The organism is Rhodococcus sp. GXMU-t2271, from assembly GCF_041414735.1.
Taxonomy (GTDB): Bacteria; Actinomycetota; Actinomycetes; order Mycobacteriales; family Mycobacteriaceae; genus Rhodococcus; species Rhodococcus indonesiensis.
On record NZ_JAUIZP010000029.1, the window covers coordinates 171,640 to 229,310 of the forward strand.

50 protein-coding genes and 1 pseudogene (2 of these 51 only partly in view) are annotated in these 57,671 nt (G+C 72.5%); 30 read left to right on the plus strand and 21 right to left on the minus strand.

Going from position 1 to position 57,671, the window contains the following annotated elements:
* Positions 1–142, plus strand: the 3' portion of a protein-coding gene (locus tag QYS60_RS11965) for a hypothetical protein (RefSeq protein ID WP_371383254.1). Its footprint begins 206 nt before the window's first position; only the last 142 of its 348 coding nucleotides appear in the window; the start codon falls outside the window, past its left edge; its stop codon occupies positions 140–142.
* Here QYS60_RS11965 and QYS60_RS11970 read toward each other — a convergent pair.
* The 5 genes from QYS60_RS11970 to QYS60_RS11990 all read right to left on the minus strand — a co-directional run bounded on the left by QYS60_RS11970 (position 95) and on the right by QYS60_RS11990 (position 4,771).
* Positions 95–979, minus strand: coding sequence for a heme ABC transporter ATP-binding protein (locus QYS60_RS11970; RefSeq protein WP_371383255.1), 885 nt, complete (start codon positions 977–979; stop codon positions 95–97). The genes QYS60_RS11965 and QYS60_RS11970 overlap by 48 nt on opposite strands.
* Entirely contained in the window at positions 976–2,055 is a 1,080-nt protein-coding gene (locus QYS60_RS11975) for a FecCD family ABC transporter permease (RefSeq protein WP_371383256.1), read from the minus strand. The genes QYS60_RS11970 and QYS60_RS11975 overlap by 4 nt, the downstream gene beginning before the upstream one ends.
* Positions 2,052–3,059 (minus strand): hemin ABC transporter substrate-binding protein, encoded by a 1,008-nt coding sequence (locus QYS60_RS11980; protein ID WP_371383257.1) that lies wholly within the window; start codon positions 3,057–3,059, stop codon positions 2,052–2,054. The genes QYS60_RS11975 and QYS60_RS11980 overlap by 4 nt, the downstream gene beginning before the upstream one ends.
* Positions 3,056–3,730 carry a heme oxygenase (biliverdin-producing) gene (locus tag QYS60_RS11985; RefSeq protein WP_371383258.1) on the minus strand — a complete coding sequence of 225 codons (675 nt, stop codon included), beginning with the start codon at positions 3,728–3,730 and terminating at the stop codon, positions 3,056–3,058. Before QYS60_RS11985 ends, QYS60_RS11980 begins: the two co-directional genes overlap by 4 nt.
* A gap of 102 nt (positions 3,731–3,832) precedes the next feature.
* Positions 3,833–4,771 (minus strand): aldo/keto reductase, encoded by a 939-nt coding sequence (locus QYS60_RS11990; protein ID WP_010596487.1) that lies wholly within the window; start codon positions 4,769–4,771, stop codon positions 3,833–3,835.
* Positions 4,772–4,962: 191 nt separating this feature from the next.
* On the opposite strand from QYS60_RS11990, the gene QYS60_RS11995 reads away from it, so the two are divergent.
* The 5 genes from QYS60_RS11995 to mshC are packed head-to-tail and all read left to right on the plus strand — an operon-like array spanning position 4,963 to position 9,281.
* Positions 4,963–5,808: an undecaprenyl-diphosphate phosphatase gene (locus QYS60_RS11995; protein WP_371383306.1), complete on the plus strand. Its 846-nt coding sequence runs from the start codon at positions 4,963–4,965 to the stop codon at positions 5,806–5,808.
* A gap of 55 nt (positions 5,809–5,863) precedes the next feature.
* Entirely contained in the window at positions 5,864–6,544 is a 681-nt protein-coding gene (locus QYS60_RS12000) for a histidine phosphatase family protein (RefSeq protein WP_371383259.1), read from the plus strand.
* A gap of 42 nt (positions 6,545–6,586) precedes the next feature.
* Entirely contained in the window at positions 6,587–7,171 is a 585-nt protein-coding gene (locus QYS60_RS12005; protein WP_003934901.1) for a DUF3090 domain-containing protein, read from the plus strand.
* A 4-nt stretch (positions 7,172–7,175) separates the two neighbouring features.
* Positions 7,176–7,988, plus strand: coding sequence for an SCO1664 family protein (locus QYS60_RS12010; protein ID WP_371383260.1), 813 nt, complete (start codon positions 7,176–7,178; stop codon positions 7,986–7,988).
* Positions 7,989–8,039: 51 nt separating this feature from the next.
* Positions 8,040–9,281 carry a cysteine--1-D-myo-inosityl 2-amino-2-deoxy-alpha-D-glucopyranoside ligase gene (mshC, locus tag QYS60_RS12015; protein WP_371383261.1) on the plus strand — a complete coding sequence of 414 codons (1,242 nt, stop codon included), beginning with the start codon at positions 8,040–8,042 and terminating at the stop codon, positions 9,279–9,281.
* A 624-nt stretch (positions 9,282–9,905) separates the two neighbouring features.
* On the opposite strand, the gene QYS60_RS12020 is transcribed toward mshC, so the two are convergent.
* The 5 genes and pseudogenes from QYS60_RS12020 to QYS60_RS12040 form a co-directional block, all read right to left on the minus strand.
* Positions 9,906–14,051, minus strand: a complete 4,146-nt coding sequence (locus QYS60_RS12020; RefSeq protein ID WP_371383262.1) for a TIGR02680 family protein — start codon at positions 14,049–14,051, stop codon at positions 9,906–9,908.
* Complete coding sequence (locus QYS60_RS12025) at positions 14,048–15,412, minus strand: DUF2398 family protein (protein WP_371383263.1); 1,365 nt, start codon at positions 15,410–15,412, stop codon at positions 14,048–14,050. Before QYS60_RS12025 ends, QYS60_RS12020 begins: the two co-directional genes overlap by 4 nt.
* Complete coding sequence (locus tag QYS60_RS12030; RefSeq protein ID WP_371383307.1) at positions 15,409–16,875, minus strand: TIGR02677 family protein; 1,467 nt, start codon at positions 16,873–16,875, stop codon at positions 15,409–15,411. Before QYS60_RS12030 ends, QYS60_RS12025 begins: the two co-directional genes overlap by 4 nt.
* A 274-nt stretch (positions 16,876–17,149) precedes the next feature.
* Positions 17,150–18,193 (minus strand): hypothetical protein, encoded by a 1,044-nt coding sequence (locus QYS60_RS12035; protein ID WP_371383264.1) that lies wholly within the window; start codon positions 18,191–18,193, stop codon positions 17,150–17,152.
* 497 nt (positions 18,194–18,690) lie between these two features.
* Positions 18,691–18,944: pseudogene (locus QYS60_RS12040) on the minus strand (cupin domain-containing protein); the annotation flags it as partial.
* A 2-nt stretch (positions 18,945–18,946) separates the two neighbouring features.
* Between QYS60_RS12040 and QYS60_RS12045 the strand changes: the two are divergent.
* On the plus strand, positions 18,947–19,321 hold the full coding sequence (locus QYS60_RS12045) for a hypothetical protein (protein ID WP_371383265.1): 375 nt from the start codon (positions 18,947–18,949) through the stop codon (positions 19,319–19,321).
* Positions 19,322–19,544: 223 nt separating this feature from the next.
* Positions 19,545–20,603: a tyrosine-type recombinase/integrase gene (locus tag QYS60_RS12050; RefSeq protein ID WP_289382302.1), complete on the plus strand. Its 1,059-nt coding sequence runs from the start codon at positions 19,545–19,547 to the stop codon at positions 20,601–20,603.
* Positions 20,604–20,609: 6 nt separating this feature from the next.
* Here QYS60_RS12050 and QYS60_RS12055 read toward each other — a convergent pair whose 3' ends face one another.
* Entirely contained in the window at positions 20,610–21,695 is a 1,086-nt protein-coding gene (locus QYS60_RS12055; protein WP_289382298.1) for a hypothetical protein, read from the minus strand.
* Positions 21,696–21,970: 275 nt separating this feature from the next.
* Here QYS60_RS12055 and QYS60_RS12060 point away from each other — a divergent pair, with 275 nt between their 5' ends.
* A complete protein-coding gene (locus QYS60_RS12060) occupies positions 21,971–22,822 on the plus strand; it encodes a DUF4436 family protein (protein WP_289382304.1) in 852 nt (283 codons plus the stop codon).
* Here QYS60_RS12060 and QYS60_RS12065 read toward each other — a convergent pair.
* The 4 genes from QYS60_RS12065 to QYS60_RS12080 form a co-directional block, all read right to left on the minus strand.
* On the minus strand, positions 22,809–23,144 hold the full coding sequence (locus tag QYS60_RS12065; RefSeq protein ID WP_289382299.1) for a Rieske (2Fe-2S) protein: 336 nt from the start codon (positions 23,142–23,144) through the stop codon (positions 22,809–22,811). The genes QYS60_RS12060 and QYS60_RS12065 overlap by 14 nt on opposite strands.
* Positions 23,141–25,648 carry a nitrite reductase large subunit NirB gene (nirB, locus tag QYS60_RS12070; RefSeq protein WP_371383266.1) on the minus strand — a complete coding sequence of 836 codons (2,508 nt, stop codon included), beginning with the start codon at positions 25,646–25,648 and terminating at the stop codon, positions 23,141–23,143. Before nirB ends, QYS60_RS12065 begins: the two co-directional genes overlap by 4 nt.
* A 90-nt stretch (positions 25,649–25,738) precedes the next feature.
* Positions 25,739–26,878, minus strand: a complete 1,140-nt coding sequence (locus QYS60_RS12075) for an MFS transporter (protein WP_371383267.1) — start codon at positions 26,876–26,878, stop codon at positions 25,739–25,741.
* Positions 26,875–27,768, minus strand: coding sequence for a PAC2 family protein (locus QYS60_RS12080; RefSeq protein WP_054374821.1), 894 nt, complete (start codon positions 27,766–27,768; stop codon positions 26,875–26,877). The genes QYS60_RS12075 and QYS60_RS12080 overlap by 4 nt, the downstream gene beginning before the upstream one ends.
* Before the next feature lie 51 nt (positions 27,769–27,819).
* Here QYS60_RS12080 and metH point away from each other — a divergent pair, with 51 nt between their 5' ends.
* From metH to hisG, 6 genes are all read left to right on the plus strand, one after another.
* The gene (gene metH, locus QYS60_RS12085) at positions 27,820–31,389 is read left to right on the plus strand and encodes a methionine synthase (protein WP_289381572.1); all 3,570 of its coding nucleotides are present in this window, start codon (positions 27,820–27,822) and stop codon (positions 31,387–31,389) included.
* On the plus strand, positions 31,382–32,071 hold the full coding sequence (locus tag QYS60_RS12090; RefSeq protein ID WP_289381575.1) for an HAD family phosphatase: 690 nt from the start codon (positions 31,382–31,384) through the stop codon (positions 32,069–32,071). Before metH ends, QYS60_RS12090 begins: the two co-directional genes overlap by 8 nt.
* Position 32,072: 1 nt before the next feature.
* On the plus strand, positions 32,073–32,933 hold the full coding sequence (locus QYS60_RS12095) for a rhodanese-related sulfurtransferase (protein WP_289381577.1): 861 nt from the start codon (positions 32,073–32,075) through the stop codon (positions 32,931–32,933).
* Positions 32,934–32,935: 2 nt separating this feature from the next.
* On the plus strand, positions 32,936–33,823 hold the full coding sequence (locus tag QYS60_RS12100) for a pseudouridine synthase (RefSeq protein ID WP_289381588.1): 888 nt from the start codon (positions 32,936–32,938) through the stop codon (positions 33,821–33,823).
* A 68-nt stretch (positions 33,824–33,891) separates the two neighbouring features.
* Entirely contained in the window at positions 33,892–34,155 is a 264-nt protein-coding gene (locus tag QYS60_RS12105) for a phosphoribosyl-ATP diphosphatase (protein WP_003937712.1), read from the plus strand.
* A 105-nt stretch (positions 34,156–34,260) separates the two neighbouring features.
* Positions 34,261–35,124, plus strand: coding sequence for an ATP phosphoribosyltransferase (gene hisG, locus QYS60_RS12110; protein WP_289381579.1), 864 nt, complete (start codon positions 34,261–34,263; stop codon positions 35,122–35,124).
* Between the two features lie 22 nt (positions 35,125–35,146).
* Here the strand turns inward: hisG and QYS60_RS12115 are convergent, their stop codons facing one another.
* From QYS60_RS12115 to QYS60_RS12125, 3 genes are all read right to left on the minus strand, one after another.
* Complete coding sequence (locus tag QYS60_RS12115; protein ID WP_371383268.1) at positions 35,147–36,943, minus strand: lipase family protein; 1,797 nt, start codon at positions 36,941–36,943, stop codon at positions 35,147–35,149.
* A gap of 94 nt (positions 36,944–37,037) precedes the next feature.
* A complete protein-coding gene (locus QYS60_RS12120; RefSeq protein ID WP_289381584.1) occupies positions 37,038–37,853 on the minus strand; it encodes a thioesterase family protein in 816 nt (271 codons plus the stop codon).
* The gene (locus QYS60_RS12125) at positions 37,850–38,731 is read right to left on the minus strand and encodes a RecB family exonuclease (protein WP_289381585.1); all 882 of its coding nucleotides are present in this window, start codon (positions 38,729–38,731) and stop codon (positions 37,850–37,852) included. The genes QYS60_RS12120 and QYS60_RS12125 overlap by 4 nt, the downstream gene beginning before the upstream one ends.
* A gap of 70 nt (positions 38,732–38,801) precedes the next feature.
* Between QYS60_RS12125 and QYS60_RS12130 the strand changes: the two genes are divergently transcribed.
* Positions 38,802–39,653, plus strand: a complete 852-nt coding sequence (locus QYS60_RS12130; protein ID WP_289381586.1) for a tRNA (adenine-N1)-methyltransferase — start codon at positions 38,802–38,804, stop codon at positions 39,651–39,653.
* A 25-nt stretch (positions 39,654–39,678) separates the two neighbouring features.
* On the opposite strand, the gene QYS60_RS12135 is transcribed toward QYS60_RS12130, so the two are convergent.
* On the minus strand, positions 39,679–40,152 hold the full coding sequence (locus QYS60_RS12135; protein WP_371383269.1) for a nuclear transport factor 2 family protein: 474 nt from the start codon (positions 40,150–40,152) through the stop codon (positions 39,679–39,681).
* A gap of 176 nt (positions 40,153–40,328) precedes the next feature.
* Here QYS60_RS12135 and arc point away from each other — a divergent pair, with 176 nt between their 5' ends.
* The 6 genes from arc to prcA all read left to right on the plus strand — a co-directional run bounded on the left by arc (position 40,329) and on the right by prcA (position 46,144).
* A complete protein-coding gene (gene arc, locus QYS60_RS12140; protein ID WP_289382297.1) occupies positions 40,329–42,113 on the plus strand; it encodes a proteasome ATPase in 1,785 nt (594 codons plus the stop codon).
* 72 nt (positions 42,114–42,185) lie between these two features.
* On the plus strand, positions 42,186–42,605 hold the full coding sequence (locus QYS60_RS12145) for a nitroreductase family deazaflavin-dependent oxidoreductase (RefSeq protein WP_371383270.1): 420 nt from the start codon (positions 42,186–42,188) through the stop codon (positions 42,603–42,605).
* Positions 42,606–42,615: 10 nt separating this feature from the next.
* On the plus strand, positions 42,616–44,109 hold the full coding sequence (gene dop, locus QYS60_RS12150) for a depupylase/deamidase Dop (protein WP_054374829.1): 1,494 nt from the start codon (positions 42,616–42,618) through the stop codon (positions 44,107–44,109).
* A gap of 138 nt (positions 44,110–44,247) precedes the next feature.
* Positions 44,248–44,439: a ubiquitin-like protein Pup gene (locus tag QYS60_RS12155; protein WP_003937722.1), complete on the plus strand. Its 192-nt coding sequence runs from the start codon at positions 44,248–44,250 to the stop codon at positions 44,437–44,439.
* 44 nt (positions 44,440–44,483) lie between these two features.
* A complete protein-coding gene (gene prcB / locus QYS60_RS12160) occupies positions 44,484–45,302 on the plus strand; it encodes a proteasome subunit beta (protein ID WP_052033997.1) in 819 nt (272 codons plus the stop codon).
* Entirely contained in the window at positions 45,299–46,144 is an 846-nt protein-coding gene (gene prcA, locus QYS60_RS12165; RefSeq protein ID WP_371383271.1) for a proteasome subunit alpha, read from the plus strand. The genes prcB and prcA overlap by 4 nt, the downstream gene beginning before the upstream one ends.
* Here prcA and QYS60_RS12170 read toward each other — a convergent pair.
* On the minus strand, positions 46,132–47,700 hold the full coding sequence (locus QYS60_RS12170; RefSeq protein ID WP_371383308.1) for a phosphatase PAP2 family protein: 1,569 nt from the start codon (positions 47,698–47,700) through the stop codon (positions 46,132–46,134). The two genes, prcA and QYS60_RS12170, sit on opposite strands and share 13 nt — an antisense overlap.
* A gap of 64 nt (positions 47,701–47,764) precedes the next feature.
* Here QYS60_RS12170 and pafA point away from each other — a divergent pair, with 64 nt between their 5' ends.
* The 7 genes from pafA (at position 47,765) to QYS60_RS12205 (ending at position 56,306) form a co-directional block, all read left to right on the plus strand.
* The gene (gene pafA / locus QYS60_RS12175) at positions 47,765–49,123 is read left to right on the plus strand and encodes a Pup--protein ligase (protein ID WP_003937216.1); all 1,359 of its coding nucleotides are present in this window, start codon (positions 47,765–47,767) and stop codon (positions 49,121–49,123) included.
* An 80-nt stretch (positions 49,124–49,203) separates the two neighbouring features.
* Positions 49,204–50,244 carry a helix-turn-helix transcriptional regulator gene (locus tag QYS60_RS12180; RefSeq protein WP_371383272.1) on the plus strand — a complete coding sequence of 347 codons (1,041 nt, stop codon included), beginning with the start codon at positions 49,204–49,206 and terminating at the stop codon, positions 50,242–50,244.
* Positions 50,241–51,215 (plus strand): helix-turn-helix transcriptional regulator, encoded by a 975-nt coding sequence (locus QYS60_RS12185; protein WP_371383273.1) that lies wholly within the window; start codon positions 50,241–50,243, stop codon positions 51,213–51,215. The genes QYS60_RS12180 and QYS60_RS12185 overlap by 4 nt, the downstream gene beginning before the upstream one ends.
* A 95-nt stretch (positions 51,216–51,310) precedes the next feature.
* Entirely contained in the window at positions 51,311–51,571 is a 261-nt protein-coding gene (gene tatA / locus QYS60_RS12190) for a Sec-independent protein translocase subunit TatA (RefSeq protein ID WP_040782805.1), read from the plus strand.
* A gap of 86 nt (positions 51,572–51,657) precedes the next feature.
* Positions 51,658–52,605 (plus strand): twin-arginine translocase subunit TatC, encoded by a 948-nt coding sequence (tatC, locus tag QYS60_RS12195; RefSeq protein ID WP_289382173.1) that lies wholly within the window; start codon positions 51,658–51,660, stop codon positions 52,603–52,605.
* 9 nt (positions 52,606–52,614) lie between these two features.
* The gene (locus tag QYS60_RS12200) at positions 52,615–55,344 is read left to right on the plus strand and encodes a DEAD/DEAH box helicase (protein ID WP_371383274.1); all 2,730 of its coding nucleotides are present in this window, start codon (positions 52,615–52,617) and stop codon (positions 55,342–55,344) included.
* A gap of 107 nt (positions 55,345–55,451) precedes the next feature.
* Complete coding sequence (locus tag QYS60_RS12205; RefSeq protein WP_371383275.1) at positions 55,452–56,306, plus strand: DUF4333 domain-containing protein; 855 nt, start codon at positions 55,452–55,454, stop codon at positions 56,304–56,306.
* Positions 56,307–56,325: 19 nt separating this feature from the next.
* On the opposite strand, the gene QYS60_RS12210 is transcribed toward QYS60_RS12205, so the two are convergent.
* The gene (locus QYS60_RS12210; protein WP_371383276.1) at positions 56,326–57,309 is read right to left on the minus strand and encodes a 5'-3' exonuclease H3TH domain-containing protein; all 984 of its coding nucleotides are present in this window, start codon (positions 57,307–57,309) and stop codon (positions 56,326–56,328) included.
* Between the two features lie 27 nt (positions 57,310–57,336).
* On the opposite strand from QYS60_RS12210, the gene QYS60_RS12215 reads away from it, so the two are divergent.
* Positions 57,337–57,671, plus strand: partial view of a M24 family metallopeptidase gene (locus QYS60_RS12215; protein WP_371383277.1) — the 5' portion only. The gene runs 796 nt beyond the window's last position; the window shows 335 of its 1,131 coding nt (coding positions 1–335); the start codon lies at positions 57,337–57,339; its stop codon lies off the right edge, out of view.

A 57,671-nucleotide genomic window follows, 5' to 3' on the forward strand; every position in this document is an offset into this window, starting at 1 on the left:
GGCCCGGGCGTCGGTCGCCGAGATCGACCTCGGCGACGAACGCAGCGTGGCGGCGGCGGTGCGGGACACCGTTGCCCGCGCCCGGCCGTGCCGGTCACCGACGTGGTTCGACCGCCTGCTCGGATGGCTGCCCGGCCGGTGACGCGGCCGCGTCGCCGGCCCGCAGCGGCAGCACCAGCGGCGCGCCGGTCTCGGGATGTCGGTGGACCTGTACCGGGTAGTCGTACACGCGGGTGAGCAGCTCCCCGGTCAGCACCTGCGCGGGCGGGCCGTCGGCGGCGACGCGGCCCGCGGCGAGCACGCAGACCCGGTCCGCGTACGCCGCGGCCAGATTCAGATCGTGCAGCACCACCACCACGGCCGTGCCGGCGTCGGCGCGGCGGCGCACCACCTGCATCACCGTCTCCTGATGACCCAGATCCAGGGCCGCGGTGGGCTCGTCGAGCAGCAGCGTCTGGGTGTCCTGCGCCAGCACCCGCGCCAGCGCCACCCGGGCCCGCTCGCCGCCGGACAGGGCCGGGAACGGCCGGTGCGCCAGGTGCGTGACGTCCGCCTCGGTCAGCGCCGCGGCCACCGTCGCCTCGTCGTCCCGGCTGCGTTCGGTGCGCGCCCAGGCCGCCCGGCCCATCCGCACCACCTGCAGTGCGGTGAAGGCGAACCCCACCGCGTGCTGCTGCGGCAGCACCGCCCGTCGTCGCGCCAGGGCGGCGGCCGAGAACTCGGCCAGCGGGCGGTCGCCGACCGTCACCGCACCCGCGGCGACGGGTTGATCGCCGGCGAGCGCGGCCAGCAGGGTGGACTTGCCGGCGCCGTTGGGTCCGACGAGCGCGAGCACCTCCCCGACCCGCACCTCGAGGTCGACGCCGTCGAGGACGACGCGGTCACCGCGGCGGACGGCCACCTGCTCGGCGCGCAGCGTCACCGCGCCCTGCCCGGCGCGGGTGGGCACCTGCCGGTCCGGCCACGGCCGCGGCGTCACGCCCAGCCGCCCTGGCGTGCCCGGGTGCGGCGCAGCATCCAGAAGAACACCGGGCCACCGACCAGCGAGGTCAGCATGCCCAGCGGCAGGTCCGCGTTCGGCACCAGGGTGCGGGCGCCGAGGTCCGCGGCGAGCAGCACCACCGCGCCGCACAACGCGGCGGCCGGGATCAGCACGCGGTGCGCGGGCCCGAGCGCGATCCGCACCAGGTGCGGCACCACGAGCCCGACGAACAAGATGATGCCGGTGAACGCCACCCCGGAGCACACCAGGACGGCGACGACGACGATCGCGGCCTGCCGCACCCGCTCGACGTCGACCCCGAGGTGGCGCGCGACGTGCTCGCCGAGGGAGAGCAGGTCCAGCTTCGGGGCGAGCACGACGGCGGCGACGACGCCGCCGAGCGCGAGCGGCGCGACCACCGACACGACCTCCCACGTGGCCCCACCCAGGCTGCCGAGCTGCCAGAACACGATCTGGTCGCGCGCGGCGGGGGTGGCGACGAACGTGAACAGGGCGATCAGCCCGCCGGCGAACGCGTTGACCGCCACCCCGGTGAGGATGACCGTGACCACCTCGGTGCGGCCCTCGGACCGCGACAGCACGTACACCAGGGTCGTGGTCAGCAGCCCGGTGACGAACGCGGCGCCCGCCAGCGCCCACCCGGCGGTGAACGCCCCGCCCAGCACGATCGCCGCGCACGCGCCGACGGCGGCCCCGGCGGACACCCCGATCACCCCGGGCTCGGCGAGCGGATTGGCGAACACGCCCTGCAGCAGGGCGCCCGCGCAGCCCAGCGACGCCCCCACCAGGACGGCGAGCACCACCCGCGGGAACCGCACCTCCCACAGGGTGACCTCGCCGGCCGGATGGGCCGGCAGCGGCCCGAGGTCGAGCCCGAGGCGGTGCAGCACGCTGCCGACCACCTCGGCCGGCGAGGTGGGCACCTGCCCGAGGCACGCCGAGAGCACCGCCAGCACCACCAGCGCGACCGTCAGGCCGGCGACCACCGCCGCGGTGCGGCCGCGGTGGGCGGCGGGCAGCCGGACGGGGGCGGGGGAGTCGACGGCGCTCATGCCGGCGCGGCCGGGTAGAGCGCCGCGGCGAGCGCGGCGAGCACCCGGCCGGTGTCCGGGCCGAAGCTCAGCAGCACCGAGTCGGCCATGTCGACGATGTTGCCGTCGCGCCCGGCCGGGGTCTGGGCGACGCCGGGCAGCCGGGCGAGACCCTCCGGCCCGCCCACGGAGGCCAGGCTCTCCGTCATGATCAAGATCACGTCCGGGGCGGCGGCGATCATCGCCTCGCTGGTGATCGGGGTGAACTCGGACGTCAGGCCGGCGACCGTGCCCGCATCGCGGCCCCCCAGCGCCTCGACGAGCGCGTCCGCGCCCGACCCGGGACCGCCGAGCATCTTGATCGCCGATCCACGCAGGTACAGGAACGCCACCGTCGGGGGCGCACCGTCGTCCGGCACGGCCGCGCGGGCCGCGGCGATCTCGTCGCCGGTGCGTTGCGCGAGGGCCTCACCCGCCGCGGGCACACCGAGCGCCCGGGCGACGAAGCGGATCTGCTCGCCCACGGTGGCCAGGGTGCGGCGCGGGTCGACGAACACCACGGGCACCCCGGTGGCCCGCAACTGTTCCTGCACCGCGAGCGGCCCGACCGACGTGTCGGTGAGCACCACCGTCGGGGCCAGCGCCAAGATCGCTTCCGTCGAGAGCCCGTGCCCGCCGGGGGTGACGTTGGGCACCTGCTCGACGGCGGGGAAGCTCGCCGTCGACCGTCCCACCAGCCGGTCCCCGAGACCGAGCGCGAACACGGTCTGGGCAAGGGTGCCCGACCGGTCGGCCGTCACGATGCGGGAGGCGTCGGTGACGGTGACCTCGACCCCGTCGACGCCGCGGACCGTCACCGGCAGCGCCGGCACGGGAGCCTGCGCGATCGGCCGCGGATTCGGATCGCCCACCACGGCGGTGCGCGCCCCGGTCCCGCCCCCGGTCGGGGCGGTCGAACACCCGGCGAGCGCCGCGGCGAGCGCGAGTACCGCGGCGAGGAACGCGTAGCTGCCGCGTCGCGTCATGGCAGGGCGGCGGTCGTGCGGTACCGGTCCAGTTCGGCGGCCAGGTCGGCGAACAGGTCGGCGTTGAGCCCGAACACCAGGTTCGCCTCGTCGATCACCGTGCGCCGCCGGCCCTCGTCGAGCGGCGCCGCGTCCAGCTTCGCCCGGTAGGCGTCCTTGAACGGCTTGGGGTGGGGAATGTCGTCGAAGATGTAGAACCGCAACCCGTCCCGGTCCAGCCCGTACGCGCGCTCGAGCAGGCGCCGGATGATCTGCCCACCCGACAGATCCCCCAGATACCGCAGGTAGTGGTGCGCCAGGAACACCTCCGGGCGCACCGCGGCCACCTGCTCGAGCCGCGCGACGTACCGCTCGGTCGCGGGCAGCGGCGCGATCGTCTCCCGCCACCGCGGGCCGAGCAGGAACGTCAGATCCGCCTCGAGCGCCGGAGTGCGCAGCAACGCGTCGTCCAGGAACGGCCCGGCGATCGGGTCACCCGCGTGCGAGCGGCCGACCCGTTCGAGCGTCTCGTAGACGAACCACGACTGCGCGAGCAGCGCCGCATACCCCTGCCGGGTGAGCCGGCCGGCCAGCAGTTCGGTGACGAACTGCGCGTTCTCGGTGTCGCTGTGCGCCTGCGCGGTCTCCCGGCGGAGCCGTTCCGCGAACCCCGCGGCCTCGATCGCGGTCATCGACCGGTCCCTCCTCGTGCCCGCCGTCCGGTGCCGGTGCACCGACCTCGACCACAGGCTAACCTAACTTCGTGGCGGGGTCGCGGGCCCGGGGGCCCGACGTCACGCACTGACGTCGTCGAGCGCCGCCGCGATCGCCGCCGGCAACTCCAGTTCCTCCGTCACCAGCACCCCGGTCAGCTGCGCCAGATCCCGCGCACCCACCACCGTCGACGCCACTCCCGTCCGGTCCCGCACCCACGCCAACGCCACCGCCAGCGGGGAGGTCCCCAGTCCGTCCGCGGCCGTCGCCACCGCCTCGACCACCCGCGCCGCCGGCTCGGTCAGATAGCTGCGCACCTCCTCGGTGTGCAGGTCGTCGGCGCCCCGCGAGTCCGCCGGGATGCCGTCGCGGTACTTGCCCGTCAACACCCCGCCCGCGAGCGGCACCGCCGCGAACACCCCCACCCCGTGGTGCAGGGCCGCCGGGATCAGCTCCTCCTCGACCCCGCGCGCGAGCAGCGAATACTCCACCTGCGTTCCCACCAGCGGTGCGTGCCGCGTCGCCACCGACGCGGCCGTCGCCAGCTGCCACCCCAGGTACCCGCGCACCCCCACGTACCGGGCCCGGCCGCTGGTCACCGCGAACTCCAGCGCCGCCGCCACCTCGTCGACCGGCGTCCGTGGATCCCACGTCGCCACCTGCCACAGATCGAGATGGTCGGTGCCCAGGTCCCGCAGCGTGCGGTCCAGCTGCGTGAGCAGACCCGCACGGGAACAGTCCACCCGCCCCGCCCCGACCTTCGAGGTGTCGATGCCCGAGCTGCCCGACACGACCAGCTGATCGCGCGGCACCACGTCGTCGAGCAGCTCCGCCAGGATCCGCTGCGCCACCCCGTCACCGTAGGCGGGGGAGGTGTCGACCAGGGTGCCACCGGCGTCGACGAACGCCGACAGCTGCGCCGCCGCCTCGTCCCCGTCCGTGCCGCGTCCCCAGCTCAGGGTGCCCAGGCCGAGCCGCGAGACCCGCAGCCCGCTCGCACCCACCGTTCTGTGTTCCATATCCGCCCGCGCCTCGTCACGATCCGACCGACGGGGTCGAGCCGCCGTCACCGCGACCGCCGCCCCTGACCCAGCACCCTAGTGCCGTGAGGCCGCGAAAACCGTTCCGCCGCGCCGCGTACCCTCGCCCAGGTGAAAATCGACCCCACCCCCGGCGACCGTCCCCACGAGCACCCGGAGGGCACCGCGTGATCGGCGAATCCATGACCTGGCTGCAGGCGCTCGTCCTCGGCCTCGTGCAGGGCCTGACCGAGTTCCTGCCGATCTCGTCCTCCGGCCACCTGCGGATCGTCTCGGAGATCTTCTTCGGCACCGACGCCGGCGCCTCCTTCACCGCCGTCACCCAGCTCGGCACCGAGGCGGCCGTCCTGGTCTTCTTCGGCAAGGACATCGTCCGGATCGTCGCCGCCTGGTTCCGTGGCCTCGCCCACCGCGAACACCGCAGCGACCTCGACTACCGTATGGGCTGGTACGTGATCGTCGGCACCATCCCCGTCGGCGTCCTCGGCTTCCTGTTCAAGGACCAGATCCGCACCGGCGCCCGCAACCTGTGGCTCATCGCCACCATGCTCATCGTGTTCGCCCTGGTCATCGCCGCCGCCGAACGCTACGGCCGCAAGACCCGCAAGCTCGACGAACTCACCCTCCGCGACGGCATCGTCATGGGCTCCGCGCAGGCCCTCGCCCTGATCCCCGGCGTGTCCCGCTCCGGCGGCACTATCAGCGCCGGCCTGTTTCTCGGCCTGACCCGCGAGGCCGCCGCCCGGTACTCGTTCCTGCTCGCCATCCCCGCCGTCGTCGCCTCCGGCCTGTTCAGCCTCCCGGACGCGTTCGAACCCGCCGGGGAGGGCCTCAGCGCCTCCGGCGCCCAGCTGCTCGTCGCCACCGCCGTCGCGTTCGCCGTCGGCTACGCCTCCATCGCCTGGCTGCTCAAATTCGTCGTCGACCACTCGATGTACTGGTTCGTCGGCTACCGCATCGCCCTCGGCACCCTCGTCCTGGCCCTGCTCGCCACCGGCACCATCTCGGCCACCTGAGGCCGGGACCCCGCCGGGCCCGCTCGTCGGGCGCCCGGCCCATTAGGCTGGCTTCATGACGGTCATCCTGCTGCGGCACGGGCGCTCGACGGCGAACACCGCCCGGGTCCTCGCCGGACGCACCCCCGGCGTCGAACTCGACGAGGTCGGCCACATCCAGGCCAAGGGCCTCGTCGCGCGGCTCGCCGGCCTCACCATCGCCGAGATCGTGCACTCGCCGCTGCTGCGCTGCCACCAGACGGTGACCCCCCTCGCCGCCGACCGCGGCCTGACCCCCCTCGTCGACGACCGCCTCGTCGAGGTGGACTACGGGCAGTGGACCGGCCGCGAACTCGGCGAACTCCTGCAGGAACCGCTGTGGAAGGTGGTCCAGCAGCACGCCTCGGCCGCCGTGTTCCCCGACGGCGAAGGCCTCGCGCAGGTCCAGGCCCGCGCCGTCACCGCCGTCCGCGAACACGACAGCCGTCTCGCCGCCGCCCACGGCGGTGACGTCGTCTGGATCGCCTGCACCCACGGCGACGTCATCAAGTCCGTCCTCGCCGACGCGCTCGGCACGCACCTCGACGGCTTCCAGCGCATCGTCGCCGAGCCCGCATCCCTGAGCGTCGTCCGCTACACCGAGACCCGTCCGTTCGTGCTGCGCGTCAACGACACCGGCGCGGACCTGTCCGGGCTCGCACCGCCCGCCCAACCGGCGCCCGTGCCCGGCGGGGAGGTGGCCCCCCGCGGCGGATAATGGGGGAGCGACACCGGATGGATACGACAACGAGGAGGTGCGATGGCCCGCGCGATACATGTCTTCCGGACCCCGGACCGGTTCGTCGCCGGCACCGTCGGTGAACCCGGCGACCGGGTGTTCTATCTGCAGGCCGTGCACGCCTCCCGGGTGGTGAGCGTGATGCTCGAGAAGCAACAGGTGCAGATCCTCGCCGACCGCATGGGTCTGCTGCTCGAGGAGGTGCACCGCCGCTTCGGCACCGACCTGCCCGAGGACCCGGATGTCGACATCAGTCCGCTCGTCACCCCCATCGACGCGGAGTTCCGCGTCGGGACCATGGGGCTGGGCTGGGACGCCGACAGCGGCAACGTCGTCGTCGAACTGCTCGCCGTCACCGACACCGAAGTCGACGAGTCCGTCGTCCTCGACGACGCCGAGGAAGGCCCGGACGCCGTCCGTGTCTTCCTCACCCCCCAGCAGGCCCGCGACTTCGCCGCCCGCTCCGAACTCGTCGTCGCCGCCGGCCGCACCCCGTGCCCGCTGTGCGGCGAACCGGTCGGCGGCGGCCACATCTGCGTCCGCACCAACGGGTACCTGCGCACCGAGGGCTTCGACCCGGCCGCCTGGCTCGGCGAGGAGACCTGACCCGGTGGGCAGCCCCGACGTCCGCACCGTGCTCACGGACGGCGAGCTCACCGTGGTCGGCCGCGTCGTCCACGCCAGCAACGCCACCCTCGTGTGCGACGCCACCCTCGGCGCGACCATCGTGCGCTGCGTGTACAAACCCGTCCGCGGCGAACGGCCCCTGTGGGACTTCCCCGACGGCACCCTCGCCGGCCGGGAAGTCGCCTCCTACCTCGTCTCCGAAGCCCTCGGCTGGGGCGTGATCCCCACCACCGTGCTGCGCGACGGACCCTTCGGGACCGGCATGGTGCAGCAGTGGATCGACACCCCCGAGCCCACCGATCCGCCCGACCCCACCGGCCGTCTCGACCTGGTCGACCTGTGCCCGATCGACGCGGTCCCCCCCGGCTGGCTGCCCGTCCTGCGTGCCCGCGACCTCGACGGCACCGACGTCGTCCTCGTCCACGCCGACGACCCGCGCCTGCAGCGCATGGCCGTGCTCGACGTCGTCCTCAACAACGCCGACCGCAAGGGCGGGCACGCCCTCGAAGGCGTCGACGGCGGCGTGTACGGCGTCGACCACGGCATCTGCCTGCACCAGGAGAACAAGCTGCGCACCGTGCTGTGGGGCTGGGCCGGCAGCCCAATCGACCCGTCACTCCTGGTCGACCTCGACAAACTCGCCCGCGAACTCGACGGCGAACTCGGGCGGCAGCTGGGCACCCACATCACCGACCGCGAGGTCGCCGCCCTGCGCGCCCGCATCGCCGCCCTGCTCCGCCGCCCCGTCATGCCCCGCCCCGTCGGCGAGCGGCGCATCCCCTGGCCGGCGTTCTGAGGACCCGGCCTCCGTCCGGAGCGCTCTGCGCCCTCCACTAGGCTCGTGCGCATGCTGTCATGGTCCGACATCGCGCTCCCGTCCGTCCCCGGCCAGGGCCCCCCGCTGCGGCTCTACGACACCGCGGACCGCGCGGTCCGCCCCGTCACCCCGGGTCGCACGGCCACGATGTACGTCTGCGGCATCACCCCCTACGACGCCACCCACCTCGGCCACGCCGCCACCTACCTCGCCTTCGACCTGGTCCACCGGGTGTGGCGCGACGCCGGCCACGACGTGCACTACGTCCAGAACGTCACCGACGTCGACGACCCGCTGTTCGAACGCGCCGCCCGCGACGGCGAGGACTGGATCGTGCTCGGCATGCGCGAGACCGCCCTGTTCCGCGAGGACATGGAGGCGCTGCGCGTCCTGCCGCCCCGCGACTACATCGGCGCCGTCGAATCCGTCGGTGAAGTCGTCGAACTGGTCGAGAAACTCGTCGCCTCCGGCGCCGCCTACATCGTCGACGACGCCGAGTACCCCGACGTGTACTTCCGCGCCGACGCCACCGAGCAGTTCGGCTACGAGTCCGGCTACGACCGCGCCACCATGGAACACTTCTTCGCCGAACGCGGCGGCGACCCCGACCGCCCCGGCAAACGTGACCCGCTCGACGCGCTGCTCTGGCGCGCGCAGCGGCCCGGCGAACCGGCCTGGCCGTCCCCGTTCGGCGACGGCCGCCCCGGCTGGCACATCGAATGCGCCGCGATCGCCCTCAACCGGATCGGCAGCGGCTTCGACGTCCAGGGCGGCGGCAGCGACCTGATCTTCCCGCACCACGAGTTCTCCGCCGCCCACGCCGAGGCCGTCACCGGCGAGCGCCGCTTCGCCCGGCACTACGTGCACACCGGGATGATCGGCCTCGACGGCGAGAAGATGTCCAAGTCCCGCGGCAACCTCGTCTTCGTCTCCAAACTCCGCGGCCAGGGCGTCGACCCCGCCGCCATCCGACTGGGTCTGCTCGCCGGGCACTACCGCACCGACCGGGCCTGGACCGACCAGGTCCTCGCCGACGCCCAGGCCCGCCTCGCCCGGTGGCGCGACGCCGCGGCCCTGCCGTCCGCCGCTCCGGTCGACGACACCGTCGCCCGGCTGCGCCAGCACCTCGCCGACGACCTCGACACGCCCAAAGCCCTCGACGCACTGGATGCGTGGGCGAAGTTCGCGGTCGAGCGCGGCGGCGACGACCCCTCGGCACCCGCCGTATTCGCGGACGCCGTCGACGCCCTGCTCGGCATCCCGCTGCGCTGAAGCGCCTTTCGAGTGTGCACATCTCGTCGCGACACGCCGAGGCGTAACGACGAGATGTGCACTGCGGAACGCCGTTTCCGGGCCGAAGTTCTCCGCCGCGCCACCACCGGGACTCGCCGAAAAGACCCCTGGCGGTAGGGCTCGCGGACGAACCGCATGCCCGAGTCGTCGTGGCGACGCCCCGCCGGATCCATCGGACCGACCACGACGAACAGGTACTGGCCCGCGTCACGCCCTGCTCGCACGCACCGTCCGGTGAGTGCGGTCGTGAGTGGAGTGAGACTCGACGCACCTGCGAGCACTCGGCACTCCGAGTCGCTGCTCCGGCCGCTCGAATTCGGTGCGGCGGCACGGCAGCGAACTGCTCTGTCGAGTTCGTCGTCGGGGCGCCAGCCGTACTCGTCGCAGTTGCCGTAGGTGGGCCCGACGTCGGCGGCCACCGGTCCCGACGCGCCACAATGGCATCTGAAGAATCCGGGCGGAGCGGAACTATGTGAAAAACCGAATATCAAGTCGTCCCGATACCAGTCCGGCTCCCACAGCCCAGAGACAAGACCAGCCCGACGCACCGGAGCAGAGGTGGACACGCCGACTCCCCGCACTGAACGGGGAGCGCCCGCACCCCTACGCGAACTCGAGCGCCCCCTCCACCGGCGCCGGCACCCGCCGCGTGCCCGGCGACCCCAGGGCGGCGGCCAGATCGGAGCCGTCGTGCTCGGCGAGCAACCCGCCCTCCGACCACACCAGCAGCGTCGCCCCGACCGTGTGCTCGGCCACCGAATGCGCCAGATCGTAGTGCGCGCACGCCGGCACCCCGGCATAGGTGATCCACAGGTCGTAGCCGGTCATGAACAGATCCAGATCGAACTGCACACTCAACCCCAGCAACTCCGCACGCCCGTTGTCGTCCACCCCGGCGAACGCCTCGTCCAACGCCAGCAACCGCGGCGCCTGCGGATCCGCCGAATCCAGCATCACGTGCGCCGCCGCGAACAACGGCAGATGCAGCGACACCGACTGCTCACCCCCCGACAACGCCGAATGCCGCGCCACCGTCAACCGATCCTCCGCGCCGTCCGCCCCGATCAACCCGAACGAGAACACCCGCCACCGCCGGTAGTCCAGCGTCGTCGCCAGGATCTCCGGATACGACCGCTCCGGATGCGCCGCCCGCTCCGCCCGGATCCGCGCCGCGAAATGCGCCCGCACCCGCGCCAGCTCCTCCGGCCCCAGCGCCGACACCTCCCGATCCAGCAACCGGCACACCGCCCGCGCCTGATCGTCGAGATGATCGGCCAGCACCCACCGCACGCCCACCGTCGTCCCCGACGACATGCGCCGCTGCCGCATCTCCGCCCCCATCCGGGCGATCAGCTCCCGGGCGTCCTCGGTGCGCTCGTGGATCTGCTGCGCCAGGCCCGCCAACAACGCATCCTCGAGGATGCGCCGCTCCGCGTCGGTCAACAGCAGCTCCTGCTCCCGCCGCGCCGCCCCGATCCGCACCGCGAACTCCGCCACCGACGAGAACCCCTGCTCGTCCTGCACCCGCACCACCGTCAACCCCTCCGGCGCATCCCACTGCAGCCGATAGTCCTGACCGGCCGCCGCGAGCTGACCGTCGAACTCCTGCAACGCCGCCGTCAACGCCGACCGAGCCGCCTTGCGGGCTCCGTCCCCGCCCTTGACCGTCGCCGTCGCCGCCGACAACGCCGCGTACAGCGCCCCCACCGCCGCGGGCACCGCAGGCACATCCCCGTCCGCCCGGGCGAGCCGAGCCTGCTCCGTCGCCGGCCACTCCACTGCCGCCGACGGCCACCGCAGCTCCTCCGAGATCCCCAGCAGCGCCAGCACATCCGGCCGCGCATACGGCGCCAGCTGCGCCGCATCAACCCGCGTCTCGGTCAACGCCGACCGCAGCGCCTGCTCCGCCGCGGCGTGTGCCGCCTCCGCCTTCCCGAGCTGCTCGACCGCGTCGTCGTGCGCGCGGCGCGCGGCGCGTTGCTCCGCCCGCGCCGCCTCGATCCGTTCGCGGGCCTGCGCGAGTTGCACGTCGATCTGCTGCGTGTCGGCGCCCAACGCCTCACGCAGTGTCGCCAGCCGCTGCTGCTGTTGCCGCAGCGACTCCTCGGCCGTGACCGCCCGTTCGGCGGCCGCACCGGCCGCCGCCCGGGTGTCCTCGCGCCGCACCTGCGCCTCCCGTGCCCGCTCGGCCGCCGCGACCTGCTCGCGCCGGGTGCGCAACACCGCCTGGCCCTGCGACTCGAAGAACCGGATCGCCGCCGCCAGCTGCTCGAGCTCGCGGGTCGTGTGCGGCGCCCGGTGCCGGGCCGCCACCGACCGCACCTGCCGCTCCTTCACGGAGCATTCGGCGATCACCTGATCGAGGTCCCGGTCGGCCGCGGCCGCCGCCTCCCCGGCGGTGCGCAGCGCCCCCGCGCACTCGCTGACCTTCCGCAACGCCGCGAGCACCGCGCCGGTGCGCGGCACCGCCGACGCGGCCCGATCCAGCCGCGCCAGCCGTTCGCCGACCGCCACCCGCGCCGACTCCGCGTCCGCCGCCCGCGCCCGCCCCGCGGCGATCTCCGCGTCGAGCTCGGACGATCGTAGGTGCCGGCGACGGGCCCGCGCGGTCGCCCCGATGTACTCGGCCTGCGCCTTGGTGTGCCGACCCAGCTGCACCCCCTGGCGGTAGCCGCCGCGCTCGTCGACGCCCGGGCCGGTCTCGTCCGTCACCGCATCCGGCACCGCGACGGACGCCAGCACCTCCCGCACCCGCTCGGCCGGCACCCCGGTGTCCGGTTCCACGACCAGCACGTCGGCCAGCGTCCGGCCCGCGGGTCGCTGCGCCGGCGGCGCCGGCACCAGCACCGCGGCCCCCGCGGGCGCGTCCTCCGCTGCGCCGCACACCCAGCCCGTCAACAGGTTCGCCGCCTCCAGCGCAGCCTCGAGTCCCGCGGCCGCCTCGGCGCTGACCGCGTCCGCGAACCGCACCAGCCGCCACAGCGGCGCACCCGACGTGCCGGTAGGTGTGGTCGACGCAGGGAACGCCGGGGGAGCGTCGTCGCGCTCGGCCTCGATCATGTCCCGCTCGGCCTGCAGCAGCGCGATCCGCTCCTGCTCGTCTGTGATCTCCGCGTCCAGGCCGCGGCGGCGGAACCGCAACTCCTCGACCATCGGCGCCGTGTGCTCGGCCAGCACCGCCGCCGGCGTCGCCGCCTCGTCGCCACCGGCCGCCGCGATCGCCGCCACCAGCGCCTCGAACAGCTCCTCCGGTCCGTCGACTGCCGACCACGCATCCCGATGACCGGTCCACCACTCCCGCAACAGGTTCGACGCCTCCGCGCGGGCCGCATCCACCGCCGCGTCCGCCGCGTCCACCGCCACCCGGGCCGACTCGAGCTGCGCGCGGGCGCGCTCGGCCGCCGCTTCCGCCCGCACCCGCGCCGCCGACGCCCCTTCGGCGGCCGCCACCGCGGTCCGCACCGCTCGCACATCCGCGGCACGTTCCTCCGCGCACGCGGCGACCCTCGCTGCGATCTGCTCACCGCGGGTGTCCTCGGCCGGCACCGTCCACTCGATGCCCGCATCGCGCGCCGCCGCGGCAAGCGCGTCCTCGGCGCGGTGCGCGGCGCCCGCCGCGTCCACGGCCGTCTCCGCGGCCCGTCGCGCTTCCTCCTCGCGTTGCGCCAGCTCCGCCTGCGCGCGCTGCGCCTGCTCTGCCTGCCCGGCCGTGGTGCGCTCGAGATCCGCCACCACCTGCGCCAGATCGTCGAGTTGCTGCTTGCCCTCGTACGCGCTCGACCGCTGCAGCGCCTCGAGCGTCGCGCGGGTCTGCTCGAGGTCCCGCTCGGCGACCTCGAGCCGCTCGAGGGTCAGCGCCCGCTCCGCACCGGCCCGATCGAACGCCGCCACCGACGCCGTCCACTCCGAGGTGCCGGCGTCGACCGCCGCCAGCCGGGCCCCGAGCCGGTCGACGTCGGCGCGAGCCTGCTGACCCAGGTAGGTCGTATACACCGCGACGAACCGCTGCGCCGCGTCGTCCGCCGCCGCCAACGATTCCAGCGTGCGGGAAACCTCCTCCATGTCGGCGAACGACCGCGCCGCCTCGAGCACCAGCTGCTCGTCGAGCGGCCGCAACCCGTCGGTCAGCGCCTGCGACAGCCCCTTCGGATCCAGATTCTTGGCCAGCTGCGGCCGGCGCAGCGTCAGGATCAGGTTGATCAGCTGCTCGTAACGCTCGATCCCGAGCCCGAACAACCGCGCGTCGATCGCCGCCCGGTAGTCCACCGGCCGGTCCGTGACCGCATCGGCACCGACCTCCTCGATCAGCTGCCGCCGCGTCAGCGGACGATCGGCCTCGTCCAGCAGCGAGAAGTCCACACCCACCCGGCCGTCGACGACGAAGTACCACCGCATGACCTTGTCGTTGCCGCGCGCTGCGCGCATCCCGACCCCCACGGTCACCGCTTCCGGATCGTCCCGGCGCCCGCGACAGAACTCCATCCACACATACGAATACGCACTGTCCTGCCCCTGATACAGCAGGTTGGACCGCATCGTGCGCTCCTCGCCGGCGAACGGGTTCAGCCGTCGCGGCTCGATGCGTCCGTCGAAGACGAACGGGAACAGCACCTCGAGCGCCTTGGTCTTGCCCGACCCGTTGGGTCCCCGCAGCACCAGCCGACCGTCCGCGAACGAGAACTCCTGATCCCGGTAGTCCCACAGGTTGATGATCCCGGCACGTGTGGGCCGGAAACGGGCACTGCTCACGACATCTCCGCTTCGTTCGAATCCTCGCCGGCCAGTGCGAGACGCGGGTCGCGTTCGCGCACCGTCACCACCACCCCCCGGAACCGGGCCAGCGCCGGCAACGCCAGCACCCCGCCGGGCACCCGGGCCACCAGCCGTTGCCGCTCCAACACCGTCAGCGCCGCCTCGAGCAGGCCGGCCGGATCGGCCTGCCATTGCGCGGCGAAGGTACGGCCGAACTCGTCGGCCAGCTTCGCCGCCGTCTCCGCCAGCCAACTGTCCTCGACCAGCGGATGCGTCGGCGCCGGCTGCGGCGCCGGCGGCGCCTCCGCCGGAGCCGCGTCACCCGCCAGGGACGCGAACACCCCGGCCGCCGGGATCGCGGCGTCCAATCCCGCCTCGAGCTCCGCCTCCGGGTCCGCCGGCCTCGGCCACCGCACCGGTTCCGACCCCGGCTCCGACACCCGCGCGCAGATCTCCCCGGCCAGCAACAACGCCACCTGCGGAACCGTCCCCACCCCCGGAAAACGCAGATCCGACATCCGCCCCGACGAGTCCACCAGCGCGACGCCCTCCGCGCGGCGCTCGGCCACCAGCCCCGTCAACAGCTCGATCCCCGCGGTCGTGCGCGGCAGCGCCAGCTGCAGCCGCTCCTCGTCGTCGAGTTCCTCGGCATACACCACCGGCCGCTGCACCAGCGCCCGGCGCACCCGCCGCGCCACCTCCGCGGTGCCCACGCTCCGGCCGCCGTCGCGGCGGTCACCGGCGGCGAGCAGGCCCCGCACCGAGTGCAGGTGCTGCAGCGCGCGCGGCGGCCGGAACAGCGCCGCCACCACGGGCCGGTCGATGTCGTAGAGGGCCTCACCCCGGTCCGGGTCCGACACCCAGCCGCCGGCGTCGCCGTCCGCCAGCGCGATCGCCCCTCGCGCCGCCAGCCACGCCACCGCGTCGACGAACGCGTCCCGGTCCGTCGCCCGCTCGGGAGCCAGTTCGACCCCGGGCACCTGCCCGGCCTCGGACGCGACCTGCTCGGCCAGCTCCGACAGGGTGATCTGCCCACCCGCGCGTCCCAGCGCCGCCAGCGCCAGCGCCAGATATGCGTACCGGCGACGGTCGAAGGGCCGGTCGGTCACCGAGCGCGCGCCGCCCCCCGGATCGAGCCGGTCGGCGACGGTGAACAACCGTGCGGTCGTCTCGGTCACCTCGAGCCGGTACCCGAACAACTCGAGCAGGTCCTCGCGCAGCTCCGTCGCCCACCGGCGCAGCAGCGGCAGCGCGGCCCGGTCGGGGTACCGGGTGGTCACCAGGTGGTGCGACAGGATCAGCCGCGCCGCCCGCTGGTACGAATCCCGGTCGAGCGGCGAGATCCGCCGGGCTCTCACTGCACGCTCACCCGCAATCCGTCCAGATGCAGCCGGCCCCGCGCCGTCCGGACCACCGTGCCCTCCGGGGCCGGGCTCAGCGTCAGCCGCACCCCGTTCTGGGTGCCGGTCGCACCCGGCACGGTGCCGCTGACCGGAACCCGCGCCGACAGCGCCGCGTCGAGCAGACCCAACAGCACCTCGGTCTCCGGCTCGGACAACTCCCGCTCGTCCACGCCGCCCGCCGCGAGGGAGCGTGCCGCCTCGGCCCGCGCCCGCTGCGTCGCCAACTGCCGTTCTCGCAACCGCCGGATCCCGGATTCGTTGCGCTGCACCCGCGCCGGTGCTCCCGCCGACGGGGTGCGCCCGGTTTCGGCCAGCGTCCGGGCGATCGGCACGGGTGGCGCGTCCCACCACGACGTCGTCACCGGGACCGTCTCCGGGTCGGGATGCACGACGGAGAAGTGCCGCGGGCGGCCCAGGTCGAACACCGCGTCGAACAGCGCGTGCGCCGACTGCTCGTCCGGCGCGGCCGCGAACCAGCCGGCCAGGTGCCGCAGTTGCGACTCCCGGCTCACCCCGCCACGGCGGGTCTCCGTCAATCGCCGCAGCAGTGCCAGCACCGCGGCGATCGCGCTCATCGTGCCCTCCCGTAGCCGCTCCGACTCGCTCGGCACGTCGGCGGCGCCGACGAACCACCGTTCGAGGCCGTGCCACCGGGCCCGCCAGTCCGCGTGCCGCTCGGGCACGGGCATCAGCACCCGCTCGTCGTGCGCGGCGGCGAACCCCAGCATGCGGTCGATCCCGGTCTCTCGCACCCGCGCCAGCGCCGCCGCGAGTTTGGGTCCGTAGCGGGCCAGGTCGGTGCTGAACTCCCGCATGTGGGCCAGCACCGCATCCTTGTGCGCCAGGAACGATTCGGGTGTGACCTCGGTGGTGCGTACCAGGTCGCCGAGCATCAGGTAGAACCCCGCGGCCCGCTCGGCCATGTCCGACAACGTCGTGTCCAGTCGCGACAGTTTGCGGTAGACGAGCTCGCCGTCCCCGGCGTCGTTCGCCGCCGCCAGCTCGGTCAGGTCGGCCAGCAGATCCGCCAGCGCGAGACGGGACAGCGACGCGTCCTCGCCGCGCGCGCTCAGCACCTCCTCCACGGCGCGGAAGGCGTGGTAGCCGGCGCGGCCGAACTGATACACGTAGTGCCGGTTGCGGTACTCGGCCAGCGACGCCGCCCGGGTGCCGTCGTAGCTGCGTTCGAGCACCCCCCAGGCGTGCAGCTGCTCGAGCAGGGGCGCCACGTCCTGCGCGGACAGTGCCGCCGCCGGATCCGTCGAGCCGGTCCGCTCGAGTATCGCCGCGACCTCGGCGGCGTGCAGCAGCACGACGTAGTTGGCCCGAGCGATATCGAAAGCCCGCAGTACCCAGAGGTATTCGGCCCGCTTCTCGGCCGTGGCGAACGAGAACAACCGAAGCCGGTCGTCGGGCACTCCGGACCCCGGTTCGGTGTGCCCGACGGGCGGCTGCGTTTCGTTCACCGTGACAGGGTAGGCGGGGACGGCTCCCGGGCTGCGCAACCCCCGGTGCCGTGCCTGCCACACCGGCGACAGGGGAGGGGAGACCGGCCGACGACAGTCGCCGGTGACCGTGGTCGGCCGGAGGGAGCAGGCGGCCGGATGCCGACGATGCTGCCTGTCGGCGCCGGGTCCCGCAGGATTTTCTGGAATCGTTCAGATTTTCGACGGTTGTTGCCGGAATGCCGGGTCAGCGCTTGTCGTCCGGCGTCCGGGGCGGGTCCTCGCCCTGGCGGTCGGTCCCGGCCGCGCGTGCCGCGTCCAGCTCGGTGCGCAGGCGATCGCGCTCGCTGCGGAGCGGGGCGACCTCGGCACGGAGCTCGGCGATCTCGGCGCGGAGCTGGGTGATCTCGGCGCGCAACTCGTCGCCGCGGTCCCGGGCCGCGGATTCGGCGGCCTGGGTTGCCGCCGCGGTGACGCGCGCCTGTTCCAGCGCGCCGCGCAGGTCCTCCACCCGGGTGCGCTCGGTGGTGAGTTCGGCGTCGAGTCGGGCCAGCGCCGCGGCGGCGGCCGCTGCCTCCTTCTCGGCAGCGGCTCGGGTGCGGGTCAGATCCTCGCGCAGGGTCTCGAGTTCCGGTTCGAGCCGGGCGAGCTGTTGTTGCCGTTCGGCGAGGGTGGAGCGGTAGCCGGCGACCTCCTCCGCGTGCGCCTTGTCGGTGGCGTCGATCCGTTCCTGCCAGCTGCGCAGGGTGTCGGCATGCTCCTCGGCGGCATGTGTCAGCTCGGTCCGGTGCGCGGTTTCGAGTTCCGCGACCTGGGTCTCGTGCGCTGCGCGGGCGTCCGCGAGTTCCCGGTCGACGGCCTCGACGGCTGCCTCCGCGTTGTCCCGGTCCTCGGTGGCCTGGGCGAGTTGCTCCCGTAGACGGGCGATGCGAGCGTCCGCGTCGGCCTTCACCTTGGCCAGCTCGGTGCTCGCGCGGTTCATCTGCGCTTCCAGGGCGTCCGCGTCGGTGAGCTTGTCGACCGCGGCCGTGATCTGCGCCGCGACCGCGCCGTACTGCTCGAGTGATGTCGCGGCCAGCGTGCGCAGCGCGGAGACCGCCGAGGTGAGGTTCGCGGCGGCCTCGGCCGGGCCCGGGGGAGTGCTCAGCGCCGCGAGCGTCGCCGCCTCCTTCTTCTGCCGTTCCCGTTCCCGATAGGCACGCACCCGGTCGGCGGCCGACGCGTACTTGCGCGGCCTGCCGGGTCGTGGGCGCTCGTCGGGCACGGATTCGCCGGTATTCGACTCGTTCATCGGTCCTCGTCTCGGTGGGGTCGGTGCGTTGCTGTGAGCAGAGCTTCGGGGGAAGCACCCGAAGCCGGTCGCTCAGAATCGGTGACGAACGGAAACAAAGAGTTATCCGAACTCAACCCGTGCCTACTCCCGCGACGCTCAGGACACACCCCGAACACTTCCAACGGGGGGCATCCGGCGATGCGCGACACCCTTCGAACGTTACTAGAAATGAAACAAAATACGAAACGTATTGTTATTAAATTAAAGGGCAGTGAGTCGGTCCAGGTGAACTGACCAGATGCCGGGGAGATACGGGAATCGTTACCGAGGCAACGCCTGAGCCTGTTGTTTGAGACGCATATATGCGCGTGTATTAATGTCCGAGGGCTGATCGTCATAATTTCCGCTTATAGTGAGTCAGGCGCCCGCGGGTGGGTGAAAAGTGGGAGGTGCCGTGCCGGGGTTCGGCGGCGGTCCTCGAGTACCCCGGGGGTGGGGCGCGCGGGGGTGACTCGCTACGAATCACACTGGTGCGAAACAAGTTTCGTGGACGGTCGGGCGCGAAAGTGCGCTCGTTCGCCCTGCTTGCCGAACAGGCTGAGGAACTCGACCGGTTCGGCAACGGCGGCGCCGAACCAGTGCGGCACGCGAGTGTCGAACTCGGCCGCCTCCCGGGCGAGAGAACCAGGTCGTGCTCACCCAGGACGAGCCGTAGCCGCCCGTTGAGGACGTAGATCCACTCGTACCCCTCGTGGGTCCGGGGTGGCGGCGGTGGAGACAATCGACGACCACCTCGCGGGGGCACGGCGGCGTGGGGATCGGACGATCGCCCGGGAGGCACTGGTGGTGGCGCCGCGGATGGTGGTGCGCGCCGATTTCCTCGCGCCGCTCGGAGTGCGGCCGACGGAGCATCCCGCCGGGGTGGGACAGCACCTTCCGGCGGACGCGACCGGCCGCACCGACGTCCCCGGCGTCTGGGTTGCCGGCAACGTCACCGATCCCGCCGCCCAGGTGGGTGCGGCCGCGGCGGCAGGCGCGGCCGTCGCCGCCCGCATCAACGCGGACCTGGTCGCCGAGGAGACACGGCAGGCAGTCGACGCCTGGCGTGCCCGAGTTCCGGGCCCGTCGCACACGCCCGTGCGCTGACCGGCGGGCACAGCCGATGCCCCGGTCCGAGCGACGCACGCCGCGCCGGACAGGACGCGCCGGCCGGTGGCACCGACGCGAGGTGCGCGGTCGACGCGTATCCTCCGTTCGCGAAGGGTCGGGCATGAGGAGTGGTGTCACCGTGACGAATCAGTTGCCGGGCAACGATTCCCCCGAGGCACCACTGCCTGCGCCGGTGCTTCCCCCCGGTGTGGAGGAGGCGATGCGCCGCCTCCGCGCCAAGGCCGCCTCGGAGAACACCCGCGCCGCCGTGACCAGCGACTGGAGCAAGTTCGCCCGATGGTGCGACTCCGTCGGTCACGTACCGCTCCCGGCGGCGCCCGACCTCGTGGGCTGGTACCTGACCGAGAAGTCGAGCGAACTGCGACCCGACGGACGCTGGGCGTACGCCCCGTCGACCCTCGCGCGATGGGTCGCGACGATCAACAAGATGCACGCCTTGGCGGGACTGCCGAGGCCGGGACATCACGAGGCGGTGCGGGACGTGGTGCGGGGCATCCGGCGGACCCGTGCGGCGCCGCCGGCCCGCCGCACACCCCTGCTCACCGACGACATCCGGGCGATCGTCGGAGCGATGCGCTCCGCCGCCACCGAGTGGCCGGATCGGGTAGCCGAGCGCCGCGACTCCGCCCTGCTGCTGCTGGGGCTCGCCGGTGCGATGCGTCGGTCGGAGCTGTCCGCACTCACCACGTCCGATGTCGTCGCCCATCGGACCGACGGGTTGTACGTGACGATTCGTCGTTCGAAGGCGGATCGGGACGCGCGCGGACGGACCGTCACGCTCCCGTACGGGCGGGATCCGCAGACCTGCCCGGTGTGCGCCTACCGGCGCTGGCGCGAGGTACTCGACGTGTGGGACGCGGACGGTGGGGTGGCGGTGCGCCAGTTGGTGAGCGACGAGTGTGCCGTCGGCGACGAGCACTGCTGCCGCGGTGTGGCGCCGGGGACGGGGAGTGGGGAACGGCCTCTGTTCCGCACGATCCACCGCACCGGCACCGTCGGCAGCGGCGCCCTGAGCGGGCAGTCGGTGCACTCGATGATCCAGCGTCGGGCGCGGCAGGCGGGGTTCGCGGCCGAGGTGGTCGCCACCCTGGGCGGACACAGCCTGCGCGCCGGGTTCGTCACTCAGGCCGTCCGCAACGGGGCCACGACCCAGACGATCATGACGCAGACGGGGCATGCCGACGAGCGGATGGTGGCGCTCTACAGCCGTCAGCACGCCGGGCTCGTCGGCAACGCCGTCACCGTGCTCGGCCTCTGACCCCGTTCAGGTGCGCCCGACGGGCCGGCGCCACGCGCTCGGGTCGGCGGTGAGCGCCGCGAGCAGGTGTTCGGCGGCGTTCGGATTGCGGAACGGGCCGGCCAGCAGGTCCGCATACACCTGGGACGGTGCCGCGAAGCGCAGTCCGTCGCGCCGCTGCATCCGCTCGAACACCACCGACGACCACGGCGTGGCCACCACGACGTCGGCGCCGCGGTCGATCGGGCGCAGACCCAGGGCCTGGGCGAACGTGTCCGGGTCGTCGGCGTACACCTCGAGGACCTCGGCGCCCGCGTAGTCGGTGGCCCCGAGGCCGGTGATCGCATAGCTCAGGTCGAGCGGTTCGGAAAGGTCGGCCCGCACCGTGCCGATGCCGTCAGGTGCGGCGAATCCCCTTGTGACGCAGGGTTTACGGTCCGCAGCCCACGCGCGCAGCATCTTCTCCCAGTGCACCATCGTGATCGGACCGCGCGGAATGCGGCGGATCAGTTCCCGCTCCCCGAGGACCTCGACGACGCGGTAGGTGGCGCCGGTGGAGGCACCGGAGAGCCGGATCAGCTCCGGTACGGACATCTCCCCGGTGAAGTCCGCGAGCGCCCGGACCACGCGTTCGGACGGTTCACCGGTGAGCACGCCCGACGGCCGGCCGGGCCCGCGCCACGGGTCGGCGTCGGCGCCGCGGTTGCGCACCCACATCGCCGGCCGGGACGCGACGAGCGTGAGATTCCCGGTCGCGTCGGAGTACGAGATGCCGTGCTGATCGAGCTGGCGGCGCACCGGATCGGAGAGGTAGTGGGCGCACACGAATCCGCGGTCGGACTCGGACAGTTCCGCGGCGATGCGCGCGACGTCTCCGCTGAGCACGCCGCGGGACGCAATGACCGCGTACGACACCGACTCGCCGTCGGGCGCGGTCACGAGGATGCGATCGGGGGCCGCGGGGGAGCGGGGGCGGTCGGAGGTGACCGTCCAGCCCAGGGGCAGGCATGCCTCGAGCACGGCGATGGCGCGTCGGTAGATGTCGATGGGCCGCTCCGGGCGGGGGCCCGTCGCGCTGTCGGCCGGTTCTGCGAGCGGTGCGGACGCTGTCATATCCCCACGATAGATAATCGGTACGACACGGAAGCTGGACAATTTACGAATACTTCCTCTGCCGACCCGCAACATCAGGGGAGCGGAGCGCGCACCTAGAAGCCCACAATTAATTCCGCACAATACGGAACTTCATAAAAAGCCGAAACACATGCGGACCAAAACCGACACCAAAACAAAACACAACGACCACCGGGCCGTCCGCCGGACCCGGGGGCTACAGTCCGGAGGTGCCTGCGCCACGTCCGAAGCGTCCGTCTCGCCGTGCTCTGCTGATGTCGCTGGTGGCGGCAGCAATCGCTGTGTACGCCGGTGTACTCGTCCTGTTCGGGGTGAGCACGCACGAACGGCGCGAGTGGCGGCCCGTGGAGGTGGCTGCGGACTCGGTGCTCGTGGTGGTGACGATGAAGTCGCTGCAGCCGACGGTCGACCGGGTCCACGCCGAGGTCACCATCTATCCGGGTGAGTCGTTCCTCGACGCGAACGGGGCCACGCTCGCCGCACCGTTGAGTGTGCTGCTCGTGCCGGCCGTCTCGCAGTCGGAGTTGTTCTTCCCGGCTCATACCGTGCCTGTCGGCTACCCGGTGGAACTGCTGGCGCGGGGGCAGGCGATCCGCTGGCCGTTCGACGTCTTCGACGTCACGCCGGTCGTCGTGGAGGTCGACGTGGGGGAGGGAGCCCAGCGGGAGCCGGTGCCGTCGGATGTGCTGATCGACGGCCGCATCGACGGGTGGTCGATCGACCGTAGAGCTGTCGTGGCAGCACCGGAGCTCGGTTTCCCCGATGGGGTGGACGGCACCGAGGTGGTGTTCGTGCGTACCGGGGGCACTCTGGTGTACGCGGCGATCCTGCTGCTGATGATGGTCGTCCTCGCGGTACTCGCCGCGTTCGTCGCGGTGCAGACGTTCCGGCGGCGCCGCGCCGTCGAAACCGACATGCTCGCCTGGATGGCGGCCATGTTGTTCGCCGTGGTTCCGCTGCGGGGCATCCTGCCGGGTTCGCCGCCGATCGGGTCGTGGGTCGACGTGACGGTGACCATCTGGGTGGTCACCACCCTCGTCGCCGCGCTGACGCTGTACGTGTACTGCTGGTGGCGTGACAGTCACCCGTCGCTCACCCGACGGTGACGACGATCCGGCCGTCGCGCACGTGCGCCGCGTAGGTGTGGACGGGGTCGATGCCGGGCGTGGTGCATCGGCCGGTGTCGAACCTGAACGCGTACTGGTGCAGGGGGCATACGACGAGGTCGTGGTCGATCTGGCCGTCGGCGAGTGGTCCGCGCCGGTGTGGGCACACCGCGTCCAGTGCCCGGACGGTGCCGTCGCCGAGCAGGAACACAGCGATCTGCCGTCCTCCCACGGTGTAGGTACGGCCTTCGCCCGGTGTCAGATCGGTCAGCGTGCCCACCTCGTACTCCCGCGCGGTGGTCCGGCTTTCGGTGGTGGTCATCGGACCGGCACCTGCGGCAGCGGGAGCAGCGGCAGCGCGGGACGGAACTGCGCCGGCGACTTCGGGGCCGTCCGTTCGAGCCAGGGGTCCCGGTATGCCGCGACGGCGGCGCCGATGCGTTCGTCGAGTCCGGTCACGATGTCCTCCTCGTCGCGGACCAGCAGCGCCTGGAGCCGGTCGATGCCGATGCGGGGCACGAAGTCGTAGGTTCGCTCGAGCCATCCGGCGTTCTCGCGGTAGTACTGGATGAACCGGCCGGCCAGGGCGAGGACGTCGTCACCGGACACGGGGCCGGCGAGCAGGTCACCCTTGCGGATGTGGGCGCCGGCGGCGCCGCCGACGTAGATCTCCCAGCGGCCATCGCCGACCGCGACGACACCGAAGTCCTTGCAGAGTGCTTCCGAGCAGTTGCGGGGGCATCCGGCCACGGCGAGTTTCAGTTTGGCGGGAGTCTCGAGTCCCTGGAAGCGTTCCTCGAGGGCGATGCCGAGTGCGGTCGAGTCGCCGAGGCCGAAGCGGCAGAAGTCGCTGCCGACACAGGTCTTGACGGTGCGGAAGCTCTTTCCGTAGGCGTATCCGGAGGGCATGTCCAGGTCGGCCCACACCTTGGGCAGGTCCTCCTTGCGGATGCCGAGCAGGTCGATGCGCTGGCCGCCGGTGACCTTGACCATCGGCACGTCGTACTTGTCGGCGACGTCGGCGATGCGCCGCAGCTGGGCGGGTGTGGTAACCCCGCCCTTCATCTGCGGCACCACGGAGAAGGTGCCGTCGCGCTGGATGTTGGCGTGGACGCGGTCGTTGATGAACAGCGCACCCCGTTCGTCGACCCAGTCCGGACCCCACACGGTGCGCAGCAGAGACGCGAGCGGCATCTTGGCGGTGGCCTCCTCGCGGCCGCCGGGGGCGAGTTCGGCGAAGACCTGGGAGACCGCACGCAGCTCGCGGCGACGGATCTCGGCGATCAGGTCCGGTTTGGTGAGCGGGATGCACGGCACGTACCAGTTCGCGGCGGGGTCCTCGGCGAGGGCGCCGCCGGCGGCGCAGGCGACGATGTCGGCGACCAGGCTCTTGCACGAGCCGCAGCCCTTCCCGGCGCGGGTACGGGCGCACACCTGCGCGAGGGTGCCGGCGCCGGCGCGGACGCAGGCGACGAGGTCGCCCTTGCTGACGCCGTTGCAGTTGCACACCGGGGTTTCGTCCGGCAGGTCGGCGGCGACGTCGGCGCCCTGCGGGTCGCCGAGGTCGAACAGCAGCGCCGCGCGGTCGGCGGGGATCTCGATCCTGCCGTCGAAAGCCTGGGTGAGGGTGGTGGCTCTGCTCACGTCGCCGAGCAGCATGGCGCCGACGAGCCGGTCGTCGCGCACGACGATGCTCTTGTAGACGCCGCTGCGCGGATCGTAGAACTGGACGAACTCGTCGTCTTCGTGTTCGGGTCCCTTGATGCCCATCGCGACGACGTCGATACCGGCGACCTTGAGGGCGGTGCCGGTGCGCGAGCCCTCGTACGCGGCGCGGGGATTCGTGCCGGTGAGGTGTTCGGCGAGGACGACGGCCTGTTCCCAGACGGGTGCGACGAGACCGTACACCTCGCCGCGGTGCTGGGCACATTCGCCGACGGCGTAGATGCTCGATTCTTCTTCGCAGCGCAGCTGGTCGTCGACGACGATGCCGCGTTCGACGACGAGGCCGCCGGCGCGGGCGAATTCGGTGTTGGGGCGGATGCCGGCGGTGACCACGACCATGTCGGTGTCGAGGACGGTGCCGTCGGCGAAGTGCACGGCGGTCACGGCGCCGCGGTCGTCGCGCAGGACGGCGGTGGTGCGGGTGCCGGTGTGCACGGCGATGCCGAGCCGTTCGATTTCGGTGCGCAGTACCCGTCCGCCGCGCTCGTCGAGTTGCTGGTTCATCAGGTGGGTGGGCGAGTGCACCACGGTGACGGTCAAGCCCTGGGTGCGCAGCCCGTAGGCGGCTTCGAGGCCGAGCAGGCCGCCACCGACGACCACGGCCCGGACGTCGTCGTGGGCGTCGGCCATCTGCAGCATGCCGTTGGTGTCGGAGAGGGTGCGGAAGCCGAAGACGCCGCGGCCGAGCCGTCCGTCCGGTTCGCGCAGCCCGTCCATGTTGGGGAAGAAGGTGTTCGATCCGGTCGCGACGACGAGCAGGTCGTAGGGGACCTGCCGGCCGGACTCGCACGTGACGGTCTTGCCGAAGCGGTCGAGACGGGTGGCGCGGTCGCCGGCGTACAGGGTCACGCCGTTCGCGCGGTACCAGCTCATGGGATTGAGGACGAGGTCGTCGTCGACGTCGGCCTGGCCGGCCAGCACGTGGGAGAGCATGATCCGGTTGTAGTTGCCGTACGGCTCGTCACCGATCATGGTGATGTCGAACTGGTCCCGGCCGCCGCGCGCGAGGATCTCCTCGACGGTACGGGCGCCGGCCATGCCGTTGCCGACGACGAGCAGGCGCCGGCGCGGGCCGTGGTGGTGCGACGCGGTTGGGGTCATGCGTCCAGGGTTGCCGGGGGCGGTGACGGCTCGGCGGCACCGGGGTTACGCAGCGGTCAGGAAGTGCTCACTGCCGCTGGGGTGAGGATGTCAGCGGGAGGGGGAGTCGCGGCGCGGCATCGCCAGCGGGGCGACGACGGCGAGCACGAGGGCGGGCACGACGAAGCTCGCGACCGGGGCTGCAGCGTAGAGGGGGGTCAGTGCCAGCGGGGCGACGGCGCCGCCGGAGAACCGGAACGCCTGCACCACCGAGACGGCGCCGCCGCGGTTGCGGCCCGAGGAGCCGAGGACGGCGGCGTTGACCCCGACGAGCACGCACTGGGAGGCGATCCCGGCGACGAACCAGGCGGCCGCGACCAGCCACAGCAGTCCGGCGGTGCCGACGACGACGACGAGACCGGCGCCGGCGAGGGCGCCGAGCAGCACGGTGCGGGCGGCGCCGATGCGGTCGATGAGGGTGCCGACGCGGCGGGCGGTGAGGATGCCGGCGACGCCGAAGCCGGTCAGGAGCAGTCCTCGTTGCGTGGGGGTCAGGCCGAAGACGTCCTCGGCGCGGAAGGCGAGCAGGAAGTTCAATCCGCCGAGGGCTCCCCAACCGAGCAGGGCGACGACCCCGATGCGCACCACGTCGGGGCGCAGCGCGTCGCGCAGCCGTGGCGGTGCCTCCCCGGTGGGCGCGGTCAGCTGCCCGGGCAGGCCGATCACGGCGAGGACGGCGGCGGCCGCGGCGATCACGACGAACGCCCACCGCCAGTCGACCTCGGCGGCCAGCCCCCCGACGAGCGGGGCCGAGGTCTGTCCGGCGGCCTGCATCGCCCCGAACAGGCCCAGGGCGCGGCCCAGTCGTGCCCGCGGGACGAGCGCGGCGAGCGCGGCGAGCAGCAGCGGGGTGGTGAAGGCGTTGGCGACGCCCTGCAGGGCCCGGGATGCGAGCAGCAGGCCGAGGGTGGGGGCGAGCGCGGACGCCAGCGACGCGACGGCGTAGACGATGTACGCGGTGCGGACGGTGCGGACCCGTCCCCACCGGGCCCCGAGGGTGCCGGAGACGAGCATGGTCAACGCGAACGGCCCGAGATAGGCGGTGAGGGTGCTCGCGGCCGCGCCGGCGCTCACGCCGGTGGAGGCGCCGATCTCCGGCAGCATCGACGCCACGACACCGCCGCCGAAGGGTCCGAGGAATCCTCCGGCGTAGAGGGCGGCACGCGGCAGCGAGGCGCGTGCCGCCCTCACTGGGTGAAGCCGCCCGGGCCTCGCCGCCGCAGGTAGCGTTCGAACTCGGCGGCGAGGGCGTCGCCGTCGATCTTGGCGATGACCTCGGAGATGTCCGATTCGGCGTCGCCGCGTTCCTCGAGGGCGCGAACGTATTCGGCGATCTCCTCGTCGTCCTCGGTCATCGCGGTGACGGTCTGTTCCCATTCCTCGGCGAGGACCGGCAGTTCGCCGAGCGGGACCTCGAGGTCGAGGACGTCTTCGACGCGGCGCAGCAGCGCGACGGTGGCCTTGGGGTTGGGGGGTTGCGAGACGTAGTGGGGGACGGCGGCCCAGAACGACACGGCGGGCACGCCGGCGCGGACACACGCGTCCTGCAGGACCCCGGCGATGCCGGTGGGCCCTTCGTACCGCGAGCCTTCCAGGTTGAATCGTTTGGCGGCGTCGGTGCTGTAGGCGGTGCCGGTGACGGGGACGGGCCGGGTGTGGGGGGTGTCGGCGAGCAGGGCGCCGAGGATGACGACGGTGTGCACGCCGATCTCGTCGGCGAGTTCGATGATGGCGTCGCAGAAGCTGCGCCAGCGCATGTTGGGTTCGATGCCGCGCAGCAGCACGACGTCGCGCTCGCTGCCGGGGGGTGAGCACACCGACAGGCGGGTGGCGGGCCATTCGATCTCGCGGGTGACGCCGTCGACGAGCCGCACCATGGGACGGTTGACCTGGTAGTCGTAGTAGTCCTCGGAGTCCAGTTCGGCGAACGGTTCGGCGTCCCAGATGAGCTCGAGGTGTTCGACGGCGCCGCTGGCCGCGTCACCGGCGTCGTTCCACCCTTCGAAGGCGGCGACCAGCACCGGGTCACGCAGGGTCGGCACGTCCGGTTCCGGGGTCTCGGCGAACTCGCTTGCACTCACCTGTCCAGCCTACGGCGAGAGCCGGACGGGCCGCCCACTAGTCTGGAGCGCATGTCCACCCCATTGCACTCTGCCTTGCTCGATGCGCTCTCGCAGCGCGTTGTCGTGGGAGACGGGGCGATGGGCACGATGTTGCAGGCCGCGGATCTGAGTCTGGACGACTTCCGCGGCCTCGAGGGGTGCAACGAGATTCTCAACGACTCCCGGCCCGACGTCATCCGGGGGATCCACCGGGCGTACTTCGAGGCCGGAGCGGATGCCGTTTCCACCAACACCTTCGGTTGCAACCTGCCCAACCTCGCCGACTACGACATCGCCGATCGCATCCGGGACCTGTCCGAACGCGGCGCCCGCCTGGCCCGGGAGGTGGCCGACGAGATGGGTCCCGGCCCGGACGGTACGGGACGGTTCGTGCTGGGCTCGATGGGTCCGGGCACGAAGCTGCCCACCCTCGGTCATGCCCCGTTCGCCGTGTTGCGGGACGCCTACACCGAGTCCGCGCTGGGGATGCTCGACGGCGGCGCCGACGCCATCCTCGTCGAGACCTGCCAGGACCTGCTGCAGGCGAAGGCCGCGATCGTCGGCAGCCGCCGCGCGATGGAGCGGTCCGGCCGGCGCATCCCGATCGTCACGCACGTGACGGTGGAGACGACCGGCACGATGCTGCTCGGCAGCGAGATCGGGGCGGCCCTGGCGGCGCTCGAGCCGCTGGGCATCGACCTGATCGGGCTGAACTGTGCCACCGGCCCGGAGGAGATGAGCGAGCACCTGCGGCATCTGTCCAGGCATGCCCGGCTCCCGGTGTCGGTGATGCCGAACGCGGGCCTGCCGGTGCTCGGGGCGAACGGCGCCGAGTACCCGTTGACCCCGGAGGAACTGGCGCAGGCACTGAGCGGGTTCGTCGCCGAGTTCGGGCTGGCGCTGGTCGGCGGCTGCTGCGGCACCACCCCCGAGCACATCCGGCAGGTTGCCGAGGCGGTGCGCGAGACCGAGCGCGCCGAACGCGATCCCCGGCCGGAGCCGGGCGTGTCGTCGCTGTACTCGGCGGTGCCGTTCGAGCAGGACTCCTCGATCCTGATGATCGGTGAGCGCACCAACTCGAACGGGTCGAAGGCGTTCCGGGAGGCGATGCTCGCCGGGGATCATCAGAAGTGCCTGGACATCGCGAAGGATCAGATCCGCGACGGCGCGCACCTGCTGGATCTGAACGTGGACTACGTGGGCCGCGACGGCGCCGCCGACATGGCGGATCTGGCGAGCCGGCTGGCGACGGCGTCGACGTTGCCGATCATGATCGATTCGACGGAGCCGGACGTGATCCGGGCCGGTCTCGAGCATCTCGGGGGCCGGTGCGCGGTGAACTCGGTGAACTACGAGGACGGCGACGGCCCGGGTTCACGATTCGAACGGATCATGGAGCACGTGGTCGAGCACGGTGCCGCGGTGGTCGCGTTGACGATCGACGAGGAGGGCCAGGCGCGTACCGCCGAGCACAAGGTGCGCATCGCCGAGCGGTTGATCGCGGATCTGACCGGCAACTGGGGCCTCGGCGAGGACGACATCATCGTCGACGCCCTGACGTTCCCGATCTCCACCGGGCAGGAGGAGGTCCGCCGGGACGCCATCGAGACGATCGAGGCGATCCGCGAGATCAAGCGCCGGCATCCGCGGGTGCACTTCACCCTCGGCATCTCGAACGTGTCGTTCGGACTGAACCCGGCGGCACGGCAGGTGCTGAACTCGGTGTTCCTGCACGAGTGTGTGCAGGCGGGGCTGGACACGGCGATCGTGCACGCGTCGAAGATCCTGCCGATGGCGCGGATCCCGGACGAGCAACGCGAGACGGCGCTGGATCTGGTGTACGACCGGCGGCGCGAGGGATACGACCCGCTGCAGAAGCTGATGACGCTGTTCGAGGGGGTGTCGGCGGCGTCGTCGCGCGAGTCCCGCGCGCAGGAGCTCGCCGCGCTGCCGCTGTTCGAGCGGCTCGAGCGGCGGATCGTCGACGGCGAGCGCAACGGGCTCGAGGCGGACCTGGACGAGGCGATGCAGACGACGCCGCCGCTGGCGATCATCAACGACACGCTGCTGTCGGGGATGAAGACGGTCGGGGAGCTGTTCGGCTCGGGGCAGATGCAGCTGCCGTTCGTGCTGCAGTCCGCCGAGGTGATGAAGGCGGCGGTGGCATACCTCGAGCCGCACATGGAGTCCACCGGCGACGAGGGCAAGGGCCGGATCGTGCTGGCCACCGTCAAGGGCGACGTGCACGACATCGGCAAGAACCTCGTCGACATCATCTTGAGCAACAACGGCTACGAGGTGGTCAACCTCGGCATCAAGCAGCCGATCGCGACGATCCTGGACGCGGCCGTGGACAAGAACGCCGACGTGATCGGCATGTCCGGGCTGCTGGTGAAGTCGACCGTGGTGATGAAGGAGAACCTCGAGGAGCTCAATCACCGCGGGGTGGCGGAGCGGTTCCCGGTGCTGCTCGGCGGTGCCGCGCTGACCCGCTCGTACGTCGAGAACGACCTGGCCGAGATCTACGAGGGGGAGGTGTCCTACGCGCGCGATGCGTTCGAGGGGCTGCATCTGATGGACCGGGTCATGGCCGTCAAGCGCGGCGAGGGCCCGGCCCCGGACAGCCCGGAGGCGGTCGCGGCGAAGGAGAAGGCCGCCGAGCGCAAGGCGCGGCACGAACGGTCCAAGCGGATCGCGGAGAAACGCAGGGCCGCCGAGACGCCGGTGGAGGTGCCGGAGCGTTCCGATGTGGTCGCCGACCTCGAGGTGCCCACCCCGCCGTTCTGGGGCACCCGGGTGGTCAAGGGTGTGGCGCTGGCCGACTACGCGGGCCTGATCGACGAGCGGGCGTTGTTCCTGGGGCAGTGGGGGCTGCGCGGGCAGCGCACCGGGGACGGGCCCACGTACGAGGAGCTGGTGGAGAGCGAGGGCCGGCCGCGGCTGCGGTACTGGCTCGACCGGCTGTCCACCGAGGGCATCCTGGCGCACGCCGCGGTGGTGTACGGGTACTTCCCGGCGGTGTCGGAGGGCGACGACGTGGTGGTGCTGGCCGAGCCGCACCCGGATGCCGCCGAGCGGTACCGGTTCACCTATCCGCGCCAGCAGCGCGGCCGGTTCCTGTGCATCGCCGACTTCGTGCGGTCGCGGGCGGATGCGCGCGCGAAGGGGCAGGTGGATGTGCTGCCGTTCCAGCTCGTGACGATGGGGCAGCCGATCGCGGACTTCGCGAACGAGTTGTTCGCGGCGAACTCCTACCGGGACTACCTGGAGGTGCACGGCATCGGCGTGCAGCTGACCGAGGCGCTGGCCGAGTACTGGCACCGGCGGGTCCGAGAGGAGCTGGTGCTCGCCGGCGGTCACAACCTGGCCGAGGAGGATCCGGCGGACGTGGCCGAGTTCTTCAAGCTGGGCTACCGCGGGGCGCGGTTCGCGTTCGGCTACGGGGCGTGCCCGAACCTCGAGGACCGCATCAAGCTGGTCGAGTTGCTCGAACCGGACCGGATCGGGGTGGAGCTGTCGGAGGAGCTGCAGCTGCATCCGGAACAGTCCACCGACGCGTTCGTCCTGCATCACCCCGAAGCGAAGTACTTCAATGTCTAGCGCGGTGGCCACGTCGACGCTGCGGGCAGTCCTGTGGGACATGGACGGCACGCTGCTCGAATCGGAAACGTTGTGGGACATCGGGATGCGGGAGTTGTCGCTGCACCTGGGCGGGCCCATGACGGACGAGACCCGGCGGGCGACGATCGGCGCGTCGAGCGCGTTCGCGTTGCAGACGGTGTTCGCCTCGCTCGATCTCGTCCCGGACCCCGACGCCCTGGTCGCGGCGAAGTCGTGGCTGTACGGGCGCATGGGGGAGCTGTTCGCGCAGGGGCTGCCGTGGCGGCCCGGGGCCCGTCGGACGCTGGGGGCGGTGCGCGCCGCCGGGCTCGGGTCCGCGCTGGTGACCAACACCGACCGGGCGTTGTGCGAGTTCGCCCTGGACACGTTGGGGCGCGAGCACTTCGACCATTCGGTGTGCGGTGACGAGGTGCCGGCCGGCAAGCCGGATCCGGCGCCGTACCTGCGGGCGGCGCAGCTGCTCGGGCTCGACCCGGCGCAGTGCCTGGCGGTGGAGGACTCGCCCACCGGGGCGGCGGCCGCGGAGGCCGCGGGTTGCACGGTGCTGGTGGTGCCGTCGTTGACGGACGTGCCCGACTCGCCGCGGCGGGTGTTCCGGGCGAGCCTGGAGGGCGTGACCGTCGCGGACCTGCACGCGCTGCACCGGCCGGGGGCCGGCTGAGGTGGCGATCCCGAAGATCGTGCTGTTCTACCGGTTCACGCCGCTGGCCGATCCGGAGGCGATCCGGTTGTGGCAGCACACCCTGGCGGCGTCGCACGCGCTCACCGGCCGCATCCTGATCTCCGAGCACGGCATCAACGCCACCGTCGGCGGCGACATCGCCGACGTCAAGCGGTACGTGCGCGGCACCCGCGCGTACGGGCCGTTCGCCGAGGCCGACGTCAAGTGGTCGGACGGGACCGGGCGGGACTTTCCGCGCCTGTCGGTGCGGGTGCGGCCGGAGATCGTGACCTTCGGGGCGCCGCACGAGGTGAAGGTGGACGAGCACGGGGTGGTCGGCGGCGGGGTGCGGCTGTCGCCGCACGGGCTGCACGAGTTGCTCGGCGAACGCGGTGACGAGGTGGTGTTCTTCGACGGGCGCAACGCGTTCGAGGCGGAGATCGGCCGGTTCCGTGGGGCGGTGGTGCCGGACGTGGCGACCACCCGCGAGTTCGTGTCGGTGCTCGACAGTGGCCGCTACGACCATCTCAAGTCGCGCCCGGTGGTGACCTACTGCACGGGCGGGGTGCGCTGCGAGGTGCTGTCCGCGCTGATGCGCAACCGCGGGTTCGAGCAGGTGTATCAGCTCGACGGCGGCATCGTCCGCTACGGCGAGACGTTCGGCGACGACGGGCTGTGGGAGGGTTCGCTGTACGTCTTCGACGGCCGGATGAACGTCGACTTCTCGGACGCGGCGGCGGTGCTGGGGCGCTGCACGGTGTGCGGGACCCCGACGTCGCGCTACCGCAACCACCCGGAGATCAACGGCCGGGAGCTGAGCCTGGTGTGCGAGGCGTGCGTGCCGGACCCGGCCGGGCCCTGACCGTGGCCGCGCCGCCGCTGCCGGTGCGTGACGGTCTCGGCCCGGACCGGCTGCGGCTGCCGGTGACCGATCCGGCCCGCACGATCCTGGGGTTCCTGCACCGCGCCGAGCCCGGTGAGGACTGGCAGCGCCACGCCGCGGCCGGGGAACTCGTCGACGAGCACGGCCGGCCGGTGACCGAGGACACCGGTTATCAGCCGGGCCGGTTCGTGTACTTCTACCGGGAGCCGCCGCCGGAGGTGCCGGTGCCGTTCCCGGTGACGGTCCTGCACCGCGACGAGGGACTGGTCGTCGTGGACAAGCCGCATTTCCTGGCGACGATCCCGCGGGGCGCGCACATCCGGGAGACGGTGGTGGTGCGGTTGCGCCGCGACCTCGGTCTGCCGGATCTGGTGCCGGTGCACCGGTTGGACCGGATGACGGCGGGCGTGCTGCTGTGCACCGTCGACCCGGGGTTGCGGGGGCCGTACCAGCAGCTGTTCGAGCGGCAGCGGGTGCGCAAGGTGTACGAGGCGATCGCCCCCTACCGGCCCGGGCTCGAGTTCCCCCGCACGGTGCGCAGCCGGATCCAGAAGCGGCACGGGGAGCTCACGGCCGTGGAGGAACCGGGCGAGGCCAACTCCGAGACGTGGATCGAGCTGGTGGAGCGGCGCGGCGCGCTGGCCCGGTACCGGCTGCATCCGCGGACCGGGCGCACCCATCAGCTGCGGCTGCACCTGAACTCGCTGGGGGCACCGATCGTGGGGGACAACTTCTATCCGCGGCTGCGGCGCCGCGCGCCGGACGACTTCTCCGATCCGTTGCGCCTGCTGGCGCGGACCGTCGAGTTCGACGATCCGCGCACGGGGCGGCGGCGCCGGTTCGACAGCGGCCTCACCCTCGGGTTCTGACGAGCCGGGCCGGGTCGGCGGGGCACTGGGTGCGGGAGCGTGCCGCGGTCGTGAAACAATGAATCCCCGTGAAGACCTTCGATTCCTTGTTCGCCGAGCTGTCCGAGCGTGCCGTCACCCGTCCCGAGGGGTCCGGCACCGTCGCCGCCCTCGACGCCGGGGTCCATGCCCAGGGCAAGAAGGTGATCGAGGAGGCCGGTGAGGTGTGGATCGCCGCCGAGTACCAGAGCGACGAACAGCTGGCGGAGGAGATTTCGCAGTTGCTGTACTGGGTGCAGGTGCTGATGGTCGGGCGGGGACTGAAGCTCGAGGACGTCTACAAGCATCTGTGACGGCGCGCCGCCGGGCCGTGGCCCGTGGCCGGCCGTCGTGCCCGCGAGACCTCCTGCACGTTTCCCCGCCCCTTGGTGTTCGCACCGTCGCCGAAAGGACCGTCCATGCTGCGCGTCGCAGTTCCGAACAAGGGCTCGTTGTCCGAGTCCGCCGCCGAGATCCTGCGGGAGGCCGGATACCGGCGCCGCACCGACTCGCGCGATCTGACCGTCATCGATCCGGTCAACGACGTCGAGTTCTTCTTCCTGCGGCCGAAGGACATCGCCATCTACGTCGGGTCCGGTGAGCTCGACCTGGGGATCACCGGCCGGGATCTGGCGCTGGATTCGGCGGCGCCGGTCACCGAGCGTCTCGCGCTGGGATTCGGGTACTCCACGTTCCGGTACGCGGCGCCCAAGGGCCGGGACTGGAAGGTCGAGGATCTGGCCGGTCTGCGGATCGCCACGTCGTATCCGAACCTGGTGCGCCGGGACCTGGCGGCGCGGGGGATCGAGGCGACGGTGATCCGGCTCGACGGTGCGGTGGAGATCTCCATTCAGCTCGGGGTCGCCGACGCGATTGCCGACGTCGTCGGCTCCGGGCGGACGCTGCGCCAGCACGATCTGGTGGCGTTCGGGGAGTCGCTGTGCGACTCGGAGGGTGTGCTGATCGAGCAGGAGGGCGCGAGCCGCGGGGATTCGGCGCGCAACCAGCTCGTCGCGCGCATCGAGGGTGTGGTGTTCGCGCAGCAGTACGTGATGCTCGACTACGACTGCCCCAAGACGGTGCTCGCGGAGGCCGTGCAGATCACGCCGGGGCTCGAGTCGCCGACGATCTCCCCGCTGGCCGACGACTCGTCGGTGGCGGTGCGGGCGATGGTGCCGCGCAAGGGCCACAACGCGGTGATGGATCGGCTCGCCGAGATCGGGGCGCGGGCGATCCTGGCGACGGACATCCGGTCGTGCCGCGCGATGCGCGGCGTCGAGTAGCCGCGGCCGGGCGCCCGGCGCGTCAGCGCCCGGGGCAGGTGCCGGGGGCGGCGGTGCCGGCGAGACGCTGTTCGGTCCAGGTGAGCAGGTCGGGTAGGAGGGGGGAGTCCTCGGCGACGAGCCCGAGGTGGTCCCGCCCGGGATAGCTGCGGTAGTCCAGGGCCCAGTTCTCGGCGCAGCGGTCGCGGACGTAGCGGTCCTGCACGGCGGCGGTGACGAGGGGGTCGGTGGCGCCCTGCGCGAGCAGGACGGGCACGGTCATCGGGCCGGTGGGGACGTTCTCCGCGAGGCGACGGCCGAGGGGGCCGGTGGTGGGGTCGGTGCGCAGCACGGGCCGGTCGCGGGTGAGCGAGAGTGCCGACAGGACCGAGACGTAGACGGCGGGTTCGGACAGGCACCTCGTCGCCATCTCGCGCACGAGGGTGCGGGCGGCGGGCCGGATGTAGGTGTCGCCGTCGACGTCGTCGTAGACCGCGGTGTAGGCGGCGAGGACGTACGAGGCGAACACACTGCCGCCGGGAACGGTGTCGAGACTGGTGGTCAGCGCGACGGTGTCGCTGGCGGGGGCCATCGCGGCGACCCCGGCGACGGGTGTGTCCGGGGCGTAGGTGGGGGCGAGCAGCCCGGCCCACAGGGCGGCGTGCCCGCCCTGCGAGTGCCCCCACACGACGGTGTCGTCGGCGAGGTCGAGGTCGTCGAGCTGGTGGGCCGCGCGTACAGCGTCGAGCACCGAGCGTCCTTCGCCCTGCCCGATCAGGTACGGGTGCGGGCCTGCGGTGCCCAGGCCGACGTAGTCGGTGGCCACCAGGACCCAGCCGCGGTCGAGGAGCGCGGACTCGGCGGGCAGGGCGCCGGCGCCGAGCGGGTCGTCGAGGAGGGTGGGCGCGCAGGGTTCGGCGAAACCGGTGGTTCCGTGGGCCCAGGCGATCACCGGTCGCGGTCCGGGCGGGGTGTTCTTCGCGACCACGACCAGGGCGCTGGCCACGGCGGGCTGGTCGTCGTCGCGGGTGGTGGTGTAGAGGATGCGCCAGGCCTCGGCGCCGTCGGGGACGGCGCGGGTGAACGGTTCGGCGCGCAGCAGCGCGCCGGGATGATCGGGCACCTGGTCCGGCGCGGTGTAGAACGCGTCGACGACGGGGGAGCCGGCGCGCAGGCGGACCGCCACGCCGGCCGCGGCGACGGCCACGAGCAGCGCGAGCACCGCCACGGCCGGTCGCCGGTACCGGGCCGGGGTGCGGCGCGGCGCCGGCGCGGTGGGGTCGGGGGTGCGGCCGCCGAGGGCGGCGAGTCCGTCGCCGATGCGGGCGAGGCCGAAGAACACGGTACGGATGCCGAACAGGAAGGCGACGACGAGGAGCGTGACGTCGGGCCAGCGCCAGGCGAGGACCCCGAAGACGATGTCGGCGAGGCCGAGGACGATGGTGGTGAGTCGCTCGTCGAGGTCGCCACGGACGGCGCGCACCAGACGTAGGGCGCCGCCGACGACGAGGGCGAGCGCGACGGCGGGGGCGAGCAGATCCAGGGCCCGGCCGAGCCAGGCGAGGACGACGATGCCGAACCCGATCCAGGCGAGTGCGGTGGCGGTGGCCGCCGCCCCGGCCTGGGAGCGGTACGCGGCGAGGAGGTCGGCGGCGCCGGCGGTGATCGCGGCCAGCCCGATGAGCAGGCCCAGCGCGGACAGTGAGGTCAGCGGTCTCGTCGTGAGGAGCAGGCCGAGCAGCAGGCAGACGAGTCCGAGGAGCACGGACGTCCACCACGGTGCCGCGCGCAGCGCGGCGGTGGCGGCGCGGGCTCTGCGGCGGGGACCGGTCGTGGGCATGTCGTCCTCCCTGACGCCGACCGAAATGTCCGGTCGAGTGTGGCACGATCGGCGGGCGCCCGTCCGGTGATCGGGGGTCGACGACCGGGCGCGGTCAGCGGGGGCGGACCTGCACGGTCTGCGCGATCCGTCCGACGGCGCCGTCCTCGTCGTAGAGCACGCCGGCGGTCATGCCTACCCCGTCCGGGCCGGTGGAGGTCTCGGCGCTGATGCCGACCCATTCGCCGGTCGGTTCCCGGAACAGGTGCACGGTCAGGTCGGTGTTGAGGAATGTCCACTCGGCGGGGTCGAGTTTGGACCCGACACCGTTGGCGACGTCGGCGACGGTGAACAGCCGCTCGACGGGGGTGGGGGATTCGCCCTCGACGAGGGCGACGTCGGTGCGCAGCCACGCGGCCGACGGCCCGGGCGCCCCGATGGGGGTGATCGTGCGCCAGTCCAGGGTGCGCACGAACCCGGTCTGCCAGAAGTCGGCGTCGGGGTGTTCGACGGTGCCGCGAGCGGGCGGTGGCAGCGGCGCGTCGGCGGCGTGGGCGACCGCGGGCAGTTCGGTGGTCTGCATGCGCCAGGCGGTGCCGCGGGCCACGGCCCGGGCGGTGCCGTCGGGGCCGGCGGCCCACAGTTCGGCGACGACGAGTTCGACCTTGCGGCCGGGGCGGTCGATGCGGGTGCGGACCTCGATCTCGGTCAGCGGCACCGGGCCGAGCAGTTCGACGCAGATGCGGGTCAGTCGGGCGTCGGGGCGGCGGCCGTGGCGGTCGAGGGCGCGGGCCAGCAGCGCCGACGGCGGGGCGCCGTGCTGCATTGTCGGTGCCCACGTGCTGACCGTGTGCGCGGTGGGTTGGAAGCGTTCGATGTCGGCGCCGGGGTTGCTGCCGTCGATCGGCACGAAGTACGCCGCGTCGCTCACTCGTTCGTCTCCTCCTCGGTGCGCCCCGCACCGGCGTGTTCGTCCGGGGGGTCCGGATAGGGCGGGGCGGTGCCGCCGAATGCCGGGCACCGCACCCGATGATCGCACCACCGGCACAGCGGTCCCGGGTTGGGCCGGAAGTCGCGTGCGTCGGTCGCGGTGCGCACGGCCGCCCAGAGGGCGCGCACGGTGGTTTCGAAGCGGCGCAGCTCGTCCTCGTCGGGGGTGTAGTCGAGCACCTGTCCGTCCGCGAGGTACAGCAGCCGCAGCCGCGCCGGCACCACCCCGCGGGTGCGCAGCATCACCAGGGCGTAGAACTTCAGTTGGAACAGCGCCGCCGCCTCGCCGTCGGGCCGGGGGGATCGGCCGGTCTTGTAGTCGACCACGCGCAGCAGGCCCTGCGGGGAGATGTCGAGCCGGTCGACGAAGCCGCGCAGCCGCGGCCCGTCGTCCAGGTCGGTCTCCACCCGCAGCTCGCACGCCTCGGGGGTGAATCCGGTGGGGTCTTCGAGGGTGAAGTAGCGGGCGAGCAGGGTGCGGGCCTCGGCGAGGAACCGGTCGCGCTGGTCCTCGCCGATCACCTCGGCGAGGGCGGGTTCGTGCTCGACGAGCCGCCGCCAGGCCGGTGCCACCAGTTCGGCGGCCGGCGCGGGCAGCCGGTCGGCGGCGGGCAGGGTGAACAACGCTTCGAGGGCTGCGTGGACGAGGCTGCCGCGCAGCTGGGCTCGCGACGGGATCTCCGGGATGCGGTCGATGGCCCGGAACCGGTAGAGCAGGGGGCAGCGTTTGAAGTCGGCGGCACGGGACGGCGACAGCGCCGGGGGCCGCGGCGCCGCGGGCCGGTCGTCGGTGGGGGGCGTGGTCGCGGCCGGGTTCACACCTGGCAGGGTATGGCCCGGGACCGACACGGTGTCGGTGCCGCTGGAGCGGACGAAGGTGGATACGGCGATGGCAGCAGGTGGACTCGGGCGCAGCGGACCGTTCGAGGTCGGTGACCGGGTGCAGCTCACCGACGCCAAGGGCCGCAAGTACACGGTGGTGCTCGAGGCCGGTAAGGAGTTCCACACCCACCGCGGTGGGATCCTGCACGACGCGCTGCTCGGCGCGGACGAGGGCAGCGTCGTCACCTCCACGAACGGCACCCCGTATCTGGCGTTGCGGCCGCTGCTGACGGACTACGTGCTGTCCATGCCGCGTGGAGCGCAGGTGATCTACCCGAAGGATGCCGCGCAGATCGTGCACGAGGGTGATGTGTTCCCCGGTGCCCGGGTGCTCGAGGCCGGTGCCGGTTCGGGCGCGCTGACCTGTTCGCTGCTGCGGGCGGTGGGACCGACCGGCCGGGTGGTCTCCTACGAGGTGCGCGAGGATCACGCCGAGCACGCGGTGCGCAACGTCGAGACCTTCTTCGGGCAGCGTCCCGAGAACTGGGATCTGACGGTGGGGGACGTCGCGGACTACGACCTGGACCGGCACGGTCCGGTCGACCGGGTGGTGCTGGACATGCTGGCCCCGTGGGATGCGCTGCCGACGGTGGCGAAGACCCTGGTGCCCGGTGGGGTGCTGATCGTGTACGTGGCGACGGTGACTCAGCTGTCGAAGGTGGTCGAGGCGCTGCGGGAGCAGACCTGCTGGACGGAACCGCGGTCGTGGGAGTCGATGGTGCGCGGCTGGCACGTGGTGGGTCTGGCGGTGCGGCCGGAACACCGGATGCAGGGGCATACCGCGTTCCTGGTCAGCGCCCGCCGGCTCGCCGAGGGCACCGTCACGCCGAAGCCGCAGCGCCGGCCGAGCAAGGGCTGATCCGGGCCGGGCGCCGAGGGCTCGGTCACGGGCAGGTCAGGGACCCCATCGCCAGGATCTGGCAGGTGCTCTCGTCCGCCAGGTGCCAGGTTCCGTCCGCCCGCTCGAATGTCAGCGGTATCGGGGCGCCGCCGTGCGGGCCGGTGACCTGTGCGGTCGCCGTGACCGTGTCGCCGTCGACAGCGGCGACGGTGTCGACGTCGGCTGTGAGTGGGTAGCCGGCGAGCATCCCGTTGAACTGTTCGAGCAGCGCGGCCCGTGCCGCGCCGTTCTCGACGATCGCGGTCTTGTCGGCCGCGGGCACCGCCGGGTCGAAGAACGTCGCCAGCACGGCGTCGAGTTCGGCCGCGGACGCCGCCGCGGGCGTGGACGGGGTGGCGGAGGGGGCCGGGGTGGACGACCTGTCGGCACCGGTGGAGTCGCCGGTGCCGCAGGCCGGCAGCGCGGTCAGGGCGGTGGCGGCGACGGCGGCAGCTGCCCACCTGGTGCGAGTGGTCACGGAAGTCCTTTCGACCCGACTGGGAGAAAGGCAAGGCTAACATCGGTCGCGGGGTCGCGGGTTGCCGCCGCCGTGAGGAATCCGACACGCATTCGCAGCATGCCGATTTCGCGTCGCACCACACAGTGGGCCGTCTGCCGGTAGCGTGGAATGACCGATAGTGGAGGGAGTCGCACATGAGCTCGACAGAGAACCCGGATTCGGTTGCGGCGGCACAGGAACTCGAAGCGCTGCGCGCCGAGGCGACCGCCCTGCGGCGGCGGCTCGTCGAACCGTCCGAACAGGTCCGTGACCTCGAGGCCCGGATCGACTCCCTGACCGTGCGCAACGGCAAGCTGATGGACACCCTCAAAGAGGCCCGCCAGCAGCTGATCACCCTGCGCGAGGAAGTCGACCGGCTCGGTCAGCCCCCCAGCGGTTACGGGGTGCTGCTCGGCATCTACGACGACCAGACCGTGGACGTGTTCACCTCCGGCCGCAAGATGCGGGTCACCGTGTCCCCGAACCTCGAACCCGATTCCTTCGTCTCCGGGCAGACGGTCCGGTTGAACGAGGCGCTGACCGTCGTCGAAGCCGGCGGCTTCGAGCGGGTCGGGGAGATCACCACCTTGCGCGAGGTCCTCGACGACGGCACCCGCGCCCTCGTGGTCGGACACGCCGACGAGGAACGCATCGTGTGGCTGGCCGCGCCGCTGGCCGCCGCGGCGGCGGCCGCGGCCGGGATCGTCGAGGTCGGCAAGGGCGACGACGACACCGAAGCGTCGTTCAAGCTGCGGCCGGGCGACTCGCTGCTGGTCGACAGCAAGGCCGGGTACGCCTTCGAGCGTATCCCCAAGGCCGAGGTCGAGGACCTCGTCCTCGAGGAGGTTCCCGACGTCGACTACAACGACATCGGTGGCCTCGGCCGGCAGATCGAACAGATCCGCGACGCGGTGGAACTGCCGTTCCTGCACAAGGACCTGTTCCGTGAGTACGCGCTGCGCCCCCCCAAGGGGGTGCTGCTCTACGGCCCGCCCGGCTGCGGCAAGACCCTCATCGCCAAGGCCGTCGCCAACTCGCTCGCCAAGAAGATCGCCGAGGCCCGCGGCGAGGATTCGAAGGAGGCCAAGTCCTACTTCCTCAACATCAAGGGCCCCGAACTGCTCAACAAGTTCGTCGGCGAGACCGAACGCCACATCCGGCTGATCTTCCAGCGGGCGCGGGAGAAGGCGTCCGAAGGCACCCCGGTGATCGTGTTCTTCGACGAGATGGACTCGATCTTCCGCACCCGCGGCTCCGGGGTGTCCTCCGACGTCGAGACCACCGTGGTGCCCCAGCTGCTGTCGGAGATCGACGGTGTCGAAGGTCTCGAGAACGTCATCGTGATCGGCGCGTCCAACCGGGAGGACATGATCGACCCGGCGATCCTGCGGCCCGGCCGGCTCGACGTGAAGATCAAGATCGAACGGCCCGACGCCGAGGCGGCACTGGACATCTTCTCCAAGTACCTCACCGAGGGGCTGCCGGTGCACGCCGACGACCTCGCCGAGTTCGGCGGGCACCGCGGTGCGTGCGTGCGCGCGATGATCGAACGGGTCGTCGACCGGATGTACGCCGAGAGCGAGGAGAACCGCTTCCTCGAAGTGACGTACGCCAACGGCGACAAGGAGGTCCTGTACTTCAAGGACTTCAACTCCGGGGCGATGATCCAGAACATCGTCGACCGCGCCAAGAAGTACGCGATCAAGTCGGTGCTCGAGACCGGGGCCCCGGGCCTGCGGGTGCAGCACCTGCTCGACTCCATCGTCGACGAGTTCGCCGAGAACGAGGACCTGCCCAACACCACCAACCCGGACGACTGGGCACGGATCTCCGGCAAGAAGGGCGAACGCATCGTCTACATCCGCACCCTGGTCACCGGTAAGAACGCCAGCGCCAGCCGGGCGATCGACACCGAGTCCAACACCGGCCAGTACCTGTGACGCCGTCCCGGTGGGGCCGCCGCGTGGAGCGGTGGCCCCACCGGGACCCGACGCGACCGGCAGGAGGTGAGCGTGCCGCTGCCCCGGTCCCTCGCCCGGTTCAACCGGGTGGTCACCAACCGGCTTGCCCGGCCCGTCGCCGGGTACCTGCCGGGCACGGCGGTCGTCGAGCACCGCGGCCGGCGCAGCGGACGCCGCTATCGCACCCCGGTGCTGGTGTTCGGCCACGCAGGCGGCTACCGCATCGCGCTGACCTACGGTCCCCGGACCGACTGGGTGCGCAACGTGCGTGCCGCGGGCGGCTGCACCCTGCACCACCGCGGCCGCCGCATCGACCTCGTCGACCCCGTCGTCGGTCGCGACCCGGCGGCGGGCTGGGCGCCGCCCGGGGTCCGCCGGGTCCTGCGCGCGACCGGCTCGGTGGAGTTTCTCGACACCACCGTCGCCCCACCGTCCCGTCCCAGCCCGCCCGGCCCGGCGCCGATCGCCTAACCTCGACGTCATGCAGCGGATCATCGGCATCGAGGTCGAGTACGGGATCTCCTCACCCAACGAGCCCACAGCGAACCCGATCCTCACGTCCACCCAGGCGGTGCTGGCGTACGCGGCCGCCGAGGGCGTGCCCCGCGCCAAGCGCACCCGCTGGGACTACGAGGTCGAGTCCCCCCTGCGCGACGCCCGCGGCTTCGACCTGGGCCGGTTCAACGGCCCGGCCCCGGTCATCGACGCCGACGAGGTCGGCGCCGCCAACATGATCCTCACCAACGGTGCCCGGCTCTACGTCGACCACGCCCACCCGGAGTACTCCGCGCCGGAGGTCACCGACCCCCTCGACGCGGTCATCTGGGACAAGGCCGGCGAACGAGTGATGGAGGCCGCCGCCCGGCACGCCTCGAGCGTGCCCGGAGCGCCGCGCCTGCAGCTGTACAAGAACAACGTCGACGGCAAGGGCGCCTCGTACGGCACCCACGAGAACTACCTCATGGCCCGCGACACCCCGTTCTCGGCGGTGGTCGCCGGGTTGACCCCGTTCTTCGTCTCCCGGCAGGTGATCACCGGTTCCGGCCGGGTCGGCATCGGCCAGTCCGGCGACGAGGCCGGCTTCCAGCTGTCCCAGCGCGCCGACTACATCGAGGTCGAGGTCGGCCTCGAGACCACCCTCAAGCGGGGCATCATCAACACCCGCGACGAGCCGCACGCCGATGCCGACAAGTACCGGCGCCTGCACGTGATCATCGGCGACGCCAACCTCGCCGAGATGTCGACCTACCTCAAGGTCGGCACCACCGCGCTGGTGCTGGATCTGATCGAGGCCGGCGTGGACCTGTCGGATCTGCAGCTGGCGCGGCCGGTCACCGCCGTGCACCACATCAGCCACGACCCCACGCTGCGCAAGACCGTGGCCCTGACCGACGGCCGGGAGCTGACCGGTCTGGCCCTGCAGCGGATCTACCACGAGCGGGTCGCGAAGTTCCACGACGGCACCGACGACAAGCGGGTCCGTGACATCCTCGACAAGTGGGCGATGGTCCTCGACCTGCTCGAACGCGACCCCATGGACTGCGCGCACCTGCTGGACTGGCCGGCGAAACTGCGCCTGCTCGAGGGGTTCCGCAACCGGGAGGGCCTGGCGTGGTCGGCGCCGCGGTTGCACCTGGTGGACCTGCAGTACTCCGACGTGCGCCTGGACAAGGGCCTGTACAACAGGCTCGTCGCCCGCGGCTCGATGGAGCGCCTGGTCGCCGAGCAGGATGTGCTCGACGCGGTGCACACCCCGCCGTCGGACACCCGCGCATTCTTCCGCGGCGAATGCCTGCGCCGGTTCGGCGCCGACATCGCCGCCGCCAGCTGGGACTCGGTGATCTTCGACCTGGGCGGCGAATCCCTGGTGCGCATCCCCACCCTCGAGCCGCTGCGCGGCAGCCGCGCGCACGTCGGCAAACTGCTCGACTCGGTGGATTCGGCGGCCGCACTGGTCGACGAACTGACCAGCTGACCCGCCCGGGCGGGCGCGACACGCGCGTAGTCGCGCGGAGTGTCGCATCTGCTCGGTAGGGTGGAGGTCCGAGCAGTCGGTGCTCGCGCCGGTCGCGGCCGGGGCGGGCACCACGAACGAACGAGGAGGTCGACCGCTATGGCTCAGGAGCGGACCACACGCGGTGGCGGAGGCGACGACGACGAGGTCGTCGGCGACGGCGGTGCCGGTCAGGAACGACGCGAGAAGCTCGCGGCCGAGACCGACGACCTGCTCGACGAGATCGACGACGTGCTCGAGGAGAACGCCGAGGACTTCGTGCGTGCGTACGTGCAGAAGGGCGGCCAGTGACAGCGGAGCGTTCGCCGATCCCGTTCCCCGTCCACGCGCCGCACATGCCGTTCGGTTCGCCGCTGTCCTCGTTCTCCGACCACCTGCGCCTGCACGCGCCGGAACTGCTGCCGGAGAATCGTCCCGGGCTGCGCGGCGCCGATGCGGACATCGCCCCGCACGGCACCACGATCGTCGCGGTGACGTTCGCCGGCGGGGTGCTGATCGCCGGTGACCGGCGCGCCACCATGGGCAACATGGTCGCCAGCCGGGACGTGCAGAAGGTGTTCGTCACCGACAGCTACTCCGCGGCCGGGATCGCCGGCACCGCCGGCCTGGCGGTCGAGCTCGTGCGCCTGTTCGCGGTGGAACTCGAGCACTACGAGAAGATCGAAGGTGTCCCGCTGACCTTCGACGGCAAGGCCAACCGGTTGTCGTCGATGGTGCGCGGCAATCTCGGGGCCGCGATGCAGGGGCTGGCGGTGGTGCCGCTGCTGGTCGGCTACGACCTCGAGGCGCCGGACCCGCAGCACGCCGGTCGGATCGTGTCCTACGACGTGGTGGGGGGCCGCTACGAGGAGCGGGCCGGCTACCACGCGGTCGGCTCGGGTTCGTTGTTCGCCAAGTCGTCGCTCAAGAAGCTCTACCGCGCCGACGCGGACGAGGCGGCGGCGCTGCGCACCGTCGTCGAGGCGCTCTACGACGCCGCCGACGACGACACCGCCACCGGCGGCCCGGACACCGCCCGCGGCATCTATCCCACGGCGGTGGTCATCACCGCCGACGGCGCCGTCGAGGTGCCGGAGCAGACGTTGTCGGAGCTGGCCCGCACCGTCGTCGCGGACCGCACCGTCACCGAGTCCGGGCAGGGAGGTGCGCTGTGACGCTGCCGTACTATGCGTCCGCCGAGCAGATCATGCGCGATCGCTCGGAACTGGCGCGCAAGGGCATCGCGCGGGGCCGCAGCGTGGTCGTGCTGATCTACGCCGACGGGGTGGTGTTCGTCGCCGAGAACCCGTCGAAGGCCCTGCACAAGGTCAGCGAACTGTACGACCGCATCGGGTTCGCCGCGGTCGGCAAGTACAACGAGTTCGAGAACCTGCGGCGCGCCGGGATCGTGCACGCCGACATGCGCGGCTACTCCTACGACCGGCGCGATGTGACCGTGCGGTCGCTGGCCAACGCGTACGCCCAGACCCTGGGCACCATCTTCACCGAGCAGCCCAAGCCGTACGAGGTGGAGATCTGCGTCGCCGAGGTCGGCCGCGCCGAGTCCGCCGACATCGCGCAGCTGTATCGCATCACCTACGACGGCTCGATCGTCGACGAACCGCAGTTCGTGGTGATGGGCGGGCACACCGAACCCATCGCCACCGCGTTGCGCGAGTCGTACCGGCCGGGGCTGTCACTCGCCGAGGCGGTGCAGGTCGCGGTGCAGGCGTTGCAGCAGGTGCCCGCCGCCGGGCCCGAGAACGGCACCCGGGTGCTCGGCCGCGCCGAACTCGAGGTGGCGGTGCTCGAGAAGGCCCGTCCGCGCCGCGCGTTCCGCCGCATCACCGGCGTCGCGCTCGACCAGTTGCTGCCCGGCGCCGACACCGGGCCGGGCAGCGACACCGGGCCGGGCAGCGACACCGGGCCGGGCAGCGACACCGGGCCGGGCAGCGACACCGGGCCGGGCAGCGACACCGCCGGAGCGGACGGAGCGGAGCCCGCTCAGGGTTCCTGATCGACGGGCCGGTAGACGGTCAGCGCGCCGGGGGCGCTGCGGAATTCGAACCGCGTGCCCTCGGCGAGGACCTCACCGTCGGTGGCCAGGGCGACCCGCCCGTCGCGCACCCGCACCGACAGCGCCGGTGCATCGCGCCGCACGTGGATCGGGGACCCGGCGAGGCTGCCGGTGACCGCCGCCGCGAGCAGCCGCGTCCGCGACCAGTGCAGGTCGGCCCGCAGATACCGCACGTCCAGGGTCCCGGTGTCGAGGCGGGGCCGTGACATCGGCACCCGATCGTCCGGCGCGTACCGTCCGTTGCCGACGAACAGCAACCACACCGCGGTGGGCACCCCGTCCAGGGACACCCGCAGCGGGCTCGCGGTCGCGAGGACCGCGGCCAGCGCCGCCGCGGCGGCCGGCCATTTGCCGATCCGTGGTTCCCAGCGTTCGCGCAGCCGCACCGAGTCCGGATAGCCGCCCACGCTGGCGGTGTTGACGAACACCGGGCCACCGTCCGGGCCGAACCCGTCGGCACCGTCCGGGCCGGACCTGTCGGCACCGTCCGGGCCGGACCTGTCGGCACCGTCCGGGCCGGACCTGTCGGCACCGTCCGGGCCGGACCTGTCGACCTGTACCCGGCCGAGGTCCACCCGCTGGGCCTGTCCGTGCTCGATCGCGCGCACGGTCTGCTCGAGGTCGAGCAGACCGGCATCGCGCGCGAAGTGGTTCAAGGTGCCGCCGGGGAACACCGCCAGCGGCAGGCCGTGCGACGCGGCCGCGCCGGCCGCGGCCCGCACGGTGCCGTCCCCGCCGTGTACGCCGAGCGCCGCGGGGGCGTGCTCGGCGACGTGCCGGTCGAGTTGGACGGTGAACTCCTGGTCCGGGTCGAAGACGATCACCCGTGCCCGGGGCAGCGCCGCGGCGATCACGTCCGCGTCGTCGTCCCGGCCCGCGCCGGGATTGACCAGCACCAGCAGGTCCCGGCCCTCGGGGAGGGCGGGGGCCGGGGCGGATGGACCCAGCCGGGCGGGCTCCTCGGTGCGGACCGCCCACCAGCGGCGGGTGGCCAGGGCCACCGCCGTGCCGAGGGCGACGCCGGTGACCACGTCGGCCGGCCAGTGCACCCCGGTGTGCACCCGGGAGTAGGCGACCGCCGCGGCCACCGGCGCGAGCACGGCCCCCGTCAGGGGGGATTCGAGGGCCATCCCGGTGGCGAAGGCCGCCGCCGACGCCGAATGCCCGGACGGGAACGACGACGAGCGCGGCGTCGGCAGCGAGCGGCGCAGCGGCCCGTCCTGCCGGGCGGGGGGACGGCGGCGCGGCAGTAGCGGCTTGAGCACGCCGTTGGCCAGGGCGCTGGCCCCGCCCAGGGCCAGCAGGCCGCGGACGGCGCCGCGCCGGGGCCGTCCGCCGATCGCGGCGCACGCCGCGGCGCAGCCCAGCCACAGCCGACCGTGGTCGGCGGCGCGGCTCAGGCCCCGCAGCACGGGGTCGGCGGGGGAGGGCCGCAGGGCGGCGCTGCCGGCGAACAGGGACCGGTCCAGACGTGTCAGCGGGGCGTGGGTGAACATCACGGGTTCGACGGTAATCCCGTTGCGGCTCATGCTCGGTGATTCCGCGCGGTACTGTCGAAGTGTGCAGCGACGAATCATGGGCATCGAGACGGAGTTCGGGGTCACGTGCACCTTCCACGGGCACCGGCGGCTGAGCCCGGACGAGGTCGCCCGGTATCTGTTCCGTCGGGTGGTGTCCTGGGGGCGCAGCTCGAACGTGTTCCTCCGCAACGGGGCGCGCCTGTACCTGGACGTCGGGTCGCATCCGGAGTACGCCACGGCCGAGTGCGACGACCTTCTCCAGCTCGTCGAGCACGACCACGCCGGCGAGCGGGTGCTCGAGGAACTGCTGATCGACGCCGAGCAGCGCCTCGCCGAGGAGGGCATCGGCGGCGACATCTACCTGTTCAAGAACAACACCGACTCGGCCGGCAACTCCTACGGCTGCCACGAGAACTACCTCGTGGTGCGGGCCGGGGAGTTCTCCCGCATCTCGGACGTGCTGCTGCCGTTCCTGGTGACGCGGCAGTTGATCTGCGGTGCCGGGAAGGTGCTGCAGACCCCCAAGGCCGCCACGTTCTGCCTGTCGCAGCGCGCCGAGCACATCTGGGAGGGCGTGTCGTCGGCGACCACCCGGTCCCGGCCGATCATCAACACCCGCGACGAGCCGCACGCCGACGCCGAGAAGTACCGGCGGTTGCACGTGATCGTCGGTGACTCGAACATGTCCGAGACCACCACGATGCTCAAGGTCGGCTCCGCGTCGCTGGTGCTCGAGATGATCGAGGCCGGGGTGGCGTTCCGCGATTTCGCGCTCGACAACCCGATCCGGGCCATCCGGGAGGTCAGCCACGATCTGACCGGGCGCAGGCCGGTGCGTCTGGCCGGTGGCCGGCAGGCCAGCGCCCTCGACATCCAGCGTGAGTACCACGGCCGGGCGGTGGAGTACCTGCGCACCCGTGAACCCGATCCGCACGTCGAGCAGGTGGTGGATCTGTGGGGCCGGGTGCTCGACGCGGTCGAGTCGCAGGACTTCGCCAAGGTCGAAACCGAGGTCGACTGGGTGATCAAGCGCAAGCTGTTCCAGCGGTACCAGGACCGCTACGACCTGGAGCTGTCCGATCCGAAGATCGCCCAGCTGGACCTGGCGTACCACGACATCAAGCGCGGGCGCGGGGTGTTCGACCTGCTTCAGCGCAAGGGCCTGGCCACGCGGCTGACCGACGACGAGTCCGTCGACGCGGCCGTGCACACCCCGCCGCAGACCACCCGGGCGAAGCTGCGCGGCGACTTCATCGCCGCCGCACAGGACGCCGGCCGCGACTTCACCGTGGACTGGGTGCACCTCAAGCTCAACGATCAGGCGCAGCGCACGGTGTTGTGCAAGGACCCGTTCCGCTCGGTCGACGAACGCGTCGAACGGCTCATCGCCTCGATGTAGGAGTGTCCCGGGGTCGCCGGCCGTACAGGCGGCGTCCGGTAACCGGGTCGGCCGGCGGGCGGGGGATTAGGCTGCACCGCGTGGCGAATTCCAAAGTCGAGCGGCTGGTGAACCTGGTCATCTGCCTGTTGTCCACCCGCCAGTTCCTCACCGCCGAGAAGATCCGCGCCTCCGTCGCCGGATACGACGACTCGGGCAGCGACGAGGCGTTCAGCCGCATGTTCGAACGCGACAAGAACGAGCTGCGCGATCTGGGGATCCCCCTCGAGACCGGCATGCCGTCCCGGTTCTCCACCGTCGAGGGCTACCGCATCAACCGCGACGCCTACGAGCTACCCGAGATCGAACTGACCAGCGCCGAGGCGGCGGCGGTCGCGGTGGCGGCGGCGCTGTGGGAGTCGCCGGAGCTCACCTCCGCGGCGCAGGGCGCTCTGCTCAAGCTGCGCGCCGCCGGGGTGCAGGTCGATGCCGATCCGGCGGGCGCGATCACCGCGATGCCCACCCGCAGTCGCGGGTCCGAGCCGGTGCTGGGGCGGTTGCTCGCCGCCGTCGACGCGCGCCGCGCGGTGCGGTTCCGGCACCGCAGTTCCCCGACCGACCCGTGGACCGAACGCACCGTCGAGCCGTGGGGGGTGGTCACGGTGCACGGTCGCTGGTATCTGGTGGGGTTCGACCGGGACCGGGGGGCGCCGCGCACCTTCCGGCTCTCCCGGATCGACGACGACATCACGGAGTTCGGTCCGGCCGGGGCCGTGCGGATCCCCGACGGGGTGGACCTGCGGGCGCACGCCCGCGCCGCCACCGCCGCCGGCGACGTGACCGGTCATGCCCGGGTGTGGGTCGCGGACGGGCGCGCCTTCGAACTGCGCCGGCTCGGCACCGCGCACGACCGTCGCGTGGTGGGCGAGCGGCCCGGCACCGTCCTGGACGTGCCGGTGCGGTCGTGGGAGTGGATCGGGCGGGTGATCGCCGGGCAGGGCGCCGACGCGCTGGTCCTCGACCCGCCGGAGTTGCGCGAGGAGGTGCGCCGCATCCTGGCCCGGGTGCTGGCCACCACGACGGCCGGCGCCGGTGCCGGTGCGAGCGGCGGCGTGGCCGCCGAGCGGGGGGAGAACCGATGAGCACACGTCTGTCCGGTCGGCTGACCCGGCTGCTGAACCTGGTGCCCTACTTCCTGGCCCACCCCGGGATCAGCGCCGCCGAGGCCGCGCGGGATCTCGGGGTCACCCCGAAGCAGATCATGGACGACCTGAATCAGCTGTGGGTGTGCGGGCTGCCCGGCTACGGTCCCGGCGACCTGATCGATCTGTCGTTCTCCGAGGACAGCATCGTGGTGACCTTTACCGCTGGGATCGACCGGCCGCTGCGGCTGACGTCCACCGAGGCCACGGCGCTGCTGGTGGCGTTGCGGTCGCTGGTGGAGATGCCCGGTGTGGTCGACCCCACCGCGGCGCTCGGGGCGATCGCCAAGATCGAGGCGGCGGCCGGCACGGCCGCGGCCACCGCCCGCCCACCGGCTCCCACACCCCCGGTCGCCGAGGACCCGGTGGCGGCGACGGTGCGTTCGGCCGTGCAGCACGGCCGGGCGCTGCACCTGACCTACTATTCGGCCTCCCGCGACGCGGTGTCCGAACGTGACGTCGATCCGATCCGCCTCGTGCTGGTCGGGGAGCAGACGTACCTGCAGGCCTGGTGCCGGGCCGCCGACGGGGTGCGGCTGTTCCGGTTCGACCGCATCGACGCCGCCACCGAACTCGACGAACCGGCGAATCCGCCCGAGCGGGCGCTGGACGGGGACGACCACCTCGACCTGTTCGCGGGGGACCCGGCGTTGCCGGCGGCGCGGTTGCGCATCGACCCCGGCTACGGGTGGCTGCTCGACTACTATCCGCTCACCGATGTGCAGGCCCACGAGGACGGCGTCGTCGACGCGGTGATGCACTACGCGTCGCTGGACTGGATGGCGCGGCTGACCGTCGGCCTCGGCGCGGGGGTGCGGGTGCTGGGCCCGCCGGAGCTGGTCGCGGCGGTGCGGGACCGGGCGCAGGCGGCGCTGACGGCGTACGACGCGCTGCCCGGGAACGGGGTGTGAAGCCGCTGCGAACTCCCTGTGAACGCCCCTGTGCGGCGCGCCGCGGCCGGGATGGTCCGGTAGCATCGACGCCAGCAGATCAGTGGAGGTTGATAATGGGTGCAATGAGCCCCTGGCACTGGGCCATCGTCGCGATCGTCGTGATCATCCTGTTCGGTTCGAAGAAGCTGCCCGATGCGGCCCGCGGTCTCGGCCGGTCGCTGCGCATCTTCAAGAGCGAGGTCAAGGAGATGCAGAACGACGACGCGCGCCCCGCGCAGCAGCAGGCTCCGAGCCCGTTGCCGCCGGCCCAGGCGCCCCAGGCCCCCGTGGAGCCGCAGCCGCAGCCGTCGCATCCCGAATCGCGTTCGGCCTGACCGCATTACCCTGACCGGGACATCCACGCGGATGTCCCGGTCCTCCGCTGATCCCGGCGGCCGTGACAGGAGCTGAGAACCGCACCGTGCGCATCCCGTTCGATCCGCGTCGAAGCCGACGCAAGACCAATCCCGACGGCACCATGTCGCTGGTCGAGCACCTCTACGAACTGCGCACCCGCCTGCTCATCGCCCTCGCCGCGGTGGTCCTCACCACGATCGTCGGGTTCGTCTGGTACAGCACCAGCCTGTTCGGGCTGCCGAGCCTCGGCGAGATCCTGCGCGGCCCCTACTGTGATCTGCCGGCGTCCGCGCGCGCCGACATCAGCCCCGACGACAGCTGCCGTCTGCTCGCCACGGGGCCGTTCGAACAGTTCATGCTGCGGCTGAAGGTGGCGCTGACCGCGGGCATCGTGCTCGCCTGCCCGATCTGGCTGTACGAGCTGTGGGCGTTCATCACCCCCGGTCTGTATGCGAAGGAACGCCGCTACGCGATCGGGTTCGTCGTCTCCGGCGCGGCGCTGTTCGTCGCGGGCGCCGTCCTGGCGTACCTGGTGGTCTCGCACGCATTGTCGTTCCTGCTCACCGTCGGCAACGACGTGCAGGTCACCGCGCTGTCGGGCTCGGAGTACTTCGGGTTCATCATCAACCTGCTCGTGATCTTCGGGGTGTCCTTCGAGATCCCCCTCGTCATCGTCGCCCTCAACGCCGTCGGGGTGCTCAGCTACGCCAAGCTCAAGGCGTGGCGGCGCGGGCTGATCATGGCGATGTTCGTCTTCGCGGCCGTCGCCACCCCCGGCCAGGATCCGTTCTCGATGCTGGCGCTGGCCGCCGCCCTGACCCTGCTGCTCGAACTGGCCATCCAGATCGCCCGCCTCCACGACAAGCGCCGTGCCCGCCGCGACCGGGAACAGGGCTGGGGTGACCTCGACGACGACGAGAGCTCGCCGATCACACCGCCGGCTCCGGTGCCCGCGCCCACCTCCACGCCGCCGCCCGGGCCCGCGTCCGCCGACTACTCCGACACCCTCTAGTCGCCGCCTGTGACCGACTCACCCGACACCGGATCCACCGCGACCACGCTGCCGCCCCGGCTCGCCGAGTTCGCCGCCGAGCTGCCCTTCCCGCTCGACCCGTTCCAGGTGCAGGCCTGCCGCGCCCTCGAGGGCGGGCACGGTGTGCTCGTGTGCGCGCCCACCGGCGCCGGCAAGACCGTGGTCGGGGAGTTCGCCGTGCATCTGGCGCTGTGCGCCGGCAGCAAGTGCTTCTACACCACCCCCATCAAGGCGCTGAGCAACCAGAAGTACGCCGATCTCGTCGCCCGCTACGGCAAGGCCGCGGTCGGGCTGCTCACCGGGGATCAGTCCGTCAACCCGGACGCCCCGGTGGTGGTGATGACCACCGAGGTGCTGCGCAACATGCTCTACGCGTCCTCGACCACGCTGATCGGGCTGACCCACGTGGTGATGGACGAGGTGCACTTCCTCGCCGACCGGTTCCGCGGCGCGGTGTGGGAGGAGGTCATCCTGCACCTGCCCGAGGACGTGCGCCTGGTCAGCCTGTCCGCGACCGTCTCCAACGCCGAGGAGTTCGGCGACTGGATGGAGACCGTGCGCGGGGACACCACCGTCGTCGTCGACGAGGTGCGGCCCATTCCGCTGCACCAGCACGTCATGGTCGGCCCCCGCATCTTCGACCTGTTCGAATCCGCCGCACACCCGGACGCGGCGGACGGCACCGGCCGCCGCGGTGTCGTGGTCAACCGGGAACTCGTCGAGCAGGTGCGCCGCCGCGCCGCCCTCGACTCGGCCGGCCGGTGGGGCGGGCCCCGCGGACGCATCGGGTTCCGGCCGCCGCCGCGCCCGGAGGTCGTCGCCCGCCTCGACCGGGAGGGGTTGTTGCCGGCGATCACGTTCGTCTTCAGCCGCGCCGGCTGCGACGCCGCCGTCGGTCAGTGCCTGCGCGCCGGACTGCACCTGACCTCCGAGGACGAGATCGCGCAGATCCGGGCGGTCGTCGACGAGCACACCGGCGACCTGCCGCGCGCCGACCTCGAGGTGCTCGGCTTCCGGGAGTGGCGCGCCGCCCTCGAACGCGGCATCGCCGCCCACCATGCCGGCATGCTCCCGGCGTTCCGGCACACCGTCGAGGACCTGTTCGTCCGCGGCCTGGTGCGGGCGGTGTTCGCCACCGAAACCCTCGCCCTGGGCATCAACATGCCGGCCCGCACCGTGGTCCTCGAGAAGCTGGTCAAATACAACGGCGAAACCCACGCCGAGCTCACCCCGGGCGAGTACACCCAGCTCACCGGGCGGGCCGGGCGGCGCGGCATCGACATCGAGGGCCACGCGGTGGTGCTGTGGCAGCCGGGTCTCGAACCCACCGACGTCGCCGGGCTCGCCTCCACCCGCACGTTCCCGCTGCGCAGCTCGTTCCGCCCGTCGTACAACATGGCGGTCAACCTGATCGACGCGGTCGGCGCCGAACACTCCCGGGCACTGCTGGAACGGTCCTTCGCGCAGTTCCAGGCGGACAAGTCGGTCGTCGGCCTGACCCGTGGCATCGAACGCAACGAGAAGGCCCTCGCCAAGCTGCGCGACCAGCTCGGCGGCGAGGACGGTGAGATCCTCGACTACCTGCAGCTGCGCGAGGAACTGACCCAGCTCGAACGTGCCCGCGAACGCCAGGCGCGGCAGGACCGCCGGCAGGCGGCGGTCGCGTCGCTGCTCGCGCTGCGCCGCGGCGACATCGTCGCCATCCCCGGCGGCCGGCGCACCGGCCTGGCCGTCGTCCTCGAGACCGACACCGACGTCACCGACCCCCGGCCGCTCGTGGTCACCGCGGACGCCTGGTCCGGGCGGGTGTCGGCCGCCGACTTCCCGGCCCCGGCGACCGCGCTGGGCAAGCTCCGGCTGCCCCGGCACGCCGACGCCCGCACCGCCCGGGCCCGCCGGGACCTCGCGTCGGCGTTGCGCAGCACCGGGATCGCCTCGCCGCGCCGACCCAAGCGCGCCAAGAACGGCGACAGCCGCGAGATCGACACGCTGCGGCGGCGGCTGCGCCGGCACCCGGCCCACCAGCATCCCGACCTCGACCGTCTCGCCCGGGTCGGGGAGCGCTACAACCGGCTGGGCCGGGAGGTGGCCCAGATGCGCCGCCAGTCCGCGGCCACCACCAATTCCCTCGCGCGCACCTTCGAGCGGATCGTCGCGTTGCTGACCGAGCGGGGCTACCTCACCGCCGGCGACGATCCGTCGACCACCGAGGCGGGGGAGCGGCTCGCCCGCATCTACAGCGAAAGCGACCTGCTGGTCGCCGAATGCCTGCGCCACCAGGTGTGGGCCGGGCTCTCGCCCGCCGAGCTCGCCGCGGTCGTCTCGGCCGTGGTGTACGAAGCCCGCGCCGAGGAGGGCGCCACCGAGTACGGGCCGACCGGGCCGCTGCGTCGCGCGCTCGCCGACACCGTCCGTCTGTGCGGACAGCTGCGCGCCGACGAGGTCCGCTTCAAGCTGCCCCCGACCCGGGAACCGGATCCCGGATTCGTCGACGCCATCTACACGTGGGTGAGCACCCAGTCGTTGACCGAGGCTCTGCTCGCGGCCGGCACCGCGGGACGTGACCTGTCGGCGGGCGATTTCGTGCGCTGGTGCCGGCAGGTCATCGATCTGCTCGATCAGATCCGCACCGGCGCCGTCGACCCGCAGATCGCCAAGACGGCCGCCCGCGCGATCGGCGCGATCCGGCGCGGTGTCGTCGCGGTCGATGCGGCGTGAGGACATCGCGTGTGGTTTGATACGCGCGCTGCCACACGGCTTCCTCGTGGTGGATGGGGTGCTACGACTACGGTAATTGGACACAGCGAAGGCAGGTGGAGGCGACAATGAGCGGTCCGCACGACCCGCAGGATTCCGACGATTCGACCAAGCAGTGGGCGCCGTCGCCCCCGCCGTCCTCCGGAGCCGAGCAGGGGCCGGCCCCGACCCAGGCGTTCGGCACGCCGCAGCAGGGGCAGGCTCCCGGCCAGTCGTGGGCCCAGCAGGGCCCGGGCCAGACCCCGCAGCCCGGCCAGCAGTGGGGCCAGCAGCCCGGCCAGCCGCAGCAGGGCCAGTGGGGCCAGCAGCCCGGCCAGCCGCAGCAGGGGCAGTGGGGGCAGCAACCCGGCCAGCAGTGGGGGCAACCGCAACAGGGGCAGCCGCAACAGGGGCAGCCGCAACAGGGGCAGCCGCAGCAGGGCCAGTGGGGCCAGCAGCCCGGTCAGCCGCAGCAGGGGCAATGGGGCCAGCAGCCCGGCCAGCAGTGGGGGCAACCGCAACAGGGCCAGCCGCAGCAGGGGCAGTGGGGACAGCAGGCTCCCGGTCAGCCGCCCGGCCAGCAGTGGGGAGCGACCGGCGCGAACCAATGGAATGCCGGTGCACCGCAGACGAAGTCGAAGACCGGCCTGATCGTCGGCCTGGCCGTCGCTGCGCTGGTGCTGATCGGGGCGATCATCGGCGCCGTCCTGCTCCTCGGCGGCACCGACACCCTCGACCCCGAGGCCGCGCAGGCCGGCGTCGAGAAGGTCCTCACCGAGTCGTACGGCGCCACCGACGTCTCCGACGTGCGGTGCCCGGACGGCGAAGAAGTCAAGGCGGGCAACAGCTTCGAGTGCACCCTCACGGTGGACGGGCAGTTCCGGACCGTGACCCTGACCTTCACCGACGACGAGGGCACCTACGAGGTCAGCCGACCCAACTGAGCACGCCGGTCCGTCGCCCTCACACCCCGGCCACCGCCGCGGTCAACCGGGCGACGGACCGCCCGATCCCCAAGTCCTGCGCCAGCCGTTCGAGCCCTTCCGGATCGACCGGGGTCACCGGGATCGGGTCCGGCCGCGACACCCGGACCGGAGCGTCGGTGGCCACCCGCACCACCGGCACCGCCGCGTCCAGATACTCGCCGGCGTCGACCAGCTTGGCGCGCACCCCCTTCGCCAGTCCCGACGCCGGATCCGCGGCCGCCGCGCGCAGCGCCGCCAGCGACCCGTACTCCTGCAGCAGCGTCGACGCGGTCTTCTCCCCGACCCCCTTGACCCCCGGCAACCCGTCCGACGGGTCCCCGCGCAGCGCCGCCAGTTCGGCGTAGGCCGCGCCGGCCCGCGCGGGCGGAAGCCCGTACCGGGCGGCGACTTCCGCCGGACCGAACACCTCGGCCTTGGCCAGGCCCCGCCCCACGTACACCACCCGCACCGGCGCCGCGCCGTCGCGCACCACCTGCAGCAGATCCCGGTCCCCGCTGACCACCAGCACCGGATCCCGGGCCTCGCCGGCGGCGAGAGTGCCGATCACGTCGTCGGCCTCGAACCCGGCCGCCCCGGCGGTGGCGAGCCCGACCGCGGCCAGCACGTCGATGATCATCGGCACCTGCGGCGGCAGCGCCACCGGCACCTCCTCGGCGGTGCCGTCCGACCCGGCGGCCACCCGGTGCGCCTTGTAACTCGGCACCGCCGCCACCCGGAACGCCGGCCGCCAGTCCAGGTCCAGGCACACCACCAGCCGCGCGGGCCGATGCTTGGTGATCAGCGACGCCACCATGTCGGTGAACCCCCGCACCGCATTCACCGGGCGGCCGTCCGGGGCGGTGAGCGACTCGGGCAGCGCGTGGAACGCGCGGAACCACAGGCTCGCCCCGTCGAGCAGCATCAACGGGCCGGTGGGGGGCACGGGGGCGGCGGAGGCCGGCGTCGCAGTCACACCGGTCATCCTGCCAAACGCCACTACGCTGTCGGCATGAGTTCCCCCGAGCGCCGCTTCCCCGCCTCCGTGTACGCCGACCGCCTCGCCCGGGCCGCCGCCCTCGGTCACGACGCCGGTCTCGACGCGCTGCTCGTCACCCCCGGCCCGGACCTGCGCTACCTGCTCGGCTCCCGAGCGGAATCGTTCGAGCGGCTCACCTGCCTGGTGATCCCCACCGTCGGCGGCCCCGCCTCCGTCGTCGTCCCACGCCTCGAGCTGGCCTCCCTCATCGACTCCGCCGCCGCGGACCTGAATCTGCCGGTCCACGACTGGGTCGACGGGCAGGACCCGTACGGGCAGGTCGCGGCGCTGCTGCCGGAGCGTCCGCG

Excerpts from the sequence above, each read along its gene's own strand:
- QYS60_RS12155 (WP_003937722.1), top strand. The coding sequence starts at position 44,248 with ATGGCTCAGGAGCGGACCACACGCGGTGGCGGAGGCGACGACGACGAG.
- QYS60_RS12055 (WP_289382298.1), bottom strand. The coding sequence starts at position 21,695 with ATGACAGCGTCCGCACCGCTCGCAGAACCGGCCGACAGCGCGACGGGC.
- QYS60_RS12060 (WP_289382304.1), top strand. The coding sequence starts at position 21,971 with ATGTCGCTGGTGGCGGCAGCAATCGCTGTGTACGCCGGTGTACTCGTC.
- QYS60_RS12185 (WP_371383273.1), top strand. The coding sequence starts at position 50,241 with ATGAGCACACGTCTGTCCGGTCGGCTGACCCGGCTGCTGAACCTGGTG.
- QYS60_RS11990 (WP_010596487.1), bottom strand. The coding sequence starts at position 4,771 with ATGGAACACAGAACGGTGGGTGCGAGCGGGCTGCGGGTCTCGCGGCTC.
- dop (WP_054374829.1), top strand. The coding sequence starts at position 42,616 with ATGCAGCGGATCATCGGCATCGAGGTCGAGTACGGGATCTCCTCACCC.
- prcB (WP_052033997.1), top strand. The coding sequence starts at position 44,484 with ATGCCGTTCGGTTCGCCGCTGTCCTCGTTCTCCGACCACCTGCGCCTG.
- QYS60_RS12050 (WP_289382302.1), top strand. The coding sequence starts at position 19,545 with ATGCGCCGCCTCCGCGCCAAGGCCGCCTCGGAGAACACCCGCGCCGCC.
- QYS60_RS12115 (WP_371383268.1), bottom strand. The coding sequence starts at position 36,943 with ATGCCCACGACCGGTCCCCGCCGCAGAGCCCGCGCCGCCACCGCCGCG.
- QYS60_RS11975 (WP_371383256.1), bottom strand. The coding sequence starts at position 2,055 with ATGAGCGCCGTCGACTCCCCCGCCCCCGTCCGGCTGCCCGCCGCCCAC.
- QYS60_RS11980 (WP_371383257.1), bottom strand. The coding sequence starts at position 3,059 with ATGACGCGACGCGGCAGCTACGCGTTCCTCGCCGCGGTACTCGCGCTC.
- tatA (WP_040782805.1), top strand. The coding sequence starts at position 51,311 with ATGGGTGCAATGAGCCCCTGGCACTGGGCCATCGTCGCGATCGTCGTG.
- mshC (WP_371383261.1), top strand. The coding sequence starts at position 8,040 with ATGCTGTCATGGTCCGACATCGCGCTCCCGTCCGTCCCCGGCCAGGGC.
- nirB (WP_371383266.1), bottom strand. The coding sequence starts at position 25,648 with ATGACCCCAACCGCGTCGCACCACCACGGCCCGCGCCGGCGCCTGCTC.
- QYS60_RS12210 (WP_371383276.1), bottom strand. The coding sequence starts at position 57,309 with ATGACCGGTGTGACTGCGACGCCGGCCTCCGCCGCCCCCGTGCCCCCC.
- QYS60_RS12130 (WP_289381586.1), top strand. The coding sequence starts at position 38,802 with ATGGCAGCAGGTGGACTCGGGCGCAGCGGACCGTTCGAGGTCGGTGAC.
- QYS60_RS12205 (WP_371383275.1), top strand. The coding sequence starts at position 55,452 with ATGAGCGGTCCGCACGACCCGCAGGATTCCGACGATTCGACCAAGCAG.
- arc (WP_289382297.1), top strand. The coding sequence starts at position 40,329 with ATGAGCTCGACAGAGAACCCGGATTCGGTTGCGGCGGCACAGGAACTC.
- QYS60_RS12170 (WP_371383308.1), bottom strand. The coding sequence starts at position 47,700 with ATGTTCACCCACGCCCCGCTGACACGTCTGGACCGGTCCCTGTTCGCC.
- QYS60_RS12090 (WP_289381575.1), top strand. The coding sequence starts at position 31,382 with ATGTCTAGCGCGGTGGCCACGTCGACGCTGCGGGCAGTCCTGTGGGAC.
- QYS60_RS11985 (WP_371383258.1), bottom strand. The coding sequence starts at position 3,730 with ATGACCGCGATCGAGGCCGCGGGGTTCGCGGAACGGCTCCGCCGGGAG.
- QYS60_RS12005 (WP_003934901.1), top strand. The coding sequence starts at position 6,587 with ATGGCCCGCGCGATACATGTCTTCCGGACCCCGGACCGGTTCGTCGCC.
- QYS60_RS12035 (WP_371383264.1), bottom strand. The coding sequence starts at position 18,193 with ATGAACGAGTCGAATACCGGCGAATCCGTGCCCGACGAGCGCCCACGA.
- QYS60_RS12000 (WP_371383259.1), top strand. The coding sequence starts at position 5,864 with ATGACGGTCATCCTGCTGCGGCACGGGCGCTCGACGGCGAACACCGCC.
- metH (WP_289381572.1), top strand. The coding sequence starts at position 27,820 with ATGTCCACCCCATTGCACTCTGCCTTGCTCGATGCGCTCTCGCAGCGC.
- QYS60_RS12065 (WP_289382299.1), bottom strand. The coding sequence starts at position 23,144 with ATGACCACCACCGAAAGCCGGACCACCGCGCGGGAGTACGAGGTGGGC.
- hisG (WP_289381579.1), top strand. The coding sequence starts at position 34,261 with ATGCTGCGCGTCGCAGTTCCGAACAAGGGCTCGTTGTCCGAGTCCGCC.